The sequence below is a fragment of the Klebsiella sp. K-Nf6 genome, from assembly GCF_002806655.1.
Lineage (GTDB): Bacteria > Pseudomonadota > Gammaproteobacteria > Enterobacterales > Enterobacteriaceae > Klebsiella > Klebsiella variicola.
In genome coordinates, this window is record NZ_PIBN01000012.1 from 1 (window position 1) to 57,161 (window position 57,161).

The 57,161-nt window shown below is 54.0% G+C and carries 56 protein-coding genes, 1 pseudogene and 1 other annotated feature (1 of these 58 running past the window's edge); of the genes and pseudogenes, 24 read left to right on the forward strand and 33 right to left on the reverse strand.

Annotated features, from left to right (window positions below; translation table 11 throughout):
• From CWM61_RS18820 to CWM61_RS18845, 6 genes are all read left to right on the forward strand, one after another.
• A partial coding sequence (locus tag CWM61_RS18820) for a dTDP-4-dehydrorhamnose 3,5-epimerase family protein (protein ID WP_165785285.1) occupies window positions 1–152 on the forward strand: 152 nt, incomplete at its 5' end.
• Window positions 153–240: 88 nt separating this feature from the next.
• Window positions 241–1,014 carry an ABC transporter permease gene (locus CWM61_RS18825; RefSeq protein ID WP_165785286.1) on the forward strand — a complete coding sequence of 258 codons (774 nt, stop codon included), beginning with the start codon at window positions 241–243 and terminating at the stop codon, window positions 1,012–1,014.
• The gene (locus CWM61_RS18830) at window positions 1,004–2,365 is read left to right on the forward strand and encodes an ABC transporter ATP-binding protein (protein WP_043874997.1); all 1,362 of its coding nucleotides are present in this window, start codon (window positions 1,004–1,006) and stop codon (window positions 2,363–2,365) included. Before CWM61_RS18825 ends, CWM61_RS18830 begins: the two co-directional genes overlap by 11 nt.
• Window positions 2,366–2,378: 13 nt before the next feature.
• Complete coding sequence (locus CWM61_RS18835; RefSeq protein WP_100631707.1) at window positions 2,379–6,206, forward strand: rhamnan synthesis F family protein; 3,828 nt, start codon at window positions 2,379–2,381, stop codon at window positions 6,204–6,206.
• Between the two features lie 54 nt (window positions 6,207–6,260).
• On the forward strand, window positions 6,261–7,181 hold the full coding sequence (locus tag CWM61_RS18840) for a glycosyltransferase family 2 protein (RefSeq protein ID WP_100631708.1): 921 nt from the start codon (window positions 6,261–6,263) through the stop codon (window positions 7,179–7,181).
• A gap of 11 nt (window positions 7,182–7,192) precedes the next feature.
• Window positions 7,193–8,008 carry a glycosyltransferase family 2 protein gene (locus tag CWM61_RS18845; protein WP_100631709.1) on the forward strand — a complete coding sequence of 272 codons (816 nt, stop codon included), beginning with the start codon at window positions 7,193–7,195 and terminating at the stop codon, window positions 8,006–8,008.
• Between the two features lie 88 nt (window positions 8,009–8,096).
• On the opposite strand, the gene hisIE is transcribed toward CWM61_RS18845, so the two are convergent.
• From hisIE to hisL, 9 genes are all read right to left on the reverse strand, one after another.
• Window positions 8,097–8,696: a bifunctional phosphoribosyl-AMP cyclohydrolase/phosphoribosyl-ATP diphosphatase HisIE gene (gene hisIE / locus CWM61_RS18850; RefSeq protein WP_100631710.1), complete on the reverse strand. Its 600-nt coding sequence runs from the start codon at window positions 8,694–8,696 to the stop codon at window positions 8,097–8,099.
• A complete protein-coding gene (gene hisF / locus CWM61_RS18855; protein WP_032453444.1) occupies window positions 8,690–9,466 on the reverse strand; it encodes an imidazole glycerol phosphate synthase subunit HisF in 777 nt (258 codons plus the stop codon). Before hisF ends, hisIE begins: the two co-directional genes overlap by 7 nt.
• Entirely contained in the window at window positions 9,448–10,185 is a 738-nt protein-coding gene (gene hisA, locus CWM61_RS18860; protein ID WP_004200373.1) for a 1-(5-phosphoribosyl)-5-[(5-phosphoribosylamino)methylideneamino]imidazole-4-carboxamide isomerase, read from the reverse strand. Before hisA ends, hisF begins: the two co-directional genes overlap by 19 nt.
• Complete coding sequence (gene hisH / locus CWM61_RS18865) at window positions 10,185–10,775, reverse strand: imidazole glycerol phosphate synthase subunit HisH (protein WP_100631711.1); 591 nt, start codon at window positions 10,773–10,775, stop codon at window positions 10,185–10,187. The genes hisA and hisH overlap by 1 nt, the downstream gene beginning before the upstream one ends.
• Window positions 10,775–11,842 carry a bifunctional histidinol-phosphatase/imidazoleglycerol-phosphate dehydratase HisB gene (gene hisB, locus CWM61_RS18870; RefSeq protein WP_032735996.1) on the reverse strand — a complete coding sequence of 356 codons (1,068 nt, stop codon included), beginning with the start codon at window positions 11,840–11,842 and terminating at the stop codon, window positions 10,775–10,777. Before hisB ends, hisH begins: the two co-directional genes overlap by 1 nt.
• Window positions 11,839–12,900 carry a histidinol-phosphate transaminase gene (gene hisC, locus CWM61_RS18875; RefSeq protein WP_012967604.1) on the reverse strand — a complete coding sequence of 354 codons (1,062 nt, stop codon included), beginning with the start codon at window positions 12,898–12,900 and terminating at the stop codon, window positions 11,839–11,841. The genes hisB and hisC overlap by 4 nt, the downstream gene beginning before the upstream one ends.
• Entirely contained in the window at window positions 12,897–14,201 is a 1,305-nt protein-coding gene (hisD, locus tag CWM61_RS18880) for a histidinol dehydrogenase (RefSeq protein ID WP_008804115.1), read from the reverse strand. Before hisD ends, hisC begins: the two co-directional genes overlap by 4 nt.
• A gap of 39 nt (window positions 14,202–14,240) precedes the next feature.
• Window positions 14,241–15,140, reverse strand: a complete 900-nt coding sequence (hisG, locus tag CWM61_RS18885) for an ATP phosphoribosyltransferase (RefSeq protein ID WP_002912152.1) — start codon at window positions 15,138–15,140, stop codon at window positions 14,241–14,243.
• A gap of 47 nt (window positions 15,141–15,187) precedes the next feature.
• Window positions 15,188–15,310 (reverse strand) — a sequence feature (His leader region).
• Window positions 15,286–15,336: a his operon leader peptide gene (gene hisL, locus CWM61_RS18890; protein ID WP_004899375.1), complete on the reverse strand. Its 51-nt coding sequence runs from the start codon at window positions 15,334–15,336 to the stop codon at window positions 15,286–15,288. Its footprint overlaps the feature before it by 25 nt.
• Before the next feature lie 176 nt (window positions 15,337–15,512).
• Between hisL and CWM61_RS18895 the strand changes: the two genes are divergently transcribed.
• The 4 genes from CWM61_RS18895 to plaP all read left to right on the forward strand — a co-directional run bounded on the left by CWM61_RS18895 (window position 15,513) and on the right by plaP (window position 18,914).
• Window positions 15,513–16,337, forward strand: a complete 825-nt coding sequence (locus CWM61_RS18895; protein WP_074385334.1) for an SDR family oxidoreductase — start codon at window positions 15,513–15,515, stop codon at window positions 16,335–16,337.
• 38 nt (window positions 16,338–16,375) lie between these two features.
• On the forward strand, window positions 16,376–17,266 hold the full coding sequence (locus CWM61_RS18900; RefSeq protein ID WP_100631712.1) for a LysR family transcriptional regulator: 891 nt from the start codon (window positions 16,376–16,378) through the stop codon (window positions 17,264–17,266).
• Window positions 17,267–17,503: 237 nt separating this feature from the next.
• A complete protein-coding gene (yoeI, locus tag CWM61_RS30185) occupies window positions 17,504–17,566 on the forward strand; it encodes a membrane protein YoeI (protein WP_096335043.1) in 63 nt (20 codons plus the stop codon).
• A complete protein-coding gene (gene plaP / locus CWM61_RS18910; RefSeq protein ID WP_061153942.1) occupies window positions 17,556–18,914 on the forward strand; it encodes a putrescine/proton symporter PlaP in 1,359 nt (452 codons plus the stop codon). Before yoeI ends, plaP begins: the two co-directional genes overlap by 11 nt.
• 758 nt (window positions 18,915–19,672) lie before the next feature.
• Here the strand turns inward: plaP and CWM61_RS18920 are convergent.
• Entirely contained in the window at window positions 19,673–20,224 is a 552-nt protein-coding gene (locus CWM61_RS18920; RefSeq protein ID WP_008807622.1) for an NAD(P)H nitroreductase, read from the reverse strand.
• Window positions 20,225–20,389: 165 nt separating this feature from the next.
• Between CWM61_RS18920 and sppA the strand changes: the two genes are divergently transcribed.
• The 3 genes from sppA (at window position 20,390) to pncA (ending at window position 24,052) form a co-directional block, all read left to right on the forward strand.
• Window positions 20,390–22,243: a signal peptide peptidase SppA gene (sppA, locus tag CWM61_RS18925; protein WP_008807623.1), complete on the forward strand. Its 1,854-nt coding sequence runs from the start codon at window positions 20,390–20,392 to the stop codon at window positions 22,241–22,243.
• Window positions 22,244–22,381: 138 nt separating this feature from the next.
• Window positions 22,382–23,401, forward strand: a complete 1,020-nt coding sequence (ansA, locus tag CWM61_RS18930) for an asparaginase (RefSeq protein WP_061154945.1) — start codon at window positions 22,382–22,384, stop codon at window positions 23,399–23,401.
• A gap of 9 nt (window positions 23,402–23,410) precedes the next feature.
• Entirely contained in the window at window positions 23,411–24,052 is a 642-nt protein-coding gene (pncA, locus tag CWM61_RS18935; protein WP_082228027.1) for a bifunctional nicotinamidase/pyrazinamidase, read from the forward strand.
• Between the two features lie 37 nt (window positions 24,053–24,089).
• On the opposite strand, the gene CWM61_RS18940 is transcribed toward pncA, so the two are convergent.
• The 8 genes from CWM61_RS18940 to CWM61_RS18975 all read right to left on the reverse strand — a co-directional run bounded on the left by CWM61_RS18940 (window position 24,090) and on the right by CWM61_RS18975 (window position 32,835).
• A complete protein-coding gene (locus tag CWM61_RS18940) occupies window positions 24,090–25,448 on the reverse strand; it encodes an MFS transporter (RefSeq protein WP_100631714.1) in 1,359 nt (452 codons plus the stop codon).
• A 140-nt stretch (window positions 25,449–25,588) separates the two neighbouring features.
• Window positions 25,589–26,347 carry a DeoR/GlpR family DNA-binding transcription regulator gene (locus CWM61_RS18945; RefSeq protein WP_002901274.1) on the reverse strand — a complete coding sequence of 253 codons (759 nt, stop codon included), beginning with the start codon at window positions 26,345–26,347 and terminating at the stop codon, window positions 25,589–25,591.
• Between the two features lie 137 nt (window positions 26,348–26,484).
• Window positions 26,485–27,468 carry an aldo/keto reductase gene (locus tag CWM61_RS18950; RefSeq protein ID WP_100631715.1) on the reverse strand — a complete coding sequence of 328 codons (984 nt, stop codon included), beginning with the start codon at window positions 27,466–27,468 and terminating at the stop codon, window positions 26,485–26,487.
• A gap of 9 nt (window positions 27,469–27,477) precedes the next feature.
• Window positions 27,478–28,425: a sugar kinase gene (locus tag CWM61_RS18955; protein ID WP_100631716.1), complete on the reverse strand. Its 948-nt coding sequence runs from the start codon at window positions 28,423–28,425 to the stop codon at window positions 27,478–27,480.
• A gap of 4 nt (window positions 28,426–28,429) precedes the next feature.
• Window positions 28,430–29,266: a ketose-bisphosphate aldolase gene (locus tag CWM61_RS18960; RefSeq protein ID WP_100631717.1), complete on the reverse strand. Its 837-nt coding sequence runs from the start codon at window positions 29,264–29,266 to the stop codon at window positions 28,430–28,432.
• Between the two features lie 24 nt (window positions 29,267–29,290).
• The gene (locus CWM61_RS18965) at window positions 29,291–30,334 is read right to left on the reverse strand and encodes an NAD(P)-dependent alcohol dehydrogenase (protein ID WP_100631718.1); all 1,044 of its coding nucleotides are present in this window, start codon (window positions 30,332–30,334) and stop codon (window positions 29,291–29,293) included.
• Between the two features lie 17 nt (window positions 30,335–30,351).
• Window positions 30,352–31,731, reverse strand: coding sequence for an MFS transporter (locus tag CWM61_RS18970; RefSeq protein WP_100631719.1), 1,380 nt, complete (start codon window positions 31,729–31,731; stop codon window positions 30,352–30,354).
• Window positions 31,732–31,758: 27 nt separating this feature from the next.
• Complete coding sequence (locus CWM61_RS18975; protein ID WP_002901258.1) at window positions 31,759–32,835, reverse strand: zinc-binding dehydrogenase; 1,077 nt, start codon at window positions 32,833–32,835, stop codon at window positions 31,759–31,761.
• A gap of 327 nt (window positions 32,836–33,162) precedes the next feature.
• Here CWM61_RS18975 and CWM61_RS18980 point away from each other — a divergent pair, with 327 nt between their 5' ends.
• Window positions 33,163–34,416 (forward strand): glycoside hydrolase family 18 protein, encoded by a 1,254-nt coding sequence (locus CWM61_RS18980; RefSeq protein ID WP_100631720.1) that lies wholly within the window; start codon window positions 33,163–33,165, stop codon window positions 34,414–34,416.
• A gap of 159 nt (window positions 34,417–34,575) precedes the next feature.
• Entirely contained in the window at window positions 34,576–34,920 is a 345-nt protein-coding gene (gene yajD / locus CWM61_RS18985; RefSeq protein ID WP_002901254.1) for an HNH nuclease YajD, read from the forward strand.
• A 96-nt stretch (window positions 34,921–35,016) separates the two neighbouring features.
• Here yajD and CWM61_RS18990 read toward each other — a convergent pair whose 3' ends face one another.
• Together CWM61_RS18990 and msrB are read right to left on the reverse strand one after the other, a co-directional pair.
• Entirely contained in the window at window positions 35,017–35,295 is a 279-nt protein-coding gene (locus CWM61_RS18990; RefSeq protein WP_004203787.1) for a YeaC family protein, read from the reverse strand.
• Window positions 35,296–35,338: 43 nt separating this feature from the next.
• Window positions 35,339–35,752, reverse strand: coding sequence for a peptide-methionine (R)-S-oxide reductase MsrB (msrB, locus tag CWM61_RS18995; protein ID WP_061154948.1), 414 nt, complete (start codon window positions 35,750–35,752; stop codon window positions 35,339–35,341).
• A 337-nt stretch (window positions 35,753–36,089) separates the two neighbouring features.
• Between msrB and gapA the strand changes: the two genes are divergently transcribed.
• On the forward strand, window positions 36,090–37,085 hold the full coding sequence (gene gapA / locus CWM61_RS19000) for a glyceraldehyde-3-phosphate dehydrogenase (RefSeq protein ID WP_061154949.1): 996 nt from the start codon (window positions 36,090–36,092) through the stop codon (window positions 37,083–37,085).
• A gap of 74 nt (window positions 37,086–37,159) precedes the next feature.
• Window positions 37,160–38,044: a D-hexose-6-phosphate mutarotase gene (locus CWM61_RS19005; RefSeq protein ID WP_074386233.1), complete on the forward strand. Its 885-nt coding sequence runs from the start codon at window positions 37,160–37,162 to the stop codon at window positions 38,042–38,044.
• Between the two features lie 55 nt (window positions 38,045–38,099).
• Here CWM61_RS19005 and CWM61_RS19010 read toward each other — a convergent pair whose 3' ends face one another.
• Window positions 38,100–38,951 carry an aldo/keto reductase gene (locus tag CWM61_RS19010; protein ID WP_168432542.1) on the reverse strand — a complete coding sequence of 284 codons (852 nt, stop codon included), beginning with the start codon at window positions 38,949–38,951 and terminating at the stop codon, window positions 38,100–38,102.
• Between the two features lie 94 nt (window positions 38,952–39,045).
• Window positions 39,046–39,792 carry a MipA/OmpV family protein gene (locus tag CWM61_RS19015; RefSeq protein WP_008807631.1) on the reverse strand — a complete coding sequence of 249 codons (747 nt, stop codon included), beginning with the start codon at window positions 39,790–39,792 and terminating at the stop codon, window positions 39,046–39,048.
• Between the two features lie 416 nt (window positions 39,793–40,208).
• Here CWM61_RS19015 and yeaG point away from each other — a divergent pair, with 416 nt between their 5' ends.
• Together yeaG and CWM61_RS19025 are read left to right on the forward strand one after the other, a co-directional pair.
• Entirely contained in the window at window positions 40,209–42,143 is a 1,935-nt protein-coding gene (yeaG, locus tag CWM61_RS19020) for a protein kinase YeaG (RefSeq protein ID WP_008807632.1), read from the forward strand.
• 85 nt (window positions 42,144–42,228) lie between these two features.
• The gene (locus CWM61_RS19025; protein ID WP_012968476.1) at window positions 42,229–43,512 is read left to right on the forward strand and encodes a YeaH/YhbH family protein; all 1,284 of its coding nucleotides are present in this window, start codon (window positions 42,229–42,231) and stop codon (window positions 43,510–43,512) included.
• A gap of 45 nt (window positions 43,513–43,557) precedes the next feature.
• On the opposite strand, the gene CWM61_RS19030 is transcribed toward CWM61_RS19025, so the two are convergent.
• A complete protein-coding gene (locus CWM61_RS19030) occupies window positions 43,558–44,121 on the reverse strand; it encodes a hypothetical protein (protein ID WP_074386235.1) in 564 nt (187 codons plus the stop codon).
• Window positions 44,122–44,279: 158 nt separating this feature from the next.
• Here CWM61_RS19030 and CWM61_RS19035 point away from each other — a divergent pair, with 158 nt between their 5' ends.
• Complete coding sequence (locus CWM61_RS19035; protein ID WP_074386236.1) at window positions 44,280–44,762, forward strand: glutathione peroxidase; 483 nt, start codon at window positions 44,280–44,282, stop codon at window positions 44,760–44,762.
• Window positions 44,763–44,883: 121 nt separating this feature from the next.
• Here CWM61_RS19035 and CWM61_RS19040 read toward each other — a convergent pair whose 3' ends face one another.
• Window positions 44,884–45,195: a hypothetical protein gene (locus CWM61_RS19040; protein WP_029884489.1), complete on the reverse strand. Its 312-nt coding sequence runs from the start codon at window positions 45,193–45,195 to the stop codon at window positions 44,884–44,886.
• 116 nt (window positions 45,196–45,311) lie between these two features.
• Window positions 45,312–46,187, reverse strand: a pseudogene (locus CWM61_RS19045) (LysR family transcriptional regulator); the annotation flags it as partial.
• A gap of 97 nt (window positions 46,188–46,284) precedes the next feature.
• Here CWM61_RS19045 and CWM61_RS19050 point away from each other — a divergent pair.
• Window positions 46,285–47,337: an SDR family oxidoreductase gene (locus tag CWM61_RS19050; protein ID WP_100631722.1), complete on the forward strand. Its 1,053-nt coding sequence runs from the start codon at window positions 46,285–46,287 to the stop codon at window positions 47,335–47,337.
• A 9-nt stretch (window positions 47,338–47,346) separates the two neighbouring features.
• On the opposite strand, the gene CWM61_RS19055 is transcribed toward CWM61_RS19050, so the two are convergent.
• A complete protein-coding gene (locus CWM61_RS19055) occupies window positions 47,347–48,228 on the reverse strand; it encodes a LysR family transcriptional regulator (protein ID WP_074386238.1) in 882 nt (293 codons plus the stop codon).
• A 174-nt stretch (window positions 48,229–48,402) separates the two neighbouring features.
• Between CWM61_RS19055 and CWM61_RS19060 the strand changes: the two genes are divergently transcribed.
• Window positions 48,403–49,593 (forward strand): MFS transporter, encoded by a 1,191-nt coding sequence (locus CWM61_RS19060; protein ID WP_100631723.1) that lies wholly within the window; start codon window positions 48,403–48,405, stop codon window positions 49,591–49,593.
• On the opposite strand, the gene CWM61_RS19065 is transcribed toward CWM61_RS19060, so the two are convergent.
• The 7 genes from CWM61_RS19065 to CWM61_RS19095 all read right to left on the reverse strand — a co-directional run bounded on the left by CWM61_RS19065 (window position 49,590) and on the right by CWM61_RS19095 (window position 55,806).
• Window positions 49,590–50,606, reverse strand: a complete 1,017-nt coding sequence (locus CWM61_RS19065) for a C45 family autoproteolytic acyltransferase/hydolase (protein ID WP_074386240.1) — start codon at window positions 50,604–50,606, stop codon at window positions 49,590–49,592. The two genes, CWM61_RS19060 and CWM61_RS19065, sit on opposite strands and share 4 nt — an antisense overlap.
• Before the next feature lie 21 nt (window positions 50,607–50,627).
• Window positions 50,628–51,350 (reverse strand): glutamine ABC transporter ATP-binding protein GlnQ, encoded by a 723-nt coding sequence (gene glnQ / locus CWM61_RS19070; protein WP_012542105.1) that lies wholly within the window; start codon window positions 51,348–51,350, stop codon window positions 50,628–50,630.
• A gap of 2 nt (window positions 51,351–51,352) precedes the next feature.
• Window positions 51,353–52,009, reverse strand: coding sequence for a glutamine ABC transporter permease GlnP (gene glnP / locus CWM61_RS19075; RefSeq protein ID WP_100631724.1), 657 nt, complete (start codon window positions 52,007–52,009; stop codon window positions 51,353–51,355).
• A gap of 51 nt (window positions 52,010–52,060) precedes the next feature.
• Entirely contained in the window at window positions 52,061–52,813 is a 753-nt protein-coding gene (glnH, locus tag CWM61_RS19080; protein ID WP_008807644.1) for a glutamine ABC transporter substrate-binding protein GlnH, read from the reverse strand.
• A 127-nt stretch (window positions 52,814–52,940) separates the two neighbouring features.
• Entirely contained in the window at window positions 52,941–53,495 is a 555-nt protein-coding gene (locus tag CWM61_RS19085; RefSeq protein ID WP_176713421.1) for a carboxymuconolactone decarboxylase family protein, read from the reverse strand.
• The gene (locus CWM61_RS19090) at window positions 53,492–54,820 is read right to left on the reverse strand and encodes an aspartate aminotransferase family protein (RefSeq protein ID WP_022065498.1); all 1,329 of its coding nucleotides are present in this window, start codon (window positions 54,818–54,820) and stop codon (window positions 53,492–53,494) included. The genes CWM61_RS19085 and CWM61_RS19090 overlap by 4 nt, the downstream gene beginning before the upstream one ends.
• A gap of 128 nt (window positions 54,821–54,948) precedes the next feature.
• Window positions 54,949–55,806, reverse strand: a complete 858-nt coding sequence (locus tag CWM61_RS19095; RefSeq protein WP_074386242.1) for a MurR/RpiR family transcriptional regulator — start codon at window positions 55,804–55,806, stop codon at window positions 54,949–54,951.
• Between the two features lie 226 nt (window positions 55,807–56,032).
• Here CWM61_RS19095 and CWM61_RS19100 point away from each other — a divergent pair, with 226 nt between their 5' ends.
• Window positions 56,033–57,040 (forward strand): AraC family transcriptional regulator, encoded by a 1,008-nt coding sequence (locus CWM61_RS19100; protein WP_074386243.1) that lies wholly within the window; start codon window positions 56,033–56,035, stop codon window positions 57,038–57,040.
• Window positions 57,041–57,142: 102 nt separating this feature from the next.
• Window positions 57,143–57,161, forward strand: partial view of an oxidoreductase gene (locus CWM61_RS19105; protein ID WP_061156380.1) — the start only. 812 nt of this gene lie beyond the right edge of the window; 19 of the gene's 831 nt are visible here — the first part of the coding sequence; it begins with the start codon at window positions 57,143–57,145; its stop codon lies off the right edge, out of view.

Genomic DNA, 57,161 nt, shown 5'->3' on the forward strand with positions numbered 1-57,161 from the left:
CGAACTACTACGCGCCGCAGTCAGAACGGAGCATCATCTGGAACGATCCGGAGATCGGGATTGACTGGCCGGCGCTGAGCGACAGCGCGCTGTCGCTGTCGGAGAAAGATCTGCAGGCGCATACGCTGGCCAACGCGGAAGTGTATATCTAGTGATGACCTGCATTCGGGCTCAAAAAATTACCAGAGCCTGAATCCAGTATATAAATTAAGGTATGTCTAAGCGATGCTGAAGTATTTCTTGAAAAACAAAACCCTCATCTTGAAACTGGCGAAAAGAGATATTGATTCTAAATATAAGGGATCTTTTATCGGCGGTTTTTGGGCAGTTGTTAACCCAGTAATTATGTTATGTGTTTATTCGTTTGTATTTTCAGAAGTCTTCAAGGCTAAATGGGGTAGTTTAGAAGGAGGGAAAGGGACCTTCGCAGTAGTATTGTTTGCTGGGTTGATTATATTCAACTTCTTAGCAGAGTGTTTAAGTCGAGGACCGACATTATTTACCAGTAATGTAAATTACGTTAAGAAAGTTGTTTTTCCACTTGGCTGTCTTCCGTTTAGCATTTTTCTTTCGGCCGTGTTTAATTTCTTTATAAGTTTCATAATTTTGCTCATTGCTCAACTAATTGTCTTCAATTCAGTGCCTTGGACAATTTTATTCTTTCCGTTGTTGTTGATTCCTTTGTTTCTTATCGGTTTTTCATTAATTGTTATTTTTTCAACCATTGGCGTATATTTTCGAGATATAGCTCAGGCTGTGCCAATTATGATAACGTTTCTGATGTTTTTATCTCCGATATTTTATCCGTTAAGCGCAATTCCTAAAAGTTTTCAGGATGTTATGATGTACAACCCGTTGGCGTTTTTAATAGAAAACACACGGGATGTATTAATCTTTGGCAAAAACATGTCAATTGAATCATATTCAATTCTGTATGTTTCAAGTATTATATTTTACATTATTGCAATGAAAATATTCCAGAAGGCTAAAAAAGGTTTTGCAGATGTCCTATAATTCAGTTAAATGCGAAGCTGTCATTCAAGTAGAACATATTACAAAAATTTTTCGCATCTACAACACTCCAAAAGATCGGATAAAAGAATTCCTGGCAAATTTACCACGCCGAGTTGCTGGGGCAAAGCGTATAAAGAAACATAAAGAATTCTATTCACTTAATGATGTCTCCTTAACTATTAATAAAGGAGAGACAATTGGGATCATTGGTGCCAACGGCGCAGGTAAATCAACCCTATTGCAAATTATTTGTGGGACGCTGTCGCCAACGAATGGCAATGTAACTGTAAACGGTAGAGTGGCTGCTCTCTTAGAGCTTGGTGCTGGGTTTAACCCTGATTTCACAGGTAGAGAAAATATTTTTATCTCAGCATCAATAATGGGGCTAACTGACGAGCAAATAAAAGAACGTTTCGACAGTATCGTTGAGTTTTCCGAAATTGGAGAGTTTATTGAGCAACCGGTAAAAACATATTCTAGTGGTATGTTTGTACGGTTGGCATTTTCAATTATCGCTCACGTTGATGCAGATATTTTAATCGTAGATGAAGCGCTTTCGGTTGGTGATGCGTTCTTTGTTCAAAAATGTATGCGTTTTCTACGGGCATTTATGGAACATGGTACTGTGCTCTTCGTTAGCCATGATACCGCTTCAATTGTAAACTTATGCGATCGTGCTATCTGGATTGATCATGGGCAGAAGAAGATGGAAGGTTCTGCGAAAGATGTTTCGGAAGCTTATCTTGCTGCATTATTTAAACAGAGTAACAGGAATGTATCCGTCAAGCGTCAAAACAAGGATGTTACCGAGGTTGTAGCTTATAAAGATATGCGTACTAGTTTTATTAATGCTAGTAATTTACGTAATGATATAGAACTGTTTTCTTTTAATGATGAAAGTAAACAGTTTGGTGAGAATGGCGCAGAGATCTATAGTGTAAGGCTAGAGGATCAAAACGGTGAACCCTTATCATGGGTAGTTGGTGGTGAAGAAGTTAAGCTTAGAATAAGTGTTAAATGCTTGAAAAGTATGTTTAGCCCAATAATCGGTTTCTATATAAAAGACCGACTTGGACAAACCTTATTTGGTGATAATACATACCTTTCTTATATGGATACACCACTCAGTATGCAACCTAATGACAATATGGATAGCATTTTCGAGTTTAACATGCCTATACTTCCAGTCGGTGAATATAGTATTTGCGTCGCAGTAGCAGAAGGTAGTCAGCAAGAACATATCCAACATCACTGGATACATGATGCGGTAATTTTTAAATCGCATTCTTCCAGTACGGTGACTGGGCTAGTCGGTATTCCAATGAAAAATATTAGTATCTCGGTGAATTAAGAGTAATTATTTTATGACTATGATTAATAAATCAATGCTTTCCAGACCTAGAAAACTGACTTTCCCATTTGGCTGGTGCGGCCATATCCCCTTTGTCAGTTGGCTTGTTGAGGAAATGAAACCGGGTACTATTGTTGAATTAGGTACGCATTCAGGAAATTCATATTTTGCAATCTGCCAGGCTGTCCTGGAAAATAATACCGGTTCCAAATGCTATGCTGTTGATACGTGGCAGGGGGATGAGCATGCTGGTAGCTACAGTGAAGATGTTTTCAGGGATGTAAGTGCATGGAATCAGCAGTATTTCTCTGCATTTTCAAATTTAATGCGCATGACCTTTGATCAGGCGAACGAATATTTTTCTGCAGGTAGCGTTAATTTATTGCATATCGACGGCTTACATACCTATGAAGCTGTTAAACATGACTTTGAATCCTGGAAATCAAAATTAGCAGATGATGCGGTTGTCCTGTTCCATGACACCAATGTCCGTGAACGAGGATTTGGTGTATGGCAGCTTTGGGATGAACTTCAACAACAGTATCCATCTTTTGAATTTTTGCATTCATATGGCCTGGGTGTGCTTTTTGTAGGCAAAAAAAGCCAAGCTCTTTATGAAAAGTTGGCTTCTTTTGGTGAGCCTGCTCTCATTCGAGAAGCATTTTCACGCCTAGGTGAGTTAATTACTCTACGCGAAGAAGCCCATAATCATATCCAGCATATTGAATCAGCCAGATCCGTTCTTGAGAGTCAAAACCAAGAACTTCAGCATCAACTTAATAAATCAAAAGAAGAAAACGAACTCTATATAAAGAGAATCCAGGAAGATAAAAATATTAAAAATGTTATGGCTGGCAGAATCCATGAACTGGAAAACAGTCAGCATCATATTTCCGGCAATGTCCATGCACTCGAAAAGGAAATTGAGCGGCTGATTAATACTAACTCGTGGAAAATCACTAAGCCGCTAAGATTCATGTTTCGAGTACTCCGCGGCCAACAGAAAGATGCGATGTGGCATATTAAAAAAGAAGTCCGTAACATTGCCAAGTCAGCTTATTATCGAACCCCTTATAAGTATCGCGAACAACTATTAACCATGGCATTTAAGGTTCGACCTAGTTGGTTCACTAGTCATCCTAAATTTATGGCTGCTCATTCTCTGATATCAAATGAATTAGAGGTAAGTGATAAGCTTATCGATATTAATTTATTAAGTGACGATATTAATACACAGCCTGGAAGAATTGCTGTTCAATGTCATATTTTTTATCCAGACTTAATCGATGAATTTGTGGCACAATTGTCAACAATGCCGTTTAAGTTCGATGTTTACATTTCAGTAACAAATGAAGAAGCCAAACAACAATGCAACCTGCAATTTAAGAAGATTAAAAATATCGAAAATCTCGATGTGCGAGTAGTGCCTAATCGCGGTCGTGATATTGCTCCAGTATTCGCCGAATTTGGTTCCGCCTTAAAACAATATGATTTTATTTGTCATATTCAAAGTAAGAAGTCATTATATAATGAGGGAAAAACAACCGGTTGGCGAGAGTATTTACTGAATGGTTTGTTCGGTTCGGAATCTAATGTAAAACGGATATTTAAAGCCTTTAATGATGATGAAAAATTAGGGATTGTCTACCCACAGGTCCATCATACTTTACCTTATATGGCATTTACCTGGCTAGCCAACAAACAGCAAGGCAGTGAACTTTGCGCAAAAATGGGAATAGCCTGTCCTGATGGATATTTCAATTTCCCCGCAGGGTCAATGTTTTGGGCTCGTGTAGATGCTTTGTCCCCGTTATTCGAGATGAATTTAGCGTGGCAAGATTTTCCTGAAGAAAAAGGACAGACTGATGGGACTACAGCACATGCAATTGAACGTTTGTTAGGTATAGTCCCTCAGGCTATGAATTATGGTTCATTAATTATAAAAGACTGCGACAATGAGTCAAAATCCACTTTCCGTTGGGATCATCAATATTTCCCTAGAACGTTAGAGTCGATTCATCAAATAATTTCTGATCCAAGCAAAAAAATTATCGCTTTTGATATTTTTGATACTCTCTTGATTCGCCCTTTACTTCATCCTGATCATACAAAGCAGATCATTGCCAGCCAATTGTCTGCTGAGGAAGCGTCCGAATTTCTGTCTAAAAGGCCTGCCGCAGAACAGAGTGCAAGGCACCGCGCTGGGCGGGATATCAGTATTGACGATATCTATAATGAATTGCAGCAACATTATCAGGTTGAACATTCAGTCGCCAAAAAGTTTCGTGAGCTCGAAGAGCGGGTTGAAATTGCTTCTGTTTCGGCTCGGCCGGATATGTTGGAAATTTTTGAGTTTGTCAAAAAGAGTGGTAAAAAAATCGCTATTGTCAGCGATATGTTTTTACCGCTTGAAACTATCGTTAATATGCTCGAATCTAATGGTTTTACCGGATGGGATAAAATTTATTTATCATCAGATAAAGGTAAAAGAAAGGATACGGGTGAACTGTATGAGCTCCTTCTTGCCGAATATGGTGTTTCTGGTAATGAAGTTGTAATGATTGGTGATAACGAGCGAAGTGATTTACAGTTACCTTGCGATTGGTTTAACATCCTCGGTTTGCATCTTGTGAGAGCTACGGACTTAGCACTTCATATTCCGGAGTTTGCACCAGTAGCACAGCAGGCCTTTAAGTCAGATCTTAACGGAGAACTTACTTTTGGCCTTATAACGAAGAAAAATTTGAGTCAAATTTGTAATTTTTCTCCCGAAAAACTTAAGCTATTCTCTTCTAGTCCCTATCAAATTGGTTATAATCTTGCTGGGCCCTTGCTTACTGCATTTGCTGAATGGCTTAGAAAATGTGCTGCAAAAGACGGCGTGCAGGACTTATATTTTCTTGCGAGAGAAGGGAAAATCATTAAAGCAATTTATGATCTTTGGTGTGATGGAGCGGAAACTACACCTCAAAGTCATTATCTGATACTGTCTCGTCGTGCGGTTAACGTACCAAATGTGACAACATTGGATGATGTACTGAATATAGCTAAGTCGACTTTCTTTGCTAATACGCTCGAGATGTTTTTACGTGAACGTTACGGATTAACTCTTCCGGAAGGAAAACTATCTTCTTTATACTCCTCTGGGCTGTGGGCTAAAGGCAAATTAGTGGAGGTTCATAATGAAGATATTTCTGAAATCAAACCATTACTGGAATATATTCTGCCAGATATCCTTGCTGAAGCACATGCTGAAAAACAGGGCTTATTACAATACCTGCAGCAAGAAGGGTTTATAAAGTCAGCCCACAAAACAGTTGTTGATGTCGGATATTCCGGTACGATCCAGAAATCACTTATTAATATCGTAACTGACAGGGTTGATGGTTATTATATGGCAACATCTGAAGTTGCAGGAAAAGGATTGAATAACGGAAGTGAGGCGCATGGTTGTTTTATTGAGAACTCTGTCTCCCTGCAGAATGATAATTCATTAGTTTTGCGCCATAGCTTCGTACTTGAAAAATTGTTAAGCTCGGATGATACCCAAATTGTTAAATATATCCTGGAAAACGCGACCGTTACGCCAGTATATAAACAACAGCGTCCAGAAGAGCTTATAACAAAAGACATCAGAACGGAGTTACAAAAGGGCTGCATGGATTTCGTTCGTGATGCAAGAGATGTACGAAATACGCTTTACCCTGATTTTTCGCCTTCATTGACAATAGCTGATTCTTTATATAGTGAGTTTATTTCAAGTTGCAATCGAAAAGAAAATGACTTCGTGAAAAAAATGACCTTAGATGATGATTATTGTGGTCGTGGTTTAGTAAATTAAATTAAAAATAACCCCTCTATCCGCGAATAGCAGATAGAGGGGCAGGGTTTCAGAATGAACCGAAGTGTTGCTATTTTAATGGCTGTAAGAAATGGTCAGGAATACCTTCAGCCCCAACTTGATTCATTTCTTAACCAAACATATAAGAACTGGTGTTTATATGTTTCTGATGATGGCTCGACCGATTCGACAGCCGAAATTGTTAATAACTTTTATCTTTCTCATCCAGAGATTTCTGGTTTTCTAAAAAAAGGCCCTTGTCTCGGTTTCTGCCAAAATTTTCAGTCCATGATCAACGATGCAAAAATCATTGCTGATTATTATGCTTTTTCTGACCAGGACGACATTTGGTTACCCGAAAAAATAGAAAATGCAGTTCGCTTTCTGGACAGTGTCCCCTCAGATACTCCTGCTCTCTATTGCTCGGCTACTACTCTTATTGATCAGGCTGGTAATATTATTGGGGAATCACTTTCACCCAATAAGGCACTCAGTTTTGCCAATGCTCTGTTGCATAATGTTGCTAGCGGCAATACTATGGTATTCAATCATAAAGCCAGAGAGTTATTAATGGCTGCCTCGTCTGAAGAAATGGTGGTACATGATTGGTCGCTCTATCAGATAGTAAGCGCATGCAATGGACGCATTTATTTTGATCACACCCCTGGAGTGTTGTATCGCCAACATAGTAATAATGTGATTGGTGATGGACGTAATATTTTTCTACGTGTGCGTAATTTCTTTTCATCTTTTAAAGGAAATCGCGCAGACTGGAATAAACGGAATAAAACCGTTCTCGATAAGATAGTGGCTCACTTCGGTGAGAATGAAAAGCAAGTTTATTATAACTATAATAATATAAGTAAAAGTAGGTTTTTGAAAAGGATTTATTTTTACATAAAATCTGGTGTTTACCATCAATATAAACTCGGTACATTATCAACCATAATTTACGTTTGTGTTGGGAAAATGTAGTAAGGTGCTATGTGAATATACTAGCTTCGCTTGTTCTTTATAAACATTCTTTTCAAGAAATTGAGCTTACGCTTGATTCGTTATTAAATGAAAAGAATATCGATAAACTAGTTATAGTGGATAATGGTTCTTTTTGTACCTGGTTGGATGATTATAAGCACGATAAAGTTGATGTCATAAGATTAACTGATAATGAAGGTTTTGGCGCAGGGCATAATAAAGTTTTTGAACATTATAAAAACCAATGTGGTTATTTTTTGATTTGTAATCCTGACATTTACTATGCTCAGGGCGAGGTTGATAAACTGTTTTCCTTTTGTAAGGAAAATTCGGTCGACCTTTCAGTCCCTAAAATCATATATCCAAATGGTGCATTGCAATATGCGACAAAGCTATTGCCGGCACCATTTCAACTTTTCGGACGTCGATTTCTCTCATCATTTTTTCCCAACATAAATAATGAGTATGAATTGCGTAACGCTAATTTTAATGCTGCATTCTACGCGCCATCGATGTCAGGATGTTTTATGATGGTGAGCAATAACGCCATTCTACAAGTTCAAGGTTTCGACCTTCGATTCTTCATGTATTTAGAGGATGTCGATTTTTCGCGCCGTATCAGTGCGGGGAATTTTAATGTTGTTTATTGTCCTGATTCTACAGTCGTTCATCTATCGCAAAGAAAATCATATCACAGCTTTAAATTCCTGTTTTATCATATGACCTCTGCGATTAAATATTTCAATAAGTGGGGTTGGTTTTTTGATAAAGAAAGACGACAACTCAACAAACGTTGTCTTTCATCATTACCCACCAGATCGGAATAATGGCTTGTAACATGAGTTAATGGTAAATAAAAGGCAGATTTGAGGACAAATCTGCCTTTTATATTTGCGGAATTAACTAGTACTAATATTACTTATGCCGTGCTCTTAAATTATCAATCACTTCCCCGAGATCCAGCCCCTGGTCCTGCAGCAGCACCAGCAGGTGGTACATCAGGTCCGACGCCTCATTCTTCAGCTCAAAGCGGTCGTTCACCGTGGCGGCCAGCGCGGTCTCCACGCCTTCTTCCCCCACTTTCTGCGCAATACGCTTGGTACCGCTGGCATACAGCTTCGCCGTGTAGGAGCTCTCCGGGTCGGCATGCTTACGCTCGGCCAGCAGTTGCTCCAGCTGATAGAGGAACAGCCACTGGTGGCCAGTTTCGCCGAAGCAGCTGGTGGTGCCTTTGTGGCAGGTCGGTCCGATCGGGTTTACCAGCACCAGCAGCGTATCGTTGTCACAATCCGGCGTGATGCTCACCACGTTGAGGACATTGCCCGACGTTTCACCCTTGGTCCACAGCCGCTGTTTGGTGCGCGAGTAAAAGGTGACCTTGCCGGTGGCTTCGGTTTTCTCCAGCGCCTCCTTGTTCATGTAGCCCAGCATCAGCACCTCGCCGGATACGGCGTGCTGCACGATGGCCGGCATCATGCCGTCCGTTTTATCCCAGTCCAGCTGTTCAGTCAACATACCCTTATCTCCACGCCCTGTGCCGCCAGGTACGCTTTCAGTTCGCCAATATTAATAATCTGTTTGTGGAATACCGAGGCCGCCAGCGCGCCGTCAACGTTGGCGTCGCGGAAGGCTTCGAGGAAGTGTTCCATGGTGCCCGCGCCGCCGGAGGCGATCAGCGGGACATGGCACACCGCGCGAACCTTCGCCAGCTGCTGCAGGTCGTAACCGTTGCGCACCCCGTCCTGGTTCATCATGTTGAGGACGATCTCGCCCGCGCCGCGCTTCTGCACTTCCTCCACCCAGTCGAGGGTTTCCCACTGCGTCACCCGGGTGCGACTCTCGTCGCCGGTATACTGGTTGACGTGATATTTGCCGGTCTCTGCATCAAACCAGGTATCAATCCCCACCACAATGCACTGCACGCCAAAGCGGTCGGCAAGGCGGGTGATCAGCGTCGGGTCAGCGAGAGCAGGGGAGTTAATCGAAATCTTATCGGCGCCGAAGGAGAGGATCTGCGCCGCGTCTTCCAGCGACTTGATCCCGCCCGCCACGCAGAAAGGAATATCGATCACTTCCGCCACGCGCGACACCCAGCTCTTGTCGACCACCCGGCCGTCGCTGGAGGCGGTGATATCATAGAACACCAGTTCGTCGGCCCCTTCGTCGGCATAGCGCTTGGCCAGCGGGACGATGTCGCCAATGATCTCGTGATTACGGAACTGCACGCCTTTCACTACCTGGCCGTCGCGGACGTCGAGGCAGGGGATTATCCGTTTTGCCAGCATTGAATGGCCTCCGTTACGTTGAATTTACCTTCCAGCAGCGCGCGACCGACAATCACGCCACGCACCCCGGTGCCGCGCAGCGCGGCAATATCATTAAGATCGCCGATGCCGCCGGATGACTGAAACGCCACCTGCGGGTAGCGGGCGCAGACTTCCTCGTACAGCGAGACGTTAGAGCCTGCCAGCGTGCCGTCGCGGGAAATATCGGTGCACAGCACATGCTGCAGGCCGACCGGCAGATAACTCTCCACCAGCTCCTCCAGCGTCACGCCGGAGTTTTCCTGCCAGCCGCTGACTGCCACCTGCTTGTTGCCGTCAGCGTCAATGCGCACGTCGAGCGCCAGCACCAGCCGTTCAGGGCCAAAGCGTTTAAACCAGCCTTTCACTTCCTCCGGGGACTTCACCGCGGTGGAGCCGACCACCACGCGGGCGACGCCGGCTTCAAGCAGGGCCGCGACATCCGCTTCGGTCCGCACGCCGCCGCCAACCTGTACCGGGACGTCAACGCCGGCGACCAGCGATTTCAGCAGCGGGATCTGGCGTTTCGCCGGATCCTTCGCCCCGGTCAGGTCGACCAGGTGCAGGACTTCCGCCCCCTGAGCGGCATAGGACTGCAGGCGCGGCAGCGGATCGCTGCCGTAGTCGCGCTGCTGGCCGTAATCGCCCTGGTGGAGACGAACGACGGTGCCGTCGATTAAATCTAAAGCAGGAATAATCATCACATCTCCAGGAAGTTTTTCAGCAGCTGCGCCCCGGCGTTCCCGGAGCGCTCCGGGTGGAACTGCACGCCAAAGAAGTTATCTTTCTGCACCGCGGCGGTGAACGCCTCGCCGTAATTGCACTGGGCGATGGTGTACGGATTGACCGGCATGGCGTAGCTGTGCACGAAGTAGAAATACGCGCCTTCTTCAATGCCGCGGAACAGACGATCGCCTGCTTTGGCATACACCCGGTTCCAGCCCATGTGCGGCAATGGCAGACCGTGGTCGGTCATCTTCGGCACCTCTTCTTCGATAATGTCCAGCAGATCGACGCCGTTGTTCTCCTCGCTGCGCTTGCCGAGCAGCTGCATGCCCAGGCAAATCCCCAGCACTGGCTGGGTACAGGCTTTGATCAGGTCGATCAGATCGCGGTCGCGCAGCTGGTCCATCGCCGCCTGGGCGGTGCCGACGCCGGGAAGAAACAGTTTATCGGCACGCAATACCACCTCCGGATCGCGGCTGACCACCGGCTCATAGCCGTGGCGGCCAATCGCCGATTTCACCGAATTGAGGTTGGCGCACCCGGTATCAAGGATCACCACATTCATCACAGCACCCCTTTGGAAGACGGCAGGGCATCGCCCTGGACGCGGATCGCCTGGCGCAGCGTACGGCCAAAGGCTTTGAACAGGCTCTCCACGCGGTGGTGATCGTTCTTGCCCTTGGTTTTCAGGTGCAGGGTCACCGCCATGGTGTAAGAGAGCGAGCGGAAGAAGTGTTCCACCATCTCGGTGCTCAGATCGCCGACGCGCTGATAGGTGAAGTCCGCCTTATACTCCAGGTGCGGACGGCCAGATATATCCAGCGCGCAGCGGGCGAGACACTCGTCCATCGGCAGCACGAAGCCGAAGCGGTTGATACCGCGCTTGTCGCCAAGCGCCAGCTTCAGGGCTTCGCCGAGGGCCAGGCCGGTATCTTCCACGGTGTGGTGATCGTCGATGTACAGATCGCCGCCGACGTTAATCTCCATGCGGAAGCCGCCGTGAGTGGCGATTTGGTCGAGCATATGGTCAAAAAAGCCGACACCGGTGTGGATCTTGCTGCCGCCTTCGCGGTCCAGCCACACCTTCACGTCCACCTGGGTCTCTTTGGTGATGCGCTCGACGTGGGCATAGCGGTCGCGGCGGGTCAGCTGCTCGCTGATGGTCGGCCAGTCCAGGGTCTCACGGTCATAGCGCAGGCCGGTAATCCCCATGTTATCCGCCAGCTCAAGGTCGGTGACCCGGTCGCCAATCACATAGCTGTGGCTCTTATCCAGCACGCCGTCTTCCAGCCACGGCAGCACCAGCTGCGTTTTCGGCTTGCGGCAGGCGCAGTTGTCGCCCGGGAAGTGCGGGCAAATCAGCACCTCTTCGAAATTGACGCCCTGTGAGGCGAAGATCTGCATCATCAGGTTATGCGGGCCATCAAACGCTTCCTGCGGCAGACTGTCGGTTCCCAGGCCATCCTGGTTGGTGATCATCACCAGCTTATAGCCTTCCTGCTGCAGCTTCAGCAGCGCCGGGATCACCTGCGGCTCAAACGCCAGCTTGTCGAAACGGTCCACCTGGAAATCCACCGGCGGTTCGGAAATCAGGGTGCCGTCACGGTCAATAAAGAGATACTTCTGGGTCATACATTCTCCGCAGTCAAGGCGTCAATCACGCGCTGGCTCTCGGCACGGGTACCGATAGTGATACGCAAACAGCCGCTTAATGAAGGTTGTTTATTCTGGTCACGTAAGATAATGCCCTGATCCCACAAAGATTTAAACACTGCGCTGGAGGCGGTTATCCGCGCCAGAACGTAGTTCGCCTCGGAATCGAAGACCTGCTCCACGCAGGCGATGCCGCGCAGCTGTTCCACCAGGTAGCGGCGCTCGTCGAGGATCTGCGCCACGCGCTGGCGCATCGCCGCGATCCCTTCCGCGCTCAGCGCCTGGGCGGCGATATCGGCCACCGGCGTGGAGAGCGGATACGGAGCGATCACTTTCAGCAGCACGTTAATCACCTCGGCGTTGGCGAGGGTGAAGCCGCAGCGCAGGCCGGCGAGGGCGAAGGCTTTGGACAGCGTGCGCAGTACCACCAGGTGCGGATAGTCGCTGAGCCAGCCGGCGAGCGTCGCCTGCGGGCAGAATTCAATATAGGCTTCGTCGGCGACCACGATGGCTTTATCGCGGGTCATCTCCAGCAGGTCGCGTATCGACTGCGGATCGATGATCTGACCGGTCGGGTTGTTCGGGCTGCAGACAAAGACCACCTTCACGCCGTCCAGCTGCGCCTCGATACCCGGCAGGTCGAGCTGCCAGTCGGCGAGAGTCGGCACGGTGCGGCATTCGACGCCGATGGTCTCGGCGCTGACGCTGTACATGCCGTAGGTGGGCGGGCAGTAGAGTAGCGCGTCTTTGCCGGGCTCACAGAAAGCGCGGATCAGCAGCTCAATCCCTTCGTCGGCGCCGCGGCTGACCAGCACCTGCTCCGGTTTGACGTCGGCGTAGCGGGCGTAGCTCTCGATGACTGCCTTCGGCTGCGGCTCCGGATAGCGGTTCATCGTTTGCGCGGTAAGCTGGAAAGCCACGGCGGTCGGGAATTCGTTGGCGTTCAGCCAGACGTCGCCTTTGCCGCCCAGACGGCGAGCGGATTGATACGGGGTCAGCGCACGGACGTTGGCGCGGGCTAAATCTTCAATGCTCATGCTTGCTCCTTCAGGGCGGCAACGCGCAGCGTTACGGCGTTTTTGTGGGCGTCAAGGCGCTCGGCGGCGGCCAGGATCTCAATCGTTGAGGCGAGGGCGGCAAAGCCGTCGCGCGACAGCTCCTGCACGGTCATCCGCTTCTGGAAGTCGGCCAGGCCGAGGCTCGAACAGGTGGCGGTATACCCATAGGTCGGCAGGACGTGGTTGGTGCCCGAGGCGTAATCGCCCGCGGATTCCGGTGACCAGTCACCGAGGAAAACCGAACCGGCGCTGGTGATGCTGTCCACCAGCTCGCGGGCCTGACGGGTCTGAATGATCAGGTGCTCCGGACCATACTGGTTGGAGATAGCCACGCACTGCGCCAGGTCGCGGGCCACGATGATCCGGCTGGCGGAGAGGGCCACGCGGGCGGTTTCCGCGCGCGGCAGGGCGGCCAGCTGGCGTTCGACGGCCTCAGCGACGCGGCTGCCGAGGTCGGCGTCCGGGGTCAGGAGGATCACCTGCGAGTCCGGGCCGTGTTCCGCCTGCGACAGCAGGTCGGAGGCGACAAAGTCCGGGGTGGCGCCGCTGTCGGCGATCACCAGCACTTCCGACGGGCCGGCCGGCATGTCGATGGCTGCGCCGTCCAGACGCTGGCTGACCTGACGTTTGGCTTCCGTGACGTAAGCGTTACCCGGGCCAAAGATTTTATCCACCTTCGGCACCGACTCGGTCCCGAGGGCGAGGGCGGCGATGGCCTGGGCGCCGCCAACGTTAAAGATGGTTTTCACGCCGCACAGCTGCGCGGCATAGAGGATCTCATCGGCGATCGGCGGCGGCGAGCAGAGCACCACCTGCTGACAGCCGGCGATGCGCGCCGGCGTCGCCAGCATCAGCACCGTGGAGAACAGCGGCGCCGAGCCGCCCGGAATATACAGCCCGACGGAGGCGATAGGGCGGGTGACCTGCTGGCAGCGCACCCCCGGCAGCGTTTCGACATCCACCGCCTGCAGCTGTTGCGCGTTGTGGAAGGTCTCGATGTTTTTCACCGCCACCGCCATCGCCTGCTTCAGCTCGTCGCTGAGGCGTTCGCCGGCGGCGGCGATCTCCGCCTCGCTCACCTGCAGCGCGGCGACGGTGGTTTTATCAAACTTCGCGCTGTATTCGCGCAGCGCCGCGTCGCCGTTGGCTTTGACGTTATCGAGGATCTCCGCCACCGTTTTACTGATGCTGTCGGAGGCGGAAATCGCCGGGCGCGTTAAGAGTTGTTGCTGTTGGTCTGCGCTACAGCCGTTCCAGTCGATGATTGTGTTGAAGCTCATGATTGTTTTCCCCTGTGTGTCCCGTGACCGGCTGGCCGATTACTCCATCATCTTCTCAATCGGCAGCACCAGAATGGAGCTGGCGCCCAGCGCTTTCAGTTTTTCCATGGTCTCCCAGAACAGGGTTTCGCTGCTGACCATGTGCATCGCCACGCGCTGCTTGTCACCTGCCAGCGGCAGAATAGTCGGACGCTCGGCGCCCGGGAGCAGGGCAACCACTTCTTCCAGGCGTTCGGTCGGGGCGTGCATCATGATGTATTTCGACTCGCGGGCCTGGATCACGCCCTGAATACGGGTCAGCAGGCGGTCAATCAGCTGCTGTTTGGCGTCGGCCATCTCGCCGTCGCGCTGGATCAGGCAGGCTTTGGAGCGGTAGATCACTTCCACTTCGCGCAGGCCGTTGGCTTCCAGGGTGGCGCCGGTGGAGACGAGGTCGCAGATGGCGTCGGCGAGGCCGGCGCGCGGCGCCACTTCCACGGAGCCGTTCAGCAGACAGGATTTAAAGGAGATACCTTTTTGATCGAGGTAGCGCTTCAGCAGGTGCGGGTAAGAGGTGGCGATGCGTTTGCCGTCCAGCGCCGCCGGGCCGTTCCAGGCTTCATCCACCGGGGTCGCCAGCGATAGGCGGCAGCCGCCGAAGTCCAGACGACGCAGGGTGAAGTAGCGCGGGTCTTCGCCCTGAGCGCGGCGGCTGAGCAGCTCTTCTTCCAGCACGTTTTCGCCGATAATGCCGAGGTCGACAACACCGTCCATCACCAGGCCCGGGATATCGTCATCACGCACGCGCAGAATGTCGATTGGCATATTTTCCGCCAGCGCAATCAGACGCTGGGTGTGCAAATTGACTTTAATGCCGCAGCGGCTGAGTAATTCGCGTGAATCTTCGCTTAAACGGCCTGATTTCTGAATAGCTATGCGTAAACGGGTGTTGTCTAACATTGTTCTTTTCCTCTGAATACCTGTCTGAATCTGTCCGAATTTGGTCCAAAAAAAAGCCCCCGGAAGTGAATCTTCCGGGGGCTCTCTGCGCGTTCATGCACCACTGGAAGATCCAAATGTCTTCCAGCACACATCGCCTGAAAGACTAGTCAGGATGATGGTGATGATGGTGGTGTTTAAATTGAACGCGGTTCATAAAAATTCTCTGTGAATGACTATGCATTTGATGTCCTTTAACCTAAACCACTTCCGCCGCAGAAAGCAAGGGCTTTTTTCTATCATTAATTCATTTCACATTGAGCGAAGAAATTGTCAGTTGCCGCTGGCTGGCGTAGCCTGTAATCAGCACAGCGAAAGAGTCAGGAGCCTGGGATGAAAAAGGTCGCGATAGTCGGTTTGGGATGGCTGGGGATGCCGCTGGCGCTGTCGTTGATGGCGCGAGGCTGGCAGGTCACTGGCAGTAAAACCACGCAGGATGGCGTGGAGGCGGCGCGGATGTGCGGGATTGACAGCTATCCGCTGCGCCTGGAGCCGCAGCTGGTCTGTGATACCGAGGACCTCGACGCGCTGATGAACGTCGATGCGCTGGTGATCACGCTGCCGGCCCGGCGTACCGGGGCGGGAGAAGGGTTTTATCTGCAGGCGGTGCAGGAGATTGTCGATACCGCGCTGGCGCACCATATTCCGCGGATCGTCTTCACCAGTTCCACCTCGGTGTATGGCAACGTCAACGGCACGGTGAAAGAGAACTCCCCGCGCCAGCCGCAAACCGCCAGCGGGCAGGTGCTCAAGGAGCTGGAGGACTGGCTGCACAACCTGCCGGGGACGTCGGTGGATATTTTGCGCCTGGCCGGGCTGGTGGGGCCTTCGCGCCATCCGGGACGTTTTTTTGCCGGTAAGTCGGCGCCGGATGGCCAGCACGTGGTCAATCTGGTGCATTTGCAGGATGTGGTGGCCGCTATCGAACTGCTGTTGCAGGCCCCGAAGGGCGGGCACATCTATAATCTATGTGCGCCCCGCCATCCGGCGCGTGGCCTCTTTTATCCGCAGATGGCCCGTGAGCTGGGGCTGCCGCCGCCGGTGTTCAGCGACAGCCCGGACGGCGGTCAGGGCAAGATTGTGGATGGCAATCGTATCTGCAATGAGCTGGGGTTTGAGTACCAGTACCCCGATCCGCTGGTGATGCCGATGGAGTGATCTGCCAGCGGTGATTCGCATACCGTAAGGGGGTAGCGATGAAACCACTGCTGGATGTCCTCGTGATCCTGGATGCCCTGGAAAAAGAGGGGAGCTTTGCCGCCGCGTCGGCAAAGCTCTTTAAAACGCCCTCGGCGCTGAGCTACACCATTCACCGGCTGGAAAGCGATCTCAATATTCAGTTGCTCGACCGCAGCGGCCACCGCGCGCGCTTTACCCCCACCGGACAAATGCTGCTGGAGAAAGGGCGGGAGGTGCTGCATATCGCCCGCGAACTGGAGATCCGGGCGGTCAAGTTGCAGCAGGGGTGGGAGCACACCCTCCGCCTGGCGGTGGACAGCACTTTTCCCGTAGCGCAGCTCTCGCCGCTGATCGCCGCATTTTATCAACAACAGCCGCTGACCCGGCTGCACTTCAGTTTTAGTCCCTCGCTGTTTGACTGGCGGCCGCTGACCGACGGGCAGGCCGATCTGCTGCTGGGCGCCCTCGGCGAGCCACCGCCGCTGAGCGGCTATGACTCTCTCCCCCTCGGCGAGCTGGAGCTGCTGCTGGTGGTTTCCCCGCAGCATCCGCTGGCGCGACATCGTGCTCCGCTGAGCTGGCGGACCTTGCGCCGTTACCGGGCGGTGGCCACCGGCGAGGGCGGGGTGCTGCTCAGCGATCAGGAGACCCTGACGGTGTGTGACGCCGCGGGGCAACTGGCGCTGCTGCGCATGGGTCTGGGGTGGGGCTGCCTGCCGCGCTATCAGGTGCAGGCGCTGCTGGACAGCGGCGAGCTCATCAGCATGGCCGTGAACGGGCAGTCGCCCCGCCAGCATGCCTGGATCGCCTGGAATGACGCCACCTGCGGTTTGGCGAGCAAATGGTGGCGCGAAGCGCTATTAGCAAATAGTGCTATTTTTGCAATTTATCATACGGAAATCGTATAGATATTAGCACGTTAAAAAATATGCTTACGCAATGAACTTCATAGCATCTTGTCAACGCCGTTGAATTTGTTGCAAAATATGCGGCCTGAAAACCAGAGACTAGCCGACGCTTTTTTTTAAAGTGTCGGTTATTTTTTTGGTCGAAAGACACATCATTCAATACCAAGAGGCCGGGCTTCGTACCGGATAGATATTTACTAAAAACCGACAGTCGTTGTCGCTGAGGAATAGAAAGAAATGGGGCAATTTTTTGCTTACGCGCTGGCGTTCACCGTAAAAGGGGATAACTATGTCGCATAACGCTACTCCAAATACCTCTCGCGTGGAATTACGTAAAACACTTACGTTAGTTCCGGTTGTAATGATGGGCCTGGCCTATATGCAGCCGATGACGCTGTTCGATACGTTTGGTATCGTCTCTGGTATGACCGACGGTCACGTGCCGACGGCCTACGCCTTTGCGTTAATCGCTATCCTGTTTACTGCCCTGAGCTATGGCAAGCTGGTACGTCGTTACCCTTCTGCCGGCTCGGCGTATACCTATGCCCAGAAATCCATCAGCCCGACCGTTGGCTTTATGGTGGGGTGGTCCTCGCTGCTCGACTACCTGTTCGCGCCGATGATCAACATTCTGCTGGCGAAAATCTATTTTGAAGCGCTCATTCCTTCGATACCCTCGTGGGTGTTTGTTATCGCGCTGGTCGCCTTTATGACCGCCTTTAACCTGCGCAGTATTAAATCCGTCGCCAACTTCAACACCGTGATTGTGGTGCTGCAGGTGGTGCTGATTGCCGTCATTCTCGGCATGGTGATTTATGGCGTGTTTGAAGGCGAAGGCGCCGGTACGCTGGCCAGCAGCCGTCCGTTCTGGTCCGGTGACGCGCACGTGATCCCGATGATTACCGGGGCGACGATCCTGTGCTTCTCGTTTACCGGCTTCGACGGCATCAGCAACCTGTCTGAAGAGACCAAAGATGCAGAGCGCGTCATCCCGCGCGCGATTTTCCTGACCGCGCTGATCGGCGGCCTGATCTTCATCTTTGCCACCTACTTCCTGCAGCTGTACTTCCCGGACATCTCTCGCTTTAAAGATCCGGATGCGTCACAGCCGGAAATTATGCTCTACGTAGCAGGCAAAGCCTTCCAGGTTGGCGCGCTGATCTTCTCCACCATCACCGTGCTGGCTTCCGGTATGGCGGCGCACGCTGGCGTGGCGCGTCTGATGTACGTGATGGGCCGCGACGGCGTATTCCCGAAAAGCTTCTTCGGCTACGTCCACCCGACCTGGCGCACCCCGGCGATGAACATCATCCTGGTCGGCGCTATTGCGCTGCTGGCGATTAACTTCGACCTGGTAATGGCGACGGCGCTGATTAACTTTGGTGCGCTGGTGGCGTTTACCTTCGTTAACCTGTCGGTGATTTCGCAATTCTGGATCCGTGAGAAACGCAACAAGACGCTGAAAGACCACTTCCAGTATCTGTTCCTGCCGATGTGCGGCGCCCTGACCGTTGGCGCGCTGTGGGTCAACCTGGAAGAGAGCTCGATGATTCTGGGCCTGATCTGGGCCGGTATCGGTCTGGTCTATCTGGCCTGCGTGACCAAAAGCTTCCGCAACCCGGTGCCGCAGTACGAAGATGTGGCCTAAGGCATAGCGTGATGTAAATGAGAAAAGCCGGAGGGAAACCTCCGGCTTTTTTTTCGTTTGGCCCGGTGCGATATCTTTTGCCCGGCGGCGCTGCGCTTGCGCGGGCCTACGGTGATGGTTAACCTTCTGAAATTTAATGGTTATGTAGACCGGGTCAGGCGCAGCCGCCACCCGGCAATATGTTGGGCACGGAAACGACGACCGGACGGTTCCCTCTCCCTCCGGGGAGGGTTAGGGTGAGGGGAAGCACCATCGTGCGATCCTTTATGTTATTAGTGGCTTCAGCGCACATTGCGCTCCCGGTTAGTTTTCTGCGTTATGTCTCTCATGGCGCAGGGAGCGCACAGGGGGCGGCCAGTCGCCGCCGCCCCCTGTACCCCCGGGCTCCGGCCAGCAAAATCGCCGCTGCGCGGTCCCTTCGACTTATCCCTGCAGGCTTCGGGTCGGGCCGAGGCAGCGTCCCTGCAAAACACGGCCCTCAGCCCGCATCCATGCGGGCTGCCCCGGCCTGCCGGGAACGTCTCAGCGATTTTGAGGCCGCCGGCACCGGCAGTTTCAGCAAGAAAAGTGAATAAATTAACGACAGGTCGTACGAACGTAGGCCGGGTCAGGCGCGAGCCGCCACCCGGCACAAAATCGGCTCCGTGCCCGCTGTCCTTGCCCGGCGGCGCTGCGCTTGCGCGGGCCTACAGACAGTCAGAGCCGGATGCGTTGGCCGGGTAAGGCGCCAGCCGCCACCCGGCATCACAAGCACCGACTCAGAAGCGCGTCACAAACGGCGCGGTATCCGGCAGGGCAATGGTGGTTGAGGCTTTTAGCTGCGGCGTCCCCAGATAGAGGAAGCCGACAATTTTATCCTGCTCGCGGCACGCGAAGCCGGCCCGCACCACCGGGCTCTCGGTCAATGCTCCGCTGCGCCAGATGCCATTGAATCCCTGGGCCAGGGCCGCCATCTGCATCGCCATCACCGCACAGCCAGCGGACATCTCCTGCTCCCAGCGCGGCACCTTCGGGTGGTCTTCACAGCGCGCGACTACGGTAATGATCAGCGGCGCGCGGAACGGCGCATTGCGGGCTTTCTCTATTCCCTTCTCATCCTGGCCGGCCTCTGTGGCCCCTTTTTCCAGCAGCTGGCTGAAGCGCTCGCGGCCGTCATCGGCGATAATAAAAAAGCGCCACGGCTGCAGGGTGCCATGATCCGGGGCGCGCAGCCCGGCGCGCAGAATGTTTTCCAGCTGTTCGCCAGCCGGGGCAGGTTCCGCCAGGCGAGAAGCGCTCCGGCGATTAAGCAGTAGATCGAGAGCATCCATCTGTATAACTCCTGTGATGTCATTTTTCATAAAATTAACATGCACAAGGATTTTGTTACAGCGTGGTCGGTGATTCCTGCTGACAACCGACGGCTCACTCTTTAGGATAGCCAGACGCGGCGGCCCCTGCGGCCTGCCCTTTTTAGATAACGTTAGGGAGAAGACATGCGAACCCTTTGGCGACTGATTGCCAGCTTTTTTAAATGGACGTGGCGGATACTCAACTTTATTCGCAAACTGGCTCTGAATGCGATCTTCCTGGTGCTGGTGCTGGTGTGTATCGGTATCTGGAGCCAGTTCAGCACCACTACCAGCGAACATGCCGCGCGCGGCGCGCTGTTGCTGGATATTACCGGCGTGGTGGTGGATAAACCTTCCGCCAGCAGCAAGCTCGGCGTAATTGGCCGCCAGCTGTTTGGCGCCAGCTCGGACCGTCTGCAGGAGAACTCTCTGTTCGATATCGTGCAGACCATTCGCCAGGCGAAAGATGACCGCAATATCACCGGTATTGTGCTGGATCTGAAAAACTTCGTTGGCGGCGATCAGCCGTCCATGCAGTACATCGGTAAAGCGCTGCGTGAGTTCCGCGACAGCGGCAAACCGGTCTATGCCGTCGGCAGCAGCTACAGCCAGGGCCAGTACTACCTGGCGAGCTTTGCCAACAAAATCTGGCTCTCACCGCAGGGCGAGGTTGACCTTCACGGCTTCGCCACCAATGGGCTGTACTACAAGTCGCTGCTGGATAAGCTGAAAGTCTCCACCCATGTCTTCCGCGTCGGCACCTATAAATCCGCCGTCGAGCCTTTCATTCGCGATGACATGTCCCCTGCCGCCCGCGAAGCGGACAGCCGCTGGATTGGCGAACTGTGGCAGAACTACCTCAACACCATTGCCGCGAACCGCCAGATCACCGCCCAGCAGCTCTTCCCGGGCGCCCAGGGCATTATCGATGGCCTGCGTAAAGTGGGTGGCGATACGGCGAAATATGCGCTGGACAATAAGCTGGTCGATGAGCTGGCGACCTCCACGGAAGTGGAAAAGGCGCTGACCAAACAGTTTGGCTGGAGCAAAACGGATAACAATTACCGGGCGATCAGCTATTACGACTACAACGTGAAGACACCGTCTGACGAAGGTTCCGCCATTGCGGTGATCTTTGCCAACGGCGCCATCATGGACGGCGAGGAGACCCCGGGCAACGTTGGTGGCGACACCACCGCTGCGCAAATTCGCGATGCGCGCCTCGACCCGAAAATTAAGGCCATCGTGTTGCGCGTTAACAGTCCGGGCGGCAGCGTGACCGCCTCAGAAATTATCCGTGAAGAGCTGGCGGCAGCCAAAGCCGCCGGTAAACCGGTAGTGGTCTCGATGGGCGGCATGGCGGCGTCTGGCGGCTACTGGATCTCCACCCCAGCGGATTACATCGTCGCGAACCCGAGCACCCTCACCGGCTCCATCGGCATCTTTGGCGTGATCAACACCGTGGAAAATACCCTCGGGTCGATTGGCGTCCACACCGACGGCGTCGCCACATCGCCGCTGGCGGATGTCTCCAGCACCAAAGCGCTGCCGCCGGAAGTGCAGCAGCTGATGCAGTTGAGCATTGAGAATGGCTATCAGCGCTTTATCACCCTGGTGGCTAACGCCCGTAAGAGCACGCCGGAGAAAATCGACCAGATTGCCCAGGGCCACGTCTGGACCGGGGAAGATGCCAAAGCCAACGGCCTGGTCGACAGCCTCGGCGACTTCGACGATGCGGTGGCTAAAGCCGCCGAGCTGGCGAAGCTGAAAACCTGGCACCTCAACTACTATCAGGAAGAGCCGACCTTCTTCTCGATGGTGCTGGATAGCCTGACCGGCTCGGTACGCGCCTCGCTGCCGGCGGCCATTCAGGCCTGGCTGCCTGCGCCGGTCGCCGCGGCGGCCGAGACGGTGAAAGCGGAGAGCGACAAGCTGGCGGCGTTTAACGACCCGCAGAACCGCTATGCCTTCTGCCTGACCTGCGCCAACATCCGTTAATACGCAGCGGCTGCCCCGTCTCCCGGGGCAGCCTTTTTCCCGCACCTGCCAGCGCCGCCACAAAGCGAGCGGCCAACACTGTATTTTTTCCTGCGTCTCTTTATACTGCGCCTGTCTACGACCAACCTAAGCGATGCTATGCAAAAAAAATCGATTTACGTTGCCTACACCGGTGGGACCATCGGTATGCAGCGCTCTGAACACGGCTATGTACCCGTTTCCGGCCATCTGCAGCGTCAGCTGGCGCTGATGCCTGAGTTCCATCGTCCGGAGATGCCGGACTTCACGATCCATGAATACCATCCGCTGATGGATTCATCCGATATGACCCCTGAGGACTGGCAGCACATCGCCGACGATATCCGCAGCCATTACGATGAGTATGATGGCTTTGTGATCCTCCATGGTACCGACACCATGGCGTTTACCGCTTCGGCGCTGTCGTTCATGCTGGAAAACCTTGGCAAGCCGGTCATTGTGACAGGGTCACAAATCCCGCTGGCCGAGCTGCGTTCTGATGGTCAGATTAACCTGCTCAACGCCCTCTACGTCGCCGCCAACTATCCGATTAACGAAGTGGCGCTGTTCTTCAACAATCGACTGTTTCGCGGCAACCGCACCACTAAAGCCCATGCCGACGGCTTCGACGCTTTCGCCTCGCCAAACCTCGCGCCGCTGCTGGAAGCCGGGATCCATATTCGCCGTCTCGGTACCCCGCCGGCGCCGCAGGGCAGCGGGGAGCTTATCGTGCACCCCATCACCCCGCAGCCGATTGGAGTGGTGACGATTTACCCCGGCATCTCCGCCGACGTGGTGCGCAATTTCCTGCGCCAGCCGGTGAAAGCGCTGATCCTCCGCTCCTATGGCGTCGGCAATGCCCCACAGAATGGCGAGTTTATTCAGGTGCTGGCGGAAGCCAGCCAGCGCGGTATTGTGGTGGTCAATCTGACGCAGTGCATGTCCGGGAAAGTGAACATGGGCGGCTATGCTACCGGCAACGCCCTCGCCCAGGCGGGGGTCATCAGTGGTTTCGATATGACGGTGGAAGCGACGCTGACCAAGCTACACTATCTGCTTAGCCAGCAGCTGGATGTTGACGCCATTCGCGCGGCGATGCAGCAAAATCTGCGTGGCGAACTCACCCCCGACGAGGCTTAAGGAGGACGTATGGCACATCGAGCGCTGTTACTGGTTGATTTGCAAAACGACTTTTGCGCCGGCGGCGCGCTGGCGGTTCCTGAAGGCGACAGTACCGTCGAGGTGGCTAATGCGCTTATCGACTGGAGCCTGGCGCGCGGCGAGCCCATCGTCGCCAGCCAGGACTGGCACCCGGCGGATCATGGCAGCTTTGCCAGCCAGCACCAGGTGGCCCCCTACACCCAGGGCGAACTCGACGGCCTGGCGCAGACCTTCTGGCCGGATCACTGCGTGCAGCACAGCGAAGGCGCGGCGCTGCATCCGCTGCTCAAACAGCAGGCGATCAACGCCGTGTTCCACAAAGGGCAAAACCGGGTCATTGACAGCTACAGCGCTTTTTTTGACAACGGTCACCGGCAGAAAACTGAACTGGACGGCTGGCTGCGCGGCCAGGGTATCGTGGAACTGACCGTGCTCGGCCTCGCCACCGATTACTGCGTCAAATTCACCGTGCTGGATGCCCTGGCGCTGGGCTATACGGTCAATGTCATCATCGACGGTTGTCGCGGCGTTAACCTGCAGCCGCAGGACAGCAGCCAGGCGTTTATGGAGATGGCCGCCGCGGGCGCCACGCTGTATACCCTCGATGACTGGCGGGAAACCCACGCGTAATCTGTGCCGACAGGCATTCTCCCTGTCGGCGCTTTTCTCAGGCCAGCGTTGAAATCTCCTCCAGCGAAATCTTGCGCGTTTCGATGCCAAAGCAGAACAGGATTAGCGCGCAGAACACCAGCATTACCCCGAGCACCATAAAAACCGTAATCGCCCCGTAGCGGGTCAACAGGACCGCGACACCGTAGGGGGTAAAGACGGCGACAATCCGCCCTACCGCGTTGACAAAGCCTGAACCGCGCAACCGGAGATGCGTTGGCCACAACTCAGGCACGTACACCGCCGAGGCAAAGCAGACGTACATGTACAGGAAAAAAATCATCACCAGGCCATAGCTTAAGATGGCCCACTCTGCGGTTTGAATCGAATAGAAGTAGCCGAGAACCGCAATAATAATCAGCAACGATGAGCCAAACAATCGCCGCGGAAAACGGTCGATAATCAGCGCGGCAATAAATATACCCACCGGCGCGCCAATCATAATAATCGCGGTCATCAAGATTGACTTTGTCACGTCGATCCCCGAATTAACAAAAATTGTCGGGATCCACACCGTAATGGTATAGAGCGAAATGTTCATCGCGATGAGCACCGTAATTGCCACCAGCGTTCGCCGCAGCATGTGGCCTTTAAACAACAACCAGAAAGAGCCGCTTTCCACCCCCACCTCCGCCCTATGTTCCGCGCTTTGCCAGGCCGGTAAGATGATGTTTTTCTCTTTCTCGATTTGCGACTCTACCTGCTGGAGATGCTTCTCAGCCGCGCTTCGCTGCCCTTTACCCGCCAGCCAGCGCGGAGACTCAATAAAATATCTTCCTGACAGATACCAGGCAAGCAGCATAGCCGCGCCGCCGAGCAGAAACATTATCCGCCAGCTTAAAAAAGCAATCACCACTATGCCAATTGCCGCCGATAGCATGGGCGACCAGTTACCGACAAAAGAGAGCCGGGCGGACCATTTTCCGCGCACTGCGGGTGGAATAAACTCGGTAAATGAAGCATAACCTATCATTATTAACGCCCCCATTCCGCAGCCCATCAGACAGCGGCAAAAGATAAGCCAGTACATGTTGGGCACAAAGGTTGCCGCACAGGCCGAAATCCCGACGATCAGCAAATTCAGGCGAAATGCCTTACGTCGCCCGAGATAATCGCCTATAAAACCGCCTGTTAGCGAACCTATAAAATAGCCAAACATCAGCGCTGAGGTAAATGCCGCATTGAGGTAATTATTTGACCAGCCGTTGCTGACTAACTTTGCCAGCACCACGTTGCCAGAATAGCTGAGAAAACCGGTGATTAATAAACTAAAACTGATGATGCCAAAAATACGAAAATGAAATCGCGATAAAGGTAAGCGGTCTAATCTTGCGCCGATAGGGTCACATTGTTCCATCTGGATGCCTCAATTTCAGCTAAAATATAAAACATGGCGACCGCGGCAGAGTAAATTTTGCCGCGCCATCCATCATCATTAAATTTTATGGCATTACCCAGGTGCAAACTAAAATAATATTAATCTGAATAGCAATAAAGTTAATAAACAAGTTGTATATTATTCTCTTTACAAAATGCTATCCATTCCGCACCTGGCGCCTTATTGGTTATAAGGTAATTAATATGGCTAAAATCCACCAACTGGACAAAAGCTTTACGATCGAACTTAGAGTGATCGACCAACAGTGCCACTTCCGTCGCCTGGCGAATCATCGTTTTCTTGATTTCTGCTTCTGCTTCGTTTGAGTCAAGCGCTCCGTTCTTCATATCCAGCCCTTTACAGCTCATTACCATAATATCAACGTGATAACGACTGATAATTTCCTTAGTAATTCTTCCCTGCAGCGACAGCGTATTTTTATTCAGCTCACCGCCGGTAGATACAACGTTAATTTCCGACTGCGCCAGTTCGTGAAAAGCTTCCGCCGAGTTGGTTAACAGAGTGAGATCGTTTCTTTCCTTCAGCAGTTTTAATAACTCCATCGCCGTACTGCTGGAATCAGCAGCCATAGTGGTTTTATTCTTAATAAATGGTAATGCATTACGGGCAATGGTCTGCTTCTCTTCAAAGAAAGACTTTGCGCGTTTATAAAAATGAATGTTATCGGATAATGCGGTGGTGTTTAATACCGCACCGCCATACGTACGGGTCAGAAAACCCTCATCTTCGAGCTTTTCAAGATCGCGGCGAATAGTTTCCTCCGTGACCTGAAAAATTGAGCTTAAATGAGAAACCACCACTTTCTTATCATTAGCCACCATTTGCTTGATGGCCTGAATCCTGTCTTTTGCCGCCACGATAACACCTCTGTTTCCTGCAACGTAATAATAAGACCGTAGTATCTCACAGGCTATGTTTATTTTCAAAAGAACCTGTCTGAATCACAGATTTTAATACTCCATTACACAGAAACAGAGGCCAGGCCGTTCTCCCGTTACTTCGTATCCAGCGCTACTGCCATTTCACGCATTAATAGTGAATCCTCATCAGTCAAGGCGATAGTTAATGCATCAATATTCTCGCGAACTTGCTCTGGTGACGTTGCGCCACTCAGCAAGGTGATTAAGTCGCTCTGCTTTAAAATCCACGCCAGCGCCAGCGCGGGGATCGTGCAGTGGTATTTTGCACACAGCGGCCGCCATTGCTCGAGCATATCAATCACCCGCAGCATATTTTCCCGCTGGAACCAGACTTTGTTAGCCCGCGCGCCGCCGGGAACATAATCCCGGCCGATAGTGCCAGTCAACAGCCCCTGCTCAAGCGGTGAATAGACCTGCACAATGATGCCATTCTGCTGGCATAACGGCAGCAGTTCACCTTCCAGCGCCCGGTCAAGGATGCTGTACTTGGCCTGGATGATATCCAGCTCACCGTGTTTGAGATACTCCCTGATATGCCCGGCATCGACGTTCGCCGCACCGATAGAACGAATTTTCCCCTCTTTTTTCAGTGCGTTCAGCGTGTCTACGGTTTCCGCAATCGGCGTAAAGCAGGGCTCTACGGACTGCCAGTGGGTCATATAGATATCAATGGTGTCGATACCCAGCCTTTGCAGGCTGGCTTCCACCTCTTCGCGAATCGACTCAGGCTTGAGATTTTTGTACAGCTGACGATCGCCAACTTTGTTAAACAGGCTGCCCGTCCGCTCCCAGACGATGCCACATTTGGTTTCGACAACGATATCGTTACGCGGCAGCTTTTTCAGCGCCTGCCCGACAATCATTTCACTGTTGCCAAAGTTGTATCCCGGCGCGGTATCAATCAGATTAATGCCGCAGCGATGCGCCTCGACAATGGTATCGATGCAAACCTGCAAATCGAGATCGCCGTTCCATGCCGGACCGCCGCCAATAGCCCATGTCCCTAATCCCATGCGGGAAAGTTTAATATCCGTACTGCCTAAAGGAATCATTTTCATCTGCCGCTATTACCCTTCGTATTCGTCGAGAAGTTGTTCAACCAGCTTTCTGTTTTTCACGCCCGTTGTGGCGCCCACGCTCAGTACCGATATTGCGGCCGTTGCGTTAGCAAACAGCGCGCACTCGCGCAGCGGCTTGCCTTCAAGCAGCGCGGAGATAAATCCCGAGGCAAAATTATCCCCCGCGCCGATGGTGTCGATGGCGGTAATTCCCGACACCGCAGGGACCTCCATTTTCATATCGGCACGCTTGATAAAGCAGCCTCTCTTGCCGGTCTTGATCACTACCGTTTTCACGCCGCAGCCGAGGAAGCTGTCGGCAATTTCATCCAGCGTCTCTTTCCCGGTGAGAAGTCTCGCCTCTTCAAAGTTGGGAAACAGATAATCCACGTAGCTCAGCGCATGGCGAATATCTTCCAGCGTTTCGTTAAGGCGGGGCTTAATCATATCGGCGCAAATAATTAACCGATGCGCTTTCGCCTGCGTAAAAATCTCCGTTAACGCTTTGCCATCGAGCAGCGGGCTATTAAAAATACTCGCCAGCGACAGTACCTTTGCCTGCGAGAAGCGGTCTAAATCAACATCGTTAATATTTAGTTTCCACAGGCTGCCGTTGCGATTGGTGACAAAAGTGCGTTCACCATCGGCGGTGACTAAACCCACATTAATGGAAGTATCAATATCGGCATCCTGCTTCAGGCTCTGAATATCAATATTCTCCCGCCGACAGTGTTCGACAATAAAATTTCCTGGCGCGTCATCGCCCACTCGGCTAATTAACGCCGTGCGATGACCGAGACGAGAAATAATTGTCGCTTCATTAATCGCATCCCCTCCCGTGGTCATGGCAATGCGTTCTAATGGGTAAGAGTCAACATCAAAGATATTTTTACTCACTGGTTGAAGGGGAATATCAACAATAGCTGCCCCGATACAAATAACCTCGATATTCTCCATATTGTCATTCCGCTTTACCGTCAGAGCCAAACAGTTTGATTTTCTCCAGAGCGCGCGCTTTAACCGCTTTGCGGACCTCGCGCTCAACGTGCAGGAAAGGCTGATTCTGATTCTCCTGCACCGCCGCCATTGCCGCCTGACACAGTTCGGTATGGATATTGATTTTCGAAATGCCTAATGAAATAGCTTTTTTGATATCCGCATCGCTAATACCGGACGCGCCGTGCAGCACCAGCGGAACGGATACCGCCTCGCGTACGCGTTTAACCACCTCAAAATTTAGTTTGGGTTCTGAGGTATAAACCCCATGCTGGTTACCAATTGCCACCGCCAAAGAATCGCAGCCAGTACGTTCGACGAACTCCGCCGCCTGGCTCGGGTCGGTATAGTGGTAGCCCGCCAACGCTTCTTCATAAACCGTTTCATTCCCCACGTGGCCTAACTCCGCTTCAACCGGAATACCCAACGGATGGAAGAAGTCTACCGCTTCTTTGGTCAGGCGAATATTTTCTTCGAAATCAAAGGCGGAGGCATCGCGCATCAGCGAATTCATACCATGGACCCAGGCGTTGTGGATAATCTCCATGCTACGCCCGTGATCCCAATGGGTAATAACCGGTATAGAGGCTTTTTTAGCCATCGATACCATCATATGCGAAAAATCTTCAAACGAGGTATTACCCACAAAACCGGTACCGAAAGAGATAATTACCGGCGATTTAGACTCTTCTGCCGCATCAATGACCCCCATTAACATTTCCGCATTCCACACGTTAAAGTGGGCAATCGCGTAATGTTTATTCTGGGCATCGTTTTCCCAATATTTAATATCTGCCAGCATGGTCGTTTCTCCCTTTTCAATACATTAATGGTTAACTTTAATAACGCCTTTGATAATTTCGCGTTTGTTGTTAACGGACTCGTCAAACGCGCGCTGAACATCTTCATAATCATAAATATGCGTCACCATCGACCTGACATCGAAACGCCCGGAGGAAATGGCTTCAATGGTGACCGGATAGCGGTTGGCATAGCGGAAAACGGTCTGAATTGAGACTTCACGGTTAATTTTGAGAAAATTAATCGCCGAGTCTCCGGGAACCGTACCAACAATCATGATTTTCCCGCCGCGCATCACCAGATACGGAGCCTGCTTCACGGTGATCGCCGAGCCGGCCGTTTCAAAAACAATGTCTGCCCCGATATCGCCGGAGAACTGCTGACAGCGGGCGACGGTGTCCTCTTTCGCACCGTTGATGACGGTCGTCGCCCCAAGCTTCCCGGCCATGGCCAGACGCTTTTCCAGAACATCGACAACGGCGATGTCGGTTGCCCCTAAACACTTACAGGCTTGCAGAGTCATTAAACCAATACAGCCGGCCCCCAGAATGACGATTTTCTTGCCCGGCTTCACGTCAGCCAGCATTGCGGCATGCATCCCTACCGCCGCAGGCTCTACCAGCGCACCTTCCATGGTGCCCATGTTATCGGGCAGCTTGTAAGTGAAGCTTTCCGGATGGCACAGATAGTGGGTTAGCGCGCCGCGATAGTTAGGCTGCGTGGCCATAAAGTCGACATCAGGGCAGATGTTGTATTTCCCCTCCAGACAGTAGCGGCAATGGCCGCACGGTACGCCGGGTTCAATGTTCACCCGGTCGCCCGGTTTAAATTTACTGACGCGACTTCCCACCGCCACCACCGTACCGGCACATTCATGCCCGAGACCAATTTCCTGGTTTGGATCTTTCGGCGGAATAAAAGGGCCCGATTCAAACCCGTGAACATCTGAACCGCAAATACCAACGTATTCAATTTTGATCAGCACTTCATGCTCTTTGGGTACCGGGATATCGGCGGCAATAATTTTCATCGTACCCGGGTTTTTTAATATCGCTTTTGAGTTTTTCATTTTATTTCCCGTCAATATTATTTGCTGGTAACTGCATCAATACCGAGACTTTCGACAGAGACACCTTTAGTTTCAATTCCGATCGTAGCAATGGCGACAGCGACAATAATGGAGACTGCCCCCAGCAGGACAAACACCCCTGTCACCCCATAACCGTTAAGCAATACCGCGACCGCATAAGGCGCGGCGATACCGCTGATACGCCCTACCGCATTTGCCAGACCAGAACCACGAAGTTTCGCTTCTGTCGGCCATATTTCCGGAACATAGACTGCCGAGGCGTAGCAAACGTACATATACACAAACGTAATCAGAAAGAAGCCAATTAACGTAATTAATAGCATGCTGGTTTGCAGAGAATAGATATATCCCAGCCCTGCAATTAATACCAACAGCCCCACCCCCATAGTTTTTCTGGGTATTTTATCCATGACCAGCATGGCGATAAAAATCCCAAACGGCGCGCCAAACATACTCATCGTGTTTAAGACAATCGAGTCTTTAAGATTAATGCCCTGGGTCATAAATATCGTCGGCAGCCAGTTAATTAAGGTGTACTGGACAACGTTCATGGCGATCAGGACAAAGGAACCTAAAATAACGCGTTTCAGCAACACACCTGTTAATAAGGCCGAATAAGGAACTGCGCGCGGGGCTTTGCCGTCATCTTCAATTACCACAGGCGGTAGCGGCTTGCCGGTCTGCAGAACAACCCCTTCTTCAATGGCACGCATCACCTTTTCAGCTTCGGCGTAGCGCCCGCGGGACTCAAGCCAACGAGGCGACTCCGGGAAACGACGCCAGGCAATAATAGTCGCCATTAGCGACAGTACGGCCGGGATCAATAACTGTACTCGCCAGTTCCATTCTGCGCTGATTAACGGCGTCAATCCCATCGCGATGAGCGAACAGAGCGGATAAGACCAGTTGCCGATAAACGAGACCCGGCTTGACCAGGTGCCGCGATTCCTGCCAGGCATATATTCGGTGAACCCGGCAAACAGGGTCACCAGCAGCGCCCCTAATCCAACCCCCATGACAAAACGGCAGGCGATCAGGAAGGTCATATTCGGTGAAAACGCCCCAACGACCATGGCAATAATATGAATCGCTTCATACAGAATAAATGCGTTTTTACGCCCGATTTTATCGCCAATGATCCCACCACCGAGCGCGCCGAGAAACATTCCCGCAGTCGTAATGGCGGAAAACGTAGCGGTAGTGGAATTATCGGTCCAGCCAAGTTCTTTTAACTGCGCGAGAATTAATCCGCCTACGGCATTACTCCAGCAGACCAGTAATCCGAAGGCGACTATGGCAAACATTGACGAATGCCAGCGACAATCTGGCAGTCGATCCAGCCTCGCGCCACAATGCGGTTTTGCTATATGTTCCATCCGGGAACCTTCCTTTAATAAATGGGCTTATTCATCAAAGTCGTAGGTCATGATGACCTTAATCGCGGTTTTATCGACCATAGCGTCAAACCCTTCGCGCCATTGCGACAGGCCGATACGGTGAGTGATCATCGGTTTGACTTTGATCGCGCCGCTGGCCAGCAAGCGGATAGCATTACGCCAGGAGGTGGAGTCGTAGGCCATATGACCAATGATGCTTTTGTTCCACGCGGTAATGTCGTTGATGGAGAAATCAAGAGGTTTGAAACCCATGCCCACGCGAACCACTTCCCCGTTGGGGCGCAGCATTTCGATAGATTGTTTGAGGGCAATATTAGCGCCGGAGCATTCGATAACCAGGCCCAGGTTGTCTTTACCGCAGATTTCCTGGCAACGCGTGACCACATCTTCGGTCGAACCGTTGACGACCGCTGTCGCCCCCAGCTCTTTGGCAATAGGGAAGCGTACCGCGACATCCTCTTCCAGTCCGACCATGACGATGTTCACGGCCCCCATGATGCGCGCCATTTGCACGGAAAAGAGCCCTAATGGACCGGTACCGAAAACCACGACGTCCTGGCCAGGTAGAAATTTGGATTGTTGAGCAATAGATTTGTAAGCGTTACAGATAGGATCCAGCACCGCGGCTTCTTCATAATCAACGCCCTGCGGGATCTCCCACAGTGCATGGCGGTGAATTTTGAGAATCTCACCTGGCACCAGGCAATATTTCGAAAATCCGCCCCCCCAGGTGTTGTTATCAAGTCCTAAATTAACTTTTTCTGTACAACACAGAAAATCACCTTGTTCACAGGCCGGACATACACCGCACACGTGCCCACTGTTGTCAGAAACCACCCGCTGACCGACTTTCCAGTCCTTGACTTTGTCGCCGATGCGGACAATTTGTCCGGCAAATTCATGGCCGCGGATGGAGTTAAATTGATCCGAACCGCTATCAACATTGTAATGCTTCATGTCAGCGCCGCAGATAGCCGCCGCTTTGATTTCAATCACGATGTCATCCGGGCCGCAAATCGGCTCCGGTACATCAATCATCTTATAGCCGCCAAAGGCCTTACCAAATCTTGCCAGTGCTTTCATTGCGTCTTCCTTTGTTGATTTGTGGTTTTGCTTCAATGGTCGTCATACTTAACCACGCAATCTTCAAGGTCAACATTAAATCTTTAAAACGCAGATATAGATCTGCATTTCACAACTCAGATCACAAATACAGCAAATTTCATTATGAGAAAATGAAGGAATGACAATGACTGACCACTAAAGGATGCCTTCTGCCGCCTCGCTATCGTCCATAAATTGAACTCTCTCGCAGTTTCAACAGGTTATTGCTGGTAGTCTGGCAAGGCTGTTTTTTCGCCACGCCATTTCCGTGGCGTGGTTATTTTTATATGTCAAAGAGGAACCACCATGAAACGTTTGCCCTTGCTGGCAGCCTTGCCCCTGCTTTGCGCTTCTGCGCTCTCTGCCCAACCCCTGATGTCCGTCGGCTATTTCAACGGCGGCGGCGACGTCACTGCCGGGCCGGGCGGCGATATCGATAAGCTGGACGTCCGGCAGATCACCCATCTCAACTACTCGTTTGGTCTTATCTATAACGATGAAAAAGACGAGACCAATGCGGCCCTGAAGGATCCTGCTCATCTGCACGAGATCTGGCTGTCGCCGAAGGTGCAGGCGGATCTGCAAAAGCTCCCGGCCCTGCGTAAACAGAACCCGGACCTCAAGGTCCTGCTGTCGGTCGGCGGCTGGGGGGCGCGCGGATTCTCCGGCGCGGCGGCAAGCAAAGAAACCCGGAAGGTGTTTATTCAGTCTGCGCAGGAAATAGTTGAAAAATATGGTCTGGATGGGATTGACCTCGACTGGGAGTTTCCGGTCAACGGCGCCTGGGGGCTGGTTGCCAGTCAACCGGCCGATCGCGATAACTTTACCGCGCTGTTAAAAGAGCTGCGCGCAGCGTTTGGTACGAAGAAACTGGTGACTATTGCCGTGGGGGCTAACGCAGAAAGCCCGAAAAGCTGGGTGGACGTTAAAGCGATTGCGCCATCGCTCGACTACATCAACCTGATGACCTACGACATGGCCTACGGCACGCAGTACTTCAACTCGAACCTGTATGACTCCCGCCACTGGCCGACGGTCGCCGCGGCTGATAAATACAGCGCCGATTTTGTGGTCAACAATTACCTGGCCGCCGGGCTTAAACCCAGCCAGATGAACCTCGGGATTGGTTTTTATGGCCGGGTACCGAAACGGGCTGTCGAGCCGGGGATTGACTGGACGAAAGCGGATGCGCAAAACAATCCGGTCACCCAACCCTATTTTGGGCCACAACAGATCGCGCTGTTTGCCTCGCTGGGCTATGACCTGAGCAAAGACACCTACGTGAAATACAACGATATCGTGAGCAAACTGCTCAACGATCCGCAGAAGCGTTTTACCGAGCACTGGGACGATGAAGCGAAGGTTCCGTGGCTGTCAGTGCAGTCGGCGGAGGGCAAGCCGCTGTTCGCCCTGTCGTATGAGAACCCGCGCTCGGTGGCCATTAAGGCGGACTATATCAAGGCGAAGGGCCTGGCCGGGGCCATGTTCTGGGAATATGGCGCCGATGACCAGAATCAGCTGGCCCGTCAGCTGGCGGAATCGCTGGGGATCAAACACTAACCGCGACGGTTCCACCCCATCCCCCCCTCGGGCTGCGTGACGCAGGCAACATCGCCTGCAATGCAGGTATATCGCGCCGCCCGGGATAGGTTATGATGCCTGTTATCCGCTGCGCCACGCGCTGGCGCAGCTTAACCGTTTGACAGGAGGCAGGGGGCCATGGCCTATATCCCCAAAAATTACGCGCGTCTGGAAGTGGGTTACCGCGAAAAGGCGCTCAAGCTTTTTCCCTGGGTGTGCGGACGCTGCTCGCGGGAGTTTGTCTATTCAAATCTACGCGAACTGACGGTGCACCACATCGATCACGACCACTCCAATAACCCGGAAGATGGTAGCAACTGGGAGATGTTGTGCCTGTACTGTCACGATCACGAACATTCCAAGTACACCGAAGCCGATCAGTATGGCTCCACGGTGGTGGCGGGCGAAGATGCGCAAAAGAGCGTCGGCGAGGCTACCTACAATCCGTTTGCCGATCTGAAAGCGATGATGAACAAAAAGTAAGCAGACCGGTTCGGCCGCTGCGCGCGGTCGTTCACGCTGACGCCGTCCGGCGCGGGGTGACCCCGACGCCGGAACCACGCGCCGCCGGCTGGCGGTTTATTGCAGCTTAACGGTGGCGATCGGCTTCGGCACGATGCCGAAATCTTCCTTCAGTTGCTGTTTGCTCTTCATCACCATCTGCCCGCGGGTGTCGATGGTCATGTGCTGGGCGTCGGTGTTATACCGGGCCTGCCACAGCATCACCAGCTGCAGGCTATTTTCCTTTTGCTCCGGCGTCAGCGCCACGCCATCCGGCCATTTTCCCAGCTCCACCGCCGTCGCCAGACGCTGGTAAACTTCCGGCGTCATACTGTCGATAATTTGCTCAATATCCATCTTCCGCTCCACTCCGCTTGGAATAATTTGCTGAATCGTTTCTTCAACCCTTAATCTGCTCGCCATTCTGCTCATCAGTGAAGCTCAGCGACGCCGAATTCACACAATAGCGCTCGCCGGTCGGCTGCGGGCCATCCGGAAACACGTGGCCGAGATGGGCATCACAATTTCCGCAACGGATCTCAATGCGCTGCATGCCGTGCGAGTTGTCGGTCAGGTAGCGAATGGCCTCTTCGCTCACCGGTTCGTAGAAGCTCGGCCAGCCGCAACCGGAGTCGTACTTGGTTTGGGAGTTAAACAGCGGCGCATCGCACACCAGGCAGTGATACACGCCATTCTTCTTGTTGTGCAGCAACTGTCCGGTAAAAGGCGGTTCCGTGCCATGATGTTGCGTCACGTAAAACTGCATTTCGCTTAAGCCGTTTTTCAGCTCTTCCGGGGAGGGTTTATTCGCCATGGGCTTATATCTCGCTTTGCAATGGACAACTTTCGCTCCAATTCTAACAAAACATTAACAATGAAGCGTGCACTTTTGTTCTAAACTTATGCGGTGCCAACAGGCAGCCAGATAATTGTGACTTAAATCACGTTTTTATCTTAAATGCCCTTTAAAATTCCGCGCGCAGCCCCCATATGGAATTGGGCTCAAAGGGAGAGTGAGGCAAATCAATCGCGCAAGGTCTGCTCAGGATTGATTTGTCGCAATGATTGACACGATTCCGCTTGACGCTGCGTAAGGTTTTTGTAATTTTACAGGCAACCTTTTATTCACTAACAAATAGCTGGTGGAATATATGACTATCAAAGTAGGTATCAACGGTTTTGGCCGTATCGGTCGCATTGTTTTCCGTGCTGCTCAGAAACGTTCTGACATCGAGATCGTTGCAATCAACGACCTGTTAGACGCAGAGTACATGGCTTACATGCTGAAGTATGACTCCACTCACGGTCGTTTCGACGGTACCGTTGAAGTGAAAGACGGTCATCTGGTCGTTAACGGTAAAAAAATCCGTGTTACCGCTGAACGTGACCCGGCTAACCTGAAGTGGGACGAAGTTGGTGTTGACGTTGTTGCTGAAGCAACCGGTATCTTCCTGACCGACGAAACCGCTCGTAAACACATCACCGCTGGCGCGAAAAAAGTCGTTCTGACTGGCCCGTCCAAAGACAACACTCCGATGTTCGTTCGCGGCGCTAACTTCGAAACTTACGCTGGCCAGGACATCGTTTCCAACGCTTCCTGCACCACCAACTGCCTGGCACCGCTGGCTAAAGTTATCAACGACAACTTCGGTATCGTTGAAGGCCTGATGACCACCGTCCACGCTACCACCGCTACTCAGAAAACCGTTGATGGCCCGTCTCACAAAGACTGGCGCGGCGGCCGCGGCGCAGCTCAGAACATCATCCCGTCCTCTACCGGTGCTGCTAAAGCAGTAGGTAAAGTACTGCCAGAACTGAACGGCAAACTGACCGGTATGGCGTTCCGCGTTCCGACTCCGAACGTATCCGTTGTTGACCTGACCGTTCGTCTGGAAAAAGCAGCGTCCTACGAAGAAATCAAGAAAGCCATCAAAGCCGCTTCTGAAGGCGCAATGAAAGGCGTTCTGGGTTACACCGAAGACGACGTTGTTTCTACCGACTTCAACGGCGAAATTTGCACTTCCGTGTTCGATGCTAAAGCAGGTATCGCACTGAACGACAACTTCGTGAAACTGGTTTCCTGGTACGACAACGAAACTGGCTACTCCAACAAAGTTCTGGACCTGATTGCTCACATCTCCAAATAAGTTGAGATGAAAAAGTAATCTGTAAGAGCGACTTCGGTCGCTCTTTTTTTTGTCTGCAGAGATAGGATTGCACAATGATAAATAAAATTTTTGCTCTCCCGGTGAATGAAACCATTTCTCCCGTGATCTCCCGTCGCCAGCTGGACGACCTGGAGCTGATTGTCATCGACCATCCGCAGGTGAAAGCCTCTGTGGCGCTGCAGGGGGCGCACCTGCTCTCCTGGAAACCCGCCGGTGAAGAAGAAGTCCTGTGGCTGAGCAACAACACCCCGTTTAAACAGGGCGTCGCCCTGCGCGGCGGCGTGCCGATTTGCTGGCCCTGGTTTGGTCCTTCTTCGCAGCAGGGTCTGCCGTCGCACGGCTTTGCCCGCAATCTGCCATGGACCCTGGAAGGTCATGACGAAGACGACAGCGGCGTCATGTTGACCTTTGCGCTCCAGCACAGCGCCGAAACCATGAAGCTCTGGCCGCACGAATTCACCCTCTATGCCCGCTTTAAGCTGGGCAAGACCTGCGAAATCGAGCTGGAAGCCCACGGTGAATTCGAGACCACCTCTGCCCTGCATACCTACTTCAACGTCGGCGATATCGCGGCGGTGAAAGTGAGCGGTCTTGGCGAGCGCTATATCGATAAAGTGAAGAATGCCGAAGAAGGCGTCCTGAGCAATGGCGTGCAGACCTTCCCGGACCGCACCGACCGCGTCTATCTCAACGCCGACAGCTGCAGCGTGATCCATGACGATGCGCTTAATCGCACTATCGACGTCGTGCACCATCATCAGCACAACGTGGTGGCCTGGAACCCGGGCCCGGCGCTGTCCGTCAGCATGGGCGACATGCCGGACGATGGTTACAAAACCTTCGTTTGCGTCGAAACCTGCTGCGTGACCCAGCCGCAGAAAGCCAGCGAAGAGACCCCCTCTCGCCTGGCGCAGACCATCAGCCTGAAAAAACGCTAACAGCAAAAAGCCCCGTTTCAGACGGGGCTTTTTTCTTCGCTGGCTGAGGCGCTGATTAAACCATATCCAGCCGGGCTTTTCGCTGCGGTGGCGGATAGAGGCGATCCAGCTGCGCGAGCTCCTCCGCACTGAGGACGATATCGAGCGCGGCTGCATTCTGCACCACATGCTCAATACTGGCCGCTTTCGGGATCGCCAGCACTCCGGGATGACGAATCACCCAGGCGAGCAGCAGCTGCGCGACTGTCACCCCCCGCGCGTTAGCCATATTAATGATATCGCTATGCTGAAAAAGTCCATCGCGTAAGCGCCCCGCCTGCGCCAGCGGGCAGTAGGCCATCACCGGCAGAGTGTGCTGCTGGCACCAGGGCAAGAGATCGTATTCAATGCCCCGCGATGCGAGATGATAGAGTACCTGGTTAGTCGCGCAGCGTTCGCCACCCGCCGTCCGCCACAGCGCCTGCATATCATCGGTGTCCAGATTAGAGACGCCCCAGCGGCGGATCTTGCCCTCGGCCACCAGCCTCTCCATCGCCTCAACCGTCTCCTGCAGCGGGATATCCCCGCGCCAGTGCAGGAGATACATATCGAGATAGTCGGTCTGCAACCGGCGCAGGCTATCCTCACAGGCGCGACGCATCGCCGTTCCGCCGGCGTGCCAGGGATAGACTTTAGACACCAGCACCACGCGGTCGCGCAGGCCGCGGATCGCCTGCCCTACTACCTCTTCCGCCCCACCGTCGGCGTACATTTCCGCCGTGTCGATCACGGTCAGTCCATGATCGATGCCCGCACGCAGTGCAGCCACTTCCTGCGGACGCTGCGCCGCGTTTTCGCCCATATACCACGTGCCCAGCCCGATGGCCGGAACCGCCGCCTGCTCGCCAAAGCGTACTGTTTTTTTCACCGTCTCCTCCTCTTTAGCTTTCTGCACCACCATAAAGCAAAACAGGGCGTGAAGCCCTGTTTTGATGCATAAAGCGCACTGTAATGATGCACAATCAGAAGGTGTAGGTGATCCCGGTTGAGATCAGGCCGCTCCAGGATTTGTCCACCATCGGGCTGTCGGTAATTTCATCCGACAAGCGGGTGTAGCGCGCAATACCGTATACGCTCCAGTCGCCGAGGAACCGATAGTTAGCCGACAGCTCCAGATACGGGTTCCAGCTGCTGTCCGGATCGTAGCTGCGCATGCCGCTGCGACGGGACTCATGCTGCGAGACACCATAGTAGTATTCGTTCTGATTGTCGCTGTTCCACTCCACGCCAATGCCCGGCGTCAGCGTCAGGTTACCGTTGGTGTAGCGGTACAGCCAGGCGAGATCCCAGTTGATACCATTACTGTTATCCAGCGTATCGCCTGCAATCGTCGTGCGCAGGAAGCCATAGGGCGTGTTGTGGACATAAGACAGACCGGCCATCACGGTCGATTTACGTTTGTCCAGTTGACGCATTTGCGCGCTGTCGCTGTCGCCCGGCTTGAAGTACATCGGCGACCAGTAGGCCGTTATTGACAGCTTATCGTTGGTGTCATTCCACAGGTAGTAGCCCCCGCCCAGACCGTGGAACCAGAAGTTATCGCTCTCATAACTAATGACCGGCACCGGGTAGACATCCGCATCATACTGCTTATACGGATGCTCGACGATGCCTACGCCAGCCCCAAGAGTGAACTTCCCGTCGGCATGCGCCGCGCTGGCGGACGTCGCAATCAGCACGCCGAGTGCCAGAAGTTTGATTTTAGTCACAATCCATATTCCCGTTGTCAAATTATCAGCCCGTGCAGTTTACCGTCGTAGGCCTCATGCCTCAAATTCTTTACCCGACATGACACAAATCGTTCACTTTCCCACCCTTCTCTTACCATGAGGTGACAGCCCGGTGACAGCTTCGCGTCCTGGCGTGTCAAAAAGCGTCATTTTCAGGATGAGTTATTGATATGTCATTGAAATTGATTTTCTGCGGCATGCAAGATTTCTAAATGCATCTACGCTTAAATTTAGAAGGTGTAATTGCAGGGCACATTCACGCTACTCCACCCGCAACCTGGCATAAGGGTTGCTGGATATCTGGAGAGCGACGTTCAGCTTATGTCTTCCGGGGGCCCCCACTACTCATATGAACGGCTCTCAACCTGTGCTAAAAAACGAAAGGACGGCATGCCATGAATATATTCGATCACTATCGCCAGCGCTATGAAGCTGCCAAGGACGAAGAGTTCACACTGCAGGAGTTTCTTACCATCTGCCGGCAAGATCGCAGTGCCTATGCCAATGCGGCAGAACGTCTGTTGATGGCCATTGGTGAACCCGTCATGGTTGATACGGCTCTCGAGCCGCGGCTATCCCGTCTCTTTTCAAACCGGGTCATCGCACGCTATCCGGCCTTTGAAGAGTTTTACGGTATGGAAGACGCCATTGAGCAGATCGTTTCCTATCTCAAGCATGCCGCCCAGGGGCTGGAAGAGAAGAAACAGATCCTCTATCTGCTGGGGCCGGTGGGCGGTGGTAAATCGTCGCTGGCTGAACGGCTGAAAGCGTTGATGCAGCGCGTGCCCATCTATGTGCTGAGCGCCAACGGCGAGCGTAGCCCGGTCAACGATCACCCGCTGTGCCTGTTTAATCCGCAGGAGGATGCCCAGATCCTTCAGAAAGAGTATGGCGTGCCCACCCGCTACCTCGGCACCATCATGTCGCCGTGGGCGGCCAAGCGCCTGCACGAGTTTGGCGGCGATATCACGAAATTCCGCGTGGTCAAAGTCTGGCCATCGATTCTCGAGCAGGTCGCCATCGCCAAAACCGAACCCGGTGATGAAAACAACCAGGATATTTCGGCGCTGGTGGGTAAAGTGGATATCCGTAAACTGGAACACTATGCGCAAAACGACCCGGACGCTTATGGCTACTCCGGTGCGTTGTGCCGTGCCAACCAGGGGATTATGGAATTCGTCGAGATGTTTAAAGCGCCGATTAAGGTGCTACATCCGCTGCTGACCGCCACCCAGGAAGGGAACTACAACGGGACCGAAGGGATCTCTGCCCTGCCGTTTAACGGGATAATCCTCGCCCACTCCAACGAATCGGAATGGGTGACCTTCCGTAATAACAAGAACAATGAGGCCTTCCTCGACCGCGTCTATATCGTCAAGGTGCCTTATTGCCTGCGTATCTCCGAAGAGATCCGCATCTATGAAAAATTGCTCAACAGCAGCGAGCTGACCCACGCGCCGTGCGCCCCGGGCACCCTGGAAACGTTGGCGCGCTTCTCGATTCTGTCGCGCCTGAAAGAGCCGGAAAACTCAAGCATCTACTCGAAAATGCGGGTCTATGATGGCGAAAGCCTGAAAGATACCGACCCGAAAGCGAAATCCTATCAGGAGTATCGCGATTACGCCGGGGTGGATGAAGGGATGAACGGGCTCTCCACCCGTTTTGCCTTTAAGATCCTGTCACGGGTGTTTAACTTCGACCATGTCGAGGTGGCCGCCAACCCGGTGCATCTGTTCTATGTCCTGGAGCAGCAGATTGAGCGCGAACAGTTCCCACAGGAGAACGCCGAGCGCTACCTGGAGTTCCTCAAAGGCTATCTGATCCCGAAATACGCCGAGTTTATCGGCAAAGAGATCCAGACCGCTTACCTGGAATCCTACTCCGAGTACGGGCAGAACATTTTCGATCGCTATGTCACCTACGCCGACTTCTGGATCCAGGATCAGGAGTATCGCGATCCGGACACCGGGCAGCTGTTTGACCGTGAGTCGTTGAATGCGGAGCTGGAGAAAATTGAGAAGCCGGCCGGGATCAGCAACCCGAAAGACTTCCGTAACGAAATCGTCAACTTTGTGCTGCGCGCCAGAGCCAACAACAGCGGACGTAATCCGAACTGGACCAGCTACGAGAAACTGCGCACGGTTATCGAGAAGAAAATGTTCTCTAATACCGAGGAGCTGTTGCCGGTCATTTCGTTTAATGCCAAAACATCAACCGATGAGCAGAAAAAACACGACGACTTTGTCGACCGCATGATGGAAAAAGGCTACACCCGCAAACAGGTTCGCCTGCTCTGCGAGTGGTACCTGCGGGTTCGTAAATCGTCCTGATGCGTCAAGCCCGGCGGCACGCCGCCGGGTCAACTGCAGCTGAATGATGATAAGCAAAGTTGGCTAATGCAGTACAGGAGGGCATATGACCTGGTTCATAGACCGACGCCTGAACGGGAAAAACAAAAGCGCCGTCAATCGCCAGCGCTTTTTGCGCCGTTATAAGGCGCAGATTAAACAGTCGATTTCCGAGGCTATCAACAAGCGCTCGGTCACCGATATTGAGAGCGGAGAATCCGTCTCGATCCCGACGGACGATATCAACGAGCCGATGTTTCATCAGGGTCGCGGCGGCCTGCGCAACCGCGTCCACCCGGGCAACGATCATTTTGTGCAAAACGACCGGATTGAGCGCCCGCAGGGCGGTGGCGGCGGCGGTGGTGGCGGTCAGGGGCAAGCCAGCGCCGACGGCGAAGGGAAGGATGAGTTTGTCTTCCAGATTTCAAAAGATGAGTACCTGGATCTGTTATTTGAAGATCTCGCCCTGCCGAACCTGAAGAAGAATCAGCACCGGCAGTTGAACGAGTTTAAAACCCATCGCGCGGGCTTTACCTCGAATGGGGTGCCAGCCAACATCAGCGTGGTGCGTTCGCTGCAGAACTCGCTGGCCCGCCGTACGGCGATGACCGCCGGCAAGCGCCGTGAACTGCGCGCCCTGGAGGAGGATCTGGAGACCATCAGCCGCAGCGAACCGGTGCAGCTGCTGGAGGAGGAGCGCCTGCGCAAAGAGATTGCCGAGCTGCGCGCCAAAATTGAACGGGTGCCGTTTATCGACACCTTTGACTTACGCTACAAAAATTACGAAAAACGGCCGGAGCCCTCCAGCCAGGCAGTGATGTTCTGCCTGATGGACGTCTCAGGCTCGATGGACCAGGCCACCAAAGACATGGCCAAGCGCTTTTATATCCTGCTGTATCTGTTCCTCAGCCGGACCTATAAAAACGTCGATGTGGTCTATATCCGCCACCATACCCAGGCAAAAGAGGTGGATGAACACGAATTCTTCTATTCTCAGGAAACCGGCGGCACCATCGTCTCCAGCGCCCTGAAGCTGATGGATGAAGTGGTGCAGGCCCGTTATGACCCGGCGCAGTGGAACATCTACGCCGCCCAGGCGTCGGATGGCGACAACTGGGCCGATGACTCCCCGCTGTGCCACGAACTGCTGGCGAAGAAAATCCTGCCGGTGGTGCGTTATTACAGCTACATCGAAATTACCCGCCGGGCGCATCAAACCCTGTGGCGCGAGTATGAACATCTGCAGGCGACCTTTGATAATTTCGCCATGCAGCATATTCGTGACCAGGAAGATATCTACCCGGTATTCCGCGAACTGTTTCACAAGCAGTCATCTAAAAGTGAAGCTTAATTAAATACTCAGCCAGTGAGTCGAGTGACTTGCTGGCTGTTTTCCTCAGACACAAGGCCCGATGGCACATCCATACATCATGTAAAACGGAAACAACGGAGCCAGGGCGACGGCGCCAAGCGAGCTAATCGTTTTGGTCTTATCATTGATTGATACCACAACGGGGTGCGCTAGCTGGTAGGCGGCGGCCAGATCTGACGCATCCGATGCAGTCCAAAATCCTGTCGCTTTAAACAACACCCCGAGGCGATCGTTATCAATCTGCACCGCATGATACTGATTCACCAGCTCGCTATGCTGCCCGGCATCCAGTTTGCGCTGATCCATCACCACCAGATATTCCGCCGTCACCTCATGTTGTTCCACGACAAAGTTAACCCGCACGCCGGAAGCCTGTTGGTGAAAGCGTTCATAAAAGGTCTGATAACGCTGATATTCCTGAGGCACACCGTCACGGACAAAGCGGTAACTGTATTTCGCTGAGCTGGCGACAATACCGGACGCTGAGGGTTTCACCGCCACAATAGTATCCGTAGGCGGTAAGTTTGGCGTGCTGGTACATCCTGCGAGCATTGCCACCACCACCAGCGATAAGACATATTTCATCATTTTCAGCCGTTCCTGTTCGCGATTTTCTCTATGACATCTGGCGTTTTTTTAACACTCCAGGTACAAATCCCTAACCCTGTGTATCATAACTGCCTAATCTGCTTCAAACATTCGCGCGATCGTCAGCGTTGAACTGTTTCTACTCTCAGGAGCCTGCTATGCCCCCTTTTTACCAATTGACGGCTACCCGCCTGCGCGGCCAGCCCCTCTCCATGTCTGACTATGCTGGCAAGGTGGTTCTGGTGGTGAATACGGCCAGCCATTGTGGCTTCACACCGCAATACGCTGGCCTGGAAGCGCTCTACAAAAAGTACGCGGCTCAGGGGCTGGTAGTGCTTGGTTTCCCCTGCAACCAGTTTGGTAAGCAGGAACCCGGCGGCGCGGATGAAATTGAGCAGACCTGTCACGTTAACTACGGCGTGAGCTTCCCGATGTTTGCGAAAGTGGACGTCAACGGCCCCGCCGCACACCCGCTGTTTCGTTATCTGAAACACGCGTTGCCCGGCGTGCTCGGCGGACGGATCAAGTGGAATTTCACCAAGTTCCTCATCGCTCGCGACGGCACACCCCTCACGCGTTTTGCGCCGTTCACGACGCCGGAGAAAATGGAGGACGCCATTGTCGCGGCCCTCACGCGCTGAGTGTTCCCGTCTTGCCACGTTCACCCACCGGTGACTGGCTGCCCATGCAAGGTAGAAGTCGATCGCACGCAGCCAGCAACCGTCTGTTGCTGGCCAATCTTCCTCCTGCCCGGTCATCAGCCTACAGCGGCGACACGGCCTCAACTTCATGCTGAAACACGTAGGGGTCGGAGAGGAGTTCGAATGCGTCGTCGTCCGGATAGGTGACCGCGACGTGATAGTCTTCGCCTGCGAAGGCTTTGACCGCCGCAAGATCCTGCCAGTAGGTGGCGAGAAAGAAATGCGCCCATTCGCCCTGGTTTTCCTGGCGCACCAGCGCGCCTCTGTTGCCGGGGATACCCCGGGCGTGTTCCACGCCGGTCAGCTCAAGGTGGCGGGCAAACCCCTCGGCATGTTGCAATGGCACACAGCCGTGCCAGGTCCTGACAATCATTTGCATTCTCCTGTGGTAATAAACGTCTCACCTTAACATCAGAAACCACCTGTAGGGGAGCGTCGAGATACCGCGCACGGCTCTGAATCCGGTGGCACCTCGCCCTCTGCCCCCGCGGTTATCTCCGGCAGTCGCGCCTCAATCAAAGCGATCACGCTTCTGACCCGTGGCGGAATAAAACGCGCATCGGGATAGACGGCATACAGGAAGCGGTCCGGTAATCGCCAGTCAGCCAGGATCGGCACCAGCCTTCCAGCCCTGAGGGCCCTGGCCGCCAGCGGTCGCTGCATCCCTCCGATGCCGATACCGGATTCCAGCGCCTGCAACAGCGCATCGCTGGTGTTGGCCCGAAAAACGGTCTTAACCTGCACGTCTCTCGTCTCGTCTGCGGAAATTATCCGCAGCGGAGCATCAAGCGGGATGCCGCTAAACCGAACGTGTGGATACTCCGCCAGGTCGTCCACGGACTGGACGGCGTAATGACCTGGTGCCGCAAAGAGCGCCGTTTCAATCCGCGCCAGAACCCGCGCAGCATGGGATGGCGGCGGCTCATGGCCGAGACGCAGCGCCACATCCACCCCTTCGGTAACCAGATCGGCGATCCGATCGTCGAGCGACAGCATCAGGTGCAGTTCAGGATACTGTTTTTGCAGCGCCAGCAGATGCGGCAGCAGAAGACTGCCAAGACCGCTTGGCAACTGGACATGCACCCGCCCCTGAAACTGAGGCTCCGCCGGGTTGAGCCGCCTTTCCGCCTCCTGCATGGCGTTCAGCACCCGCTGCATATCACGCCGGTAATGTTCACCCTGTTCAGTGAGCATCATGGCCCGCGTCGTACGATGGAGTAATACCACGCCAAGCTCCTGTTCGAGCGCGGCGATTTGCTGACTGACGGCAGATTGCTTCATCCCGAGCTGCCGGGCGGCTGCGGAAAATGAGCCGGCTTCGGCAACGCGCAGAAAGGTGGCGATGGCGGTGAGCTTATTATTCATTTCATGATTCTGCTGATAAGTGTCATCCGTTTCATGGGATAGGTGGCAAAAAAATAATCTAGCACACTGTGTCGGTCACCTTCCCAGGAGAAACACCATGAACAAGACATCCTCTCAGGTCGCACTGGTCGCTGGCAGCAGCGGCATCGTTGGTCGCCAGCTGGTCAACACCCTGTTACATCGTGGATGGGAGGTTATCGGCCTCAGCCACCGCGCCCTGTCGCAACCGGAGGCGATCCCGATGATTCACGTCGATTTACGCGATGCCCGGCACAGTGCGCAAGCGCTCCAGCCGCTGTCCACCGTGACCCACATTTTTTACAGTGCCTGGATGAATGCCGGAAACTGGAGCGAAATGGTGGAACCGAACGTTACCATGCTGCGTCATCTGGTCAGCCACGTCGAACAAAACGCCCCGCTGCAGGCGGTCAGCCTGATGCAGGGGTATAAAGTGTATGGCGCCCATCTTGGCCCCTTTAAAACCCCGGCGCGGGAAAGCGACCCCGGCGTACCCGGGGCTGAATTTAACGCCGCTCAACTTGCGTGGCTCCGCCACTTTCAACAAGGCAAAACCTGGCACTGGAGCGCTATCAGGCCCGGCGTGGTGGGCAGCCCGGTGCCGGGTAACGCCATGAATCTTGCGTTAAGCATCGCGCTGTACGCGTCACTGTGCAAAGCCCTGGGTTTACCGCTGCGCTTTCCCGGCACGTTAACCACCTGGCACAGCATTGTCGATCATACTGACGCCGACCTGCTGGCGGAGGCCACGCTGTGGGCCGCCACCTCACCGGCGGGGGAGAACGAGGCCTTCAACGTCAATAATGGTGATATCTGGCGCTGGTGCGAGCTGTGGCCGCGCATCGCGCAGTGGTTTGAACTGGAATGCGCCCCGCCGGTCCGGCTCTCATTTCATCAGTTATTCAGTGACTACCGTGCCGTCTGGCGCGAGCTGGCCGCAGAGCGGTTGGTGGAAACGGACATTCTGCGCCTGAGCGACGGTCAGTTTGCCGATTTCGTGTTCGGCTGGCAGTACGACATGTTTGGCGATGGCAGTAAACTGCGCCGGGCTGGCTTCCAGCGGATGCAGGCCACAGACGAGATGTTTTTCAGCCTGTTTTCGCAGCTGAGAACGGCGCGGGTGATCCCCTGAGCGTCAGCGTCAGGGCAACGCCAGCCGATCTTGATGGTCCGCAAAGAGGGTGATGAGATGGTCGGCGATAACCCGCACGCGTCTGGACCCGGCCAGGTCGGAATGCATCACCAGCCAAAGTGTCTGATCCGCACCGATCTCCGGCTGCAGGCACTGCAGCCCGTTGGCCCGCGCCATAAAGTGCGGCAGGACGCCCAGTCCAAGTCCCGCTGATACCGCGGAAACCTGGGCCACGAGCGTATTGGCTTCGACTTTACACGGTCGCCCTCGCAGGGTGCGCGTGATCCATTGGGCGGCCGGCAGGTGCTGGTGAGTCTCCGGCCACCCTACAAAGTCCGCCTCGCTCAGCGACTGGCCGTCCGCACCGGCCAGGTAGCCGGCGGCGCCATAGACGCCAAACCCCACCGTCCCCAGCCGCTTTAAGGTCAAATGCCCGGCGTCAGGCTTAACCATGCGGATCGCCAGATCGGCATCCCGACGGTGCAGGTTCACCGGCTGCACACCGCTCAGCACCTCCACCCGCAGGTCAGGATAGTGGTCCAGGAGCCCTTTCAGGGACGGCAAAATAAAATGCGTGGCCAGGTTATCCGAGGTGGCCAGGCGGACAACCCCGGCGACATGCCCCTGCAGTTGCGCCGCCTCGCCGAACGCCAGGCCTGCGTATTCCAGCGCCTCCGCCCGCGCGAGCAGGGCTTCGCCATCGTCGGTCAGGCGATAGCCGCTCTGATGGCGGCTAAAAAGCGGGACTTTCAGCGACTGTTCCAGCCTATCCAGCCTGCGGGACACCGTGGCAATCCCCATGTTCATCTTGTCGGCGGCGCCGCTTAGCGTTCCCGCCCGGGCGATGGCGAGGAATATGCGCGCATCGTCCCAGTTAAACTCTGCCGTCATCTCTTTTCCATTTATGGAAAACGGATCTCCGTTTTCTGCTCTTTTTTATCATTTTCGCAGGGATGATACTGCACGCCACTCGCGGAGACAAACTGGCCATCCGATCGCCGGTTCTCTCCTCACCTGAACGTCCGTGCACCATGCGCGGCCTCCCCCTCTTAGGATACGCCTGACATGAAAGAGATTGCTTTACCCCTTAACCCAACCCCGACGCGCGTCTGGATAGCCGTCATTGCGCTCGGGATCTGCGCCTTTTCGATCGTCACCAGCGAACTGGCGCCGGTGGGCATGCTCAGCGCCCTGGCGGCGGATTTTCACCAGACGGAATCCAGCATGGGCCTTGCCGTCACCGCCTACGGCTGGGTGGGCGCCCTGGCGGCCCTCCTTTCCGGCGCGATGCCGGCGCGTATTTCACGCAAGGCGCTGCTGGTCGGGCTCATGCTGACCCTGGCGCTTTCCTGCCTCGCCGCGACCCGGTCTTATTCCATGTTCGCCCTGATGAGCGCTCGCATGATTGGCGCCCTGGCGCATGGCGCCTTCTGGGCCTTAATTGGCATCGTCGCCGCGCAGCTGGTCCCGCCGCACCGGCTGGGGCTGGCTACGGCGATCGTTTTTGGCGGTGTGTCAGCGGCCAGCGTGGTGGGGGTACCGCTGGCGAGCTTTATCGCCATCCACATGGGCTGGCGACACGCGTTTTTGGCGGTGGCCTTGTTATCACTGGCAGCAGCGGCAGTGCTATGCTCGACGCTGCCCGCGCTGGCCGCGCCCACCCCGGTCAGGCTGGGTGTTTATCGCGATATCTTCCGTAATCCGCTGCTGTGGGGTCTGTATGGCGCCACAGCCTGCATCATTACCGCTCACTTTGCCGCCTTCACCTATGTTGAACCGCTGCTGATAACACTGCAGGGAGTACCCGCGACCGCCCTCTCCGGCCTGCTGCTGTTATCAGGGGTTTCCGGGCTGGTGGGTAACGTTATCGCCGGTAAGCTTATCGATCGTCATCTGAAGGGGCTTATTTTTGCTTCACTGCTGCTGAGCGGGGGCGCGCTGGCGATCCTCGGCACCGGACGACTTGCGCCCCTGCCTTTCTGTTTTAGCGGGCTGCTGTTAGCCCTGTGGGGCGCCGGTATCGCGATTGTGTTCGTCGGCTTACAGACCTGGCTGCTGCGCAGCGCAGGCGCGGTCGCCCAGCCGGCGTCAGCCATTTACGTGGCTATTTTTAATGCCGCCATCGGCACCGGGGCGCTTGTCGGCGGCCAGCTGATCGCCACCGCGGGCTTGTCAGGCATGGCGTGGCTGGCGGCGGGGATCATGGCGTGCAGTACGCTGCTGATCGCCCTGCTGAAAGCGCCCTCAGACCGCTAAAGGCTGCCCTGTAAAACCGCGTTTTCACGATCCAGGGTGAAGACCTGCCACGCGACCTGGGTCGTGCTCAGGGTAAAAATGGCCGTCGCCAGCGTATTTTCGTCATCCGGATCTTCCGCAGACAGCCGGTAAATCGGTAACAGCGGATCATGCTGGTCGGAGAGCATCGCTTTCGCTGTTACCCCATCCAGCGACGGGTTCGTCGCCAGCCACGCGTCCAGGCGCTGCTGGCGTGAGCCGGAGCTCCCGGTCACGATCTGTTCAATGGTCTCAAGCTGGGGATGGATCAGATGGTTGGCATGCCCAAAGGTGGCGGTCAGCTGACGCACTGAGCTGCCGGAGCCGGTAGCTTCAACGCTAAACAGACGGCTATCGCCCATTTGACCCAGCGTGTGGTGAAACGCGCCCGCGCGCGGTGTCGCGGTCAGCAGGGTAATGGCGTCATCTAACGTGGTGGCATTCAGCGATGCGCGGGCCAGTATCTGGCGCGGCATCCCCTCCGGACGATGCACGGCACGAATATTGTTGACCGTATTGACTATCCCCTTCTCATTCACCGCGAAGGTGTGCCCGCACAGGGAGCCGGGGTAGGCGAAGCTGGTGAAGGCGAGGCCCACATCCGGTGTCACGTGGACGATGGCGCAGTCACCGCGCAGCTGCGGGAAGCCATCTTCATTATGCGCAATAATTAACTCGCCCTCAGCGCTTATCCCCGCCAGGGTAGTGCAGCCATCCGACGTCGAACGCACCAGATCGCCGCGACAGTTCCAGGCAAACACCTCATCCACCGGCGCCTGCAGCCCCTCCGCCATACCCTCCAGTTCCTGCCAGATCAGCGGGAACTGAGCCAGCACGGCTGCGCGCATGCGCTGGGTTTGTTCCGCCGTTTTCATGGCGGTGACGGTTTGCCAAAGCGCCGTTTGCCTGATTTTAGTATGCCAGGCCTCACGGCCAAACGCGCCAAGCTGCTGACCGACCGCATAGGCGGAACCACGGATTGCGATTGTTTTCATATTGTCATCATTCACTTATGTTCAGGATACGTGTTGCAAAAACTCTTGCAGACGCGGATTGCTGCTGGCAGTGAGCAGCACCTCAGGTGAACCATCTTCGGCAATGGTGCCGCCATCAATAAAGATCAACCGGGAAGCCACCTCTCTGGCAAAGCCAATCTCATGGGTCACAATCACCATCGTCATGCCCTCTTCGGCCAGCGAGCGCATGACCTTTAACACCTCATGCCGCAGTTCGGGATCGAGGGCGGATGTTGGTTCATCAAATAACATCATTTTGGGTTTTACCGCCAGGGCACGAGCTATCGCCACGCGTTGCTGCTGCCCCCCAGAGAGCTCTGCCGGATAGTGGTTGGCGCGTTCACGCAGACCCACGCGGTCCAGCAACGCCAGCGCCTGCTCCCGCGCCGCGGCCTTACTCTGCTTACGCACGCGAACCGGACCGAACATGACATTCTCAAGGGCGGTCAGATGCGGGAACAAATGAAACTGTTGAAACACCATACCGGCTTCGCGGCGAATATCACACTCATTCGCGTGCGGATCCGTAATATGCATGCCCGCCACCAGCAGCGTTCCCGAGGAGATCTCCTCCAGTTTGTTAATGCAGCGTAACAGGGTCGATTTGCCCGAGCCGGAGGGGCCAATGATCACCACCACCTCGCCCGCTTCAATCTTTAAATTGATATCGTGCAGCACCTGAGTGGCGCCGAAGTTTTTCGCCACCGCGCTAAATTCAACCATGCTCATAAAATATGGATCCTTTTCTCAAGTTGTTTCAGCAGGAAGCTCAGGCACAATGTCAAAAACAGATAAATCATCGCCACCGCCGTCCACACCTCCAGCGCCCGAAAGTTACCGGCAATAATCTCTTGTCCCTGGCGGGTTAATTCTGCCACGCCAATCACAATAAATAGCGATGTATCTTTTATACTGATAATCCATTGATTGCCTAACGCCGGGATCATTCGCCGAAAAGCCAGCGGCATAATGACATGTAATAGGGTGCTGCGTGGCGATAACCCCATCGCCAGGCTGGCTTCTTTAAAACCTTTATTGATCGACAGAATCGCGCCCCGGGTGATCTCGGCTATATAAGCGCCGGAGTTAATCACAATGGTAATAATTGCGGCAGGAACCGGGTCAATACGCACCGGCAACACCATCGGCAGGGCGAAGTAGATAAACATCACCTGCACCATGATCGGCGTTCCACGAATTAATTCCACAAACACCAGCGATACCGTTTTTGATATTTTACCCCCTAATGCGCGGCAGGTACCCGCCAGCAAGCCAATGACTAACCCACCTAACAAACCGGACAAAGATATAATCAGCGTCAGCTGCAAGCCCTGCATCAGCAGCGGTAAAGCATCCCAAATATAGCGACTGTCAAAATTCATCATTCTACCCGTCAAGAAGAAATGAGGCCGGATCGCTCCGACCTGGCAGGGTTATTTCGGCTGCTTAGCAAACCATTTAACGTAAATCTTGTCGTAGGTACCATCGGCACGCAGCGCCTGCAGAGCCTGGTTCACTTTTGGCGTCAGGCTGCTGTTTTTCTGCATCGCAAAGCCATATTGCTGTGGCAGAATGCTGTCCGTCTCACCGGTGGATTTGACCTTGCCATTACCCGCCGTCTTCACGTAGTAAAGGACATTCGGCGAATCGTGAACGACGGCATCGAGATTGCCGGCCTGCAGATCAAGGTAGGCGTTATCGATGTTCGGGAACTCGATATAATTCGCTTTATATTTGCTTTTCATAAAGCTGGCCGCCGCCGTCCCCTGCTTAAGGCCAACTTTTTTCCCGGTCAAATCACTGAATTTGGCAATGGAATTATCAGTACTTTTCACGGCTATTAACAGGTCGGCATTATAATACCCATCACTGAAATCCACGACCTGTTTACGCGCATCGGTAATGGTTATGCCGGCCATCGCCACGTCCAGATTACGCGACTGCAGTCCGGGGATGAGGCCGCCGAAATCCATCGGCCTTAATTCGTAGCTGATATGCATTTTCTTTGCGATAGCGTCCCACAAATCGATATCAAAGCCGACATATTTATCACCTTGTTTAAATTCAAAAGGGACAAAAGCGGTATCCACGCCCACCGTTATTTTGTCCTGGGCTGCTGTCACAAAACTGGCAGAACAAATAACCAAAGCCAGCGTCAGTTTTAATTTATTAAATAGTCCAGTCATAATTACCCTCAGCGTCAATGAAATGGCATGCAACGAATATCAGCCTGCGATATATATCGCCGGAAGAACCAATAACAACACTTGATATGCAGGGCGCATTATTATGCGCCCGAATGAAAAGGCTAACTTATTCAGAAAATAGAGAGTCGGTGGTATCCGGTACGGGCGTCTGGGCGCTGTTCATCACCATGGAGAGAAAACTGTAATAACCGTTTATCCCAATCAGATCCACCACGCCCTTCTCACCCCATAAATCAACGGCTTGTTGCCAGGTGCTATCACTCACCTTTTGCTGTTGATGCAGTTGCTGACAGAAGTCATAGATCACCTGCTCATCGGGCCGGAGATCGTCTGGCAGACGCTGTTGCTTAATCGCCTGCACCGCCGCGGCAGAGATGCCCTTCTCACGTGCTATAGGCGCATGGATCGCCCACTCTACCGGCTGTGACCAGTGCCGTGCGGTCAGCAAAATCGCCAGTTCAGAAAGACGCTGACCCAGCGCGCTGCGATAACGTAAATACTCCCCCATACGCTGGGCATGCGCCATCAGCTCGGGACTACGCAGCAGCGGCTCAAAAGGCGGCAGTAAGGCGCCGCGCGGCCCATTGATGATCTCTTCCGCTAACTGACGTTGCTGCTCGTCCCATTCCTGTTCCGCCAGGGGCGGTAAACGATTGATCATAATTTCCCCGTCTCTTCGCGGATCACGCTGTTCAGCGTATCGACCACAAAGTCGATCTGCGCCGGGGTGATGATAAACGGCGGCGCGATCAGGATGTGATCGCCATACTGACCATCGATCGTGCCGCCCATGGGATAGACCATCAACCCACGCGCCATACAATTTGCTTTGATCGCAGCATGCAGCTTCAGGGCAGGGTCGAACGGGGTTTTGTTGTCTTTATCGCGCACCAGCTCGACGCCGGCAAACAGGCCGCGTCCGCGCGTATCGCCGACATGCGGTAACTCACCCAGCACCTCGCGCAGGGCCTGTTGCAGATAGGCACCCTGCTGTTTGACGGCAGCCAGTAAATTATCGCGCGCAATCACCTGCTGCACCGCCAGAGCTGCCGACGCGGCAGTAGCATGACAAATGTAAGTGTGACCATGCTGGAACAACCCGCTGCCCGCCTTCAGCGCGGAAACAATGGTCTCACTCGCCAGTACCGCCCCGATCGGCTGATAACCCCCGCCGAGTCCCTTGGCGATGGTCACTAAATCAGGCACCACGTCGTCTTGCTCAAACGCGTGCAGCGTCCCGGTCCGCCCCATACCGCACATGACCTCATCGGCGATATACAGGATGCCGTATTTATCGCACAGGCGGCGCACCCCCTTCAGATAGCCCGGCGTCGGCGGCGTGGCCCCCGTCGTCGCCCCCACTACGGTTTCCGCACAGAAACCGATAATCGTTTCCGGGCCGGCCTCAAGGATGGCTTGCTCCAGCTCATTAAGCAGACGTTCGGTATACTGTTGCTGGGTCTCGTCAGCCCGGCGATCGCGGTACTCATTGCAGGCTGAGACGCGGATAACATCCATTAATAAGGGGGCAAACTGGCGACGGCGCCATTCGTTACCACCCACCGCCAGCGCGCCCAACGTATTGCCGTGATAGCTCTGTTTACGGGCGATAAATCGGGTGCGCGATGGCTGGCCGATCTCCACAAAGTACTGCCGCGCCATCTTCAGCGCCGTCTCTATTGCCTCGGATCCGCCCGAGACAAAGTAGGCATAGTTAAGCTCGCCGGGTGCCGTGCGGGTGAGATGGTCGGCCAGCTGCTCTACAACATCACTGGTAAAGAAACTGGTATGCGCATAGGCCAGCTGATCGATCTGGCGGTGCATCGCCGCCAGCACATCAGGGTGTGCGTGTCCGAGGCAGGAAACCGCCGCCCCGCCGCAGGCATCAAGATACGGTTTTCCCTGGGCATCAAAGATATAGGCCCCCTGGGCACGGGAGGCCACGATCGGCGTGCTACGCAGGCTGCGGTGAATGACATGACTCATACTGGGTTCTGCTCCTGAATCCGCTACATTAATTGAGCGTATCTTGCAGGATCCATTTGGATCACGTCAACGAAATAAAGATATGAATGCATCCGTTATTCTTATACCAGATACATTTGAATCATTTATCAGGATTTACCGGGGATCACATAGGCGCCAGAATCGATAAGATAGCGTTCGGCACTTTCAATTTTACTCACCGCCTCACGGCCGTGGCGCACCACCAGCATCGCCAGTAAACACTCTGCCAGCCCCATGCCGGAGACCACGGAAGGGAAAAATGATGGACTGTCGATGGAAAACAGCAGCGTGCAGTCTGCCGCCTGCGCTAAAGGGGAAACCGGCGAGTCGGTGATGGCGAGGATCTTCGCCCCTGCCTGCCGGGCTGCCTGTAAAACATCCAGTGATTCGCGTGAATAGGGCGCAAAGCTGGTGAGTAAGACGCAATCCCGGCTGGTCAGTTCGCGGGTGAAAACTTCGATATTGCTGGCCAGGCCGTCGATTAACGATACCTGCCGGTTGAACAGTCGATAGACATAAAACAGCGACCACGCGATCGGAAAGCTGGCGCGGAATCCGCAGATATAGACATTCTCCGCGCTATCGAGCAAGGTCACCGCCTGCTCCATCTCCTGCGCATTTTCGTTTTGCGTAAAGGTCAGATTCGCCTGATGCGCCTGAAAAACCTCTTTATACAGCTGCGTTTGCGTCCCGCGGGCCATCATTTTTTCCGCTTTTGATACGTATGTATCATTGCGCAGCCCCAGGTCGTCAATGAAATCGCTTTTCAGCTCGCTCCAGCCGCGGTAGCCCAGCCGCTGCGCCAGACGCAGCAGCGTCGCCGGTTTTACCCCAGCTTCCGCCGCGAAGGCACGCATCGATAACACCACCAGTTGGCTGGCATTTTGCAGTGAGAACTCGGCGGCGCGTTGCAGCTCGGGTGACAACCCGCCGAATTCATTAATGATTTTTTCCCTGAGATTCATGGCAGCTACTTACTGGTTTTAAGTGAAAGCTATCTAATCATATTTGAGATCAAGACTCTATAGGTGGCTAACGACCTCGCGGGTCACATCCGTCCCCCCTTCTCGTTGCTGGCGTGCTTTACTTCAAATATGGCGCAAGAGGAATGTCACTGGCCGGTGGGAAAAGGTATGCTCTTATCAGGGGGCGTTGCACATCAAAGCCCTGTTCACTGCTGGAAATCTCACCATGGCACGCAACCGCACTTTTTCTCTCAATCTCCGTTGGCGAGCGCTGCTCAAAGACGCAGGGATGGAGCCTGAACATCTCCTCCGCCAGGCCAATTTGCCGGACGACACCTTTTCAGACATCAATCGCGGTCTGACTACCGATGAGTATCTGCGTTTCTGGCGCGTGCTAGAAAAAGAAAGCGACGACCAGGCCTTTCCTTTGCCTTTTGTAGAAAGGGTCTCTGCGGAAGTGTTTGATCCCCCGCTGTTCGCCGCCTTGTGTAGTACCCACATGATGCAGGCGGTCCAGCGGCTGGCCAAGTATAAACTGCTTATTGCCCCCATGGTGCTGGAGACGACGGTCGTGCAGAACGGCACGCTGACAGTGTCTCCGCGCTGGCTGGGAGCAACAGAAATCCCTGCCTCTCTGGAAGTGGCGGAACTGGCATTTTTACTTCGCCTGAACCGACTGGCCACCCGCGAACCGGTTCAGGCCGTGAAAGTGACGCTCTCACAGCCCCTCACCCGCCAGCAGACCCACCACTTTTCAGCCTTCTTCGGCACGACCATACAGCGTGGAAAGCGGGCGACCATCAGCTTTGCCGCCGCTGATGCCCTGCGGCCCTTTTTGACGGTGAACGAGGGTATGTGGCAGGTCTTTGAGCCGGAGCTGCAGCGTCGTCTCAGCCAGCTTAGCGATCAGGCCTCAACGGCTGAACGTGTTCATGCAGTTCTGCTGGAGCTTCTGCCGGGCAACGACGCCTCTATCGACAATACGGCGCAACGTCTGGGAATGAGTAAACGCACCCTGCAGCGCAGGCTGGAGCAGGAGGGAGAGAATTATCGCGCCCTTGTTCACGCTTGTCGCGAAGCGCTGGCTCGCCACTATCTTCTCAATACCACGCTTTCCGGTTATGAGATCGCCTTTCTGCTCGGTTTTGAAGATCCGAATTCCTTCTACCGGGCTTTTATGGCGTGGACCGGCCAGACGCCAGAAACCCTCAGAGACATGATGCGCCTCAACTAAGCGCGCGTCATGGCGCGCTTTGCCAGTATTGTGGCGCACCGTGCCAGCGACACCGCGCCTGACAGCAGGCACACTCGGCGCAGTCTACTTGCCGAGGTGCTTATGTTTATTCAGGAAAATA

Coding starts and splice junctions, on each gene's coding strand:
- yajD (WP_002901254.1), top strand. CDS start 34,576: ATGGCCTATATCCCCAAAAATTACGCGCGTCTGGAAGTGGGTTACCGC.
- CWM61_RS18955 (WP_100631716.1), bottom strand. CDS start 28,425: ATGGAGAATATCGAGGTTATTTGTATCGGGGCAGCTATTGTTGATATT.
- CWM61_RS19030 (WP_074386235.1), bottom strand. CDS start 44,121: ATGATGAAATATGTCTTATCGCTGGTGGTGGTGGCAATGCTCGCAGGA.
- CWM61_RS18920 (WP_008807622.1), bottom strand. CDS start 20,224: ATGGATGCTCTCGATCTACTGCTTAATCGCCGGAGCGCTTCTCGCCTG.
- CWM61_RS19050 (WP_100631722.1), top strand. CDS start 46,285: ATGAACAAGACATCCTCTCAGGTCGCACTGGTCGCTGGCAGCAGCGGC.
- CWM61_RS18975 (WP_002901258.1), bottom strand. CDS start 32,835: ATGAAAGCACTGGCAAGATTTGGTAAGGCCTTTGGCGGCTATAAGATG.
- hisH (WP_100631711.1), bottom strand. CDS start 10,775: ATGAATGTGGTGATCCTTGATACCGGGTGCGCCAACCTCAATTCGGTG.
- gapA (WP_061154949.1), top strand. CDS start 36,090: ATGACTATCAAAGTAGGTATCAACGGTTTTGGCCGTATCGGTCGCATT.
- CWM61_RS18965 (WP_100631718.1), bottom strand. CDS start 30,334: ATGAAAAACTCAAAAGCGATATTAAAAAACCCGGGTACGATGAAAATT.
- CWM61_RS18980 (WP_100631720.1), top strand. CDS start 33,163: ATGAAACGTTTGCCCTTGCTGGCAGCCTTGCCCCTGCTTTGCGCTTCT.
- hisC (WP_012967604.1), bottom strand. CDS start 12,900: ATGAGCATTGAAGATTTAGCCCGCGCCAACGTCCGTGCGCTGACCCCG.
- glnP (WP_100631724.1), bottom strand. CDS start 52,009: ATGAATTTTGACAGTCGCTATATTTGGGATGCTTTACCGCTGCTGATG.
- CWM61_RS18900 (WP_100631712.1), top strand. CDS start 16,376: ATGAAACCACTGCTGGATGTCCTCGTGATCCTGGATGCCCTGGAAAAA.
- yeaG (WP_008807632.1), top strand. CDS start 40,209: ATGAATATATTCGATCACTATCGCCAGCGCTATGAAGCTGCCAAGGAC.
- CWM61_RS19095 (WP_074386242.1), bottom strand. CDS start 55,806: ATGAATCTCAGGGAAAAAATCATTAATGAATTCGGCGGGTTGTCACCC.
- hisA (WP_004200373.1), bottom strand. CDS start 10,185: ATGATTATTCCTGCTTTAGATTTAATCGACGGCACCGTCGTTCGTCTC.
- CWM61_RS18960 (WP_100631717.1), bottom strand. CDS start 29,266: ATGCTGGCAGATATTAAATATTGGGAAAACGATGCCCAGAATAAACAT.
- hisF (WP_032453444.1), bottom strand. CDS start 9,466: ATGCTGGCAAAACGGATAATCCCCTGCCTCGACGTCCGCGACGGCCAG.
- sppA (WP_008807623.1), top strand. CDS start 20,390: ATGCGAACCCTTTGGCGACTGATTGCCAGCTTTTTTAAATGGACGTGG.
- CWM61_RS18840 (WP_100631708.1), top strand. CDS start 6,261: ATGAACCGAAGTGTTGCTATTTTAATGGCTGTAAGAAATGGTCAGGAA.
- CWM61_RS19040 (WP_029884489.1), bottom strand. CDS start 45,195: ATGATTGTCAGGACCTGGCACGGCTGTGTGCCATTGCAACATGCCGAG.
- hisB (WP_032735996.1), bottom strand. CDS start 11,842: ATGACCCAGAAGTATCTCTTTATTGACCGTGACGGCACCCTGATTTCC.
- msrB (WP_061154948.1), bottom strand. CDS start 35,752: ATGGCGAATAAACCCTCCCCGGAAGAGCTGAAAAACGGCTTAAGCGAA.
- CWM61_RS19060 (WP_100631723.1), top strand. CDS start 48,403: ATGAAAGAGATTGCTTTACCCCTTAACCCAACCCCGACGCGCGTCTGG.
- pncA (WP_082228027.1), top strand. CDS start 23,411: ATGGCACATCGAGCGCTGTTACTGGTTGATTTGCAAAACGACTTTTGC.
- CWM61_RS19025 (WP_012968476.1), top strand. CDS start 42,229: ATGACCTGGTTCATAGACCGACGCCTGAACGGGAAAAACAAAAGCGCC.
- CWM61_RS19065 (WP_074386240.1), bottom strand. CDS start 50,606: ATGAAAACAATCGCAATCCGTGGTTCCGCCTATGCGGTCGGTCAGCAG.
- glnH (WP_008807644.1), bottom strand. CDS start 52,813: ATGACTGGACTATTTAATAAATTAAAACTGACGCTGGCTTTGGTTATT.
- CWM61_RS19085 (WP_176713421.1), bottom strand. CDS start 53,495: ATGATCAATCGTTTACCGCCCCTGGCGGAACAGGAATGGGACGAGCAG.
- CWM61_RS19090 (WP_022065498.1), bottom strand. CDS start 54,820: ATGAGTCATGTCATTCACCGCAGCCTGCGTAGCACGCCGATCGTGGCC.
- CWM61_RS19005 (WP_074386233.1), top strand. CDS start 37,160: ATGATAAATAAAATTTTTGCTCTCCCGGTGAATGAAACCATTTCTCCC.
- CWM61_RS19100 (WP_074386243.1), top strand. CDS start 56,033: ATGGCACGCAACCGCACTTTTTCTCTCAATCTCCGTTGGCGAGCGCTG.
- CWM61_RS19035 (WP_074386236.1), top strand. CDS start 44,280: ATGCCCCCTTTTTACCAATTGACGGCTACCCGCCTGCGCGGCCAGCCC.
- hisG (WP_002912152.1), bottom strand. CDS start 15,140: ATGTTAGACAACACCCGTTTACGCATAGCTATTCAGAAATCAGGCCGT.
- CWM61_RS18970 (WP_100631719.1), bottom strand. CDS start 31,731: ATGGAACATATAGCAAAACCGCATTGTGGCGCGAGGCTGGATCGACTG.
- plaP (WP_061153942.1), top strand. CDS start 17,556: ATGTCGCATAACGCTACTCCAAATACCTCTCGCGTGGAATTACGTAAA.
- CWM61_RS18835 (WP_100631707.1), top strand. CDS start 2,379: ATGACTATGATTAATAAATCAATGCTTTCCAGACCTAGAAAACTGACT.
- hisD (WP_008804115.1), bottom strand. CDS start 14,201: ATGAGCTTCAACACAATCATCGACTGGAACGGCTGTAGCGCAGACCAA.
- CWM61_RS18830 (WP_043874997.1), top strand. CDS start 1,004: ATGTCCTATAATTCAGTTAAATGCGAAGCTGTCATTCAAGTAGAACAT.
- CWM61_RS18950 (WP_100631715.1), bottom strand. CDS start 27,468: ATGAAAATGATTCCTTTAGGCAGTACGGATATTAAACTTTCCCGCATG.
- hisIE (WP_100631710.1), bottom strand. CDS start 8,696: ATGTTGACTGAACAGCTGGACTGGGATAAAACGGACGGCATGATGCCG.
- CWM61_RS18895 (WP_074385334.1), top strand. CDS start 15,513: ATGAAAAAGGTCGCGATAGTCGGTTTGGGATGGCTGGGGATGCCGCTG.
- glnQ (WP_012542105.1), bottom strand. CDS start 51,350: ATGGTTGAATTTAGCGCGGTGGCGAAAAACTTCGGCGCCACTCAGGTG.
- CWM61_RS19055 (WP_074386238.1), bottom strand. CDS start 48,228: ATGACGGCAGAGTTTAACTGGGACGATGCGCGCATATTCCTCGCCATC.
- CWM61_RS18940 (WP_100631714.1), bottom strand. CDS start 25,448: ATGGAACAATGTGACCCTATCGGCGCAAGATTAGACCGCTTACCTTTA.
- CWM61_RS18990 (WP_004203787.1), bottom strand. CDS start 35,295: ATGGATATTGAGCAAATTATCGACAGTATGACGCCGGAAGTTTACCAG.
- ansA (WP_061154945.1), top strand. CDS start 22,382: ATGCAAAAAAAATCGATTTACGTTGCCTACACCGGTGGGACCATCGGT.